Annotated in this window: 38 protein-coding genes and 1 pseudogene; 17 read left to right on the top strand and 22 right to left on the bottom strand. The window is 64.0% G+C overall.

What is annotated here, in order from left to right; translation table 11 throughout:
• Positions 1 to 205: 205 nt before the first annotated feature.
• The 4 genes from FS320_RS47825 to FS320_RS12920 all read right to left on the bottom strand — a co-directional run bounded on the left by FS320_RS47825 (position 206) and on the right by FS320_RS12920 (position 3,980).
• Complete coding sequence (locus FS320_RS47825; protein WP_152712117.1) at positions 206 to 643, bottom strand: GNAT family N-acetyltransferase; 438 nt, start codon at positions 641 to 643, stop codon at positions 206 to 208.
• Positions 640 to 1,464: an ABC transporter permease subunit gene (locus FS320_RS12930; protein WP_162002953.1), complete on the bottom strand. Its 825-nt coding sequence runs from the start codon at positions 1,462 to 1,464 to the stop codon at positions 640 to 642. Before FS320_RS12930 ends, FS320_RS47825 begins: the two co-directional genes overlap by 4 nt.
• A gap of 3 nt (positions 1,465 to 1,467) precedes the next feature.
• Positions 1,468 to 2,415, bottom strand: a complete 948-nt coding sequence (locus FS320_RS12925) for an ABC transporter permease (RefSeq protein WP_152712114.1) — start codon at positions 2,413 to 2,415, stop codon at positions 1,468 to 1,470.
• A gap of 65 nt (positions 2,416 to 2,480) precedes the next feature.
• Positions 2,481 to 3,980, bottom strand: a complete 1,500-nt coding sequence (locus FS320_RS12920) for an ABC transporter substrate-binding protein (RefSeq protein WP_152712113.1) — start codon at positions 3,978 to 3,980, stop codon at positions 2,481 to 2,483.
• Positions 3,981 to 4,121: 141 nt separating this feature from the next.
• Between FS320_RS12920 and FS320_RS12915 the strand changes: the two genes are divergently transcribed.
• The 5 genes from FS320_RS12915 to FS320_RS12895 all read left to right on the top strand — a co-directional run bounded on the left by FS320_RS12915 (position 4,122) and on the right by FS320_RS12895 (position 9,420).
• A complete protein-coding gene (locus tag FS320_RS12915) occupies positions 4,122 to 5,219 on the top strand; it encodes an anhydro-N-acetylmuramic acid kinase (RefSeq protein ID WP_152712111.1) in 1,098 nt (365 codons plus the stop codon).
• Between the two features lie 7 nt (positions 5,220 to 5,226).
• Positions 5,227 to 6,243 carry a serine hydrolase domain-containing protein gene (locus FS320_RS12910; protein WP_152712109.1) on the top strand — a complete coding sequence of 339 codons (1,017 nt, stop codon included), beginning with the start codon at positions 5,227 to 5,229 and terminating at the stop codon, positions 6,241 to 6,243.
• 112 nt (positions 6,244 to 6,355) lie between these two features.
• Positions 6,356 to 7,246, top strand: a complete 891-nt coding sequence (locus tag FS320_RS12905; RefSeq protein WP_152712107.1) for an N-acetylmuramic acid 6-phosphate etherase — start codon at positions 6,356 to 6,358, stop codon at positions 7,244 to 7,246.
• A gap of 76 nt (positions 7,247 to 7,322) precedes the next feature.
• Positions 7,323 to 8,231, top strand: a complete 909-nt coding sequence (locus FS320_RS12900; RefSeq protein ID WP_152712105.1) for an N-acetylglucosamine kinase — start codon at positions 7,323 to 7,325, stop codon at positions 8,229 to 8,231.
• 286 nt (positions 8,232 to 8,517) lie between these two features.
• A complete protein-coding gene (locus FS320_RS12895; protein ID WP_152712103.1) occupies positions 8,518 to 9,420 on the top strand; it encodes a sugar kinase in 903 nt (300 codons plus the stop codon).
• 66 nt (positions 9,421 to 9,486) lie between these two features.
• On the opposite strand, the pseudogene FS320_RS47820 reads toward FS320_RS12895, so the two are convergent.
• The 9 genes and pseudogenes from FS320_RS47820 to FS320_RS12850 all read right to left on the bottom strand — a co-directional run.
• Positions 9,487 to 9,756: pseudogene (locus FS320_RS47820) on the bottom strand (ABC transporter ATP-binding protein); the annotation flags it as partial.
• Between the two features lie 13 nt (positions 9,757 to 9,769).
• Positions 9,770 to 11,353: a peptide chain release factor 3 gene (locus tag FS320_RS12885; RefSeq protein ID WP_152712101.1), complete on the bottom strand. Its 1,584-nt coding sequence runs from the start codon at positions 11,351 to 11,353 to the stop codon at positions 9,770 to 9,772.
• 447 nt (positions 11,354 to 11,800) lie between these two features.
• Positions 11,801 to 12,916, bottom strand: coding sequence for a succinylglutamate desuccinylase/aspartoacylase family protein (locus FS320_RS12880; protein ID WP_152712099.1), 1,116 nt, complete (start codon positions 12,914 to 12,916; stop codon positions 11,801 to 11,803).
• A gap of 31 nt (positions 12,917 to 12,947) precedes the next feature.
• Entirely contained in the window at positions 12,948 to 13,889 is a 942-nt protein-coding gene (locus tag FS320_RS12875) for a glucokinase (RefSeq protein WP_420846730.1), read from the bottom strand.
• Between the two features lie 107 nt (positions 13,890 to 13,996).
• Positions 13,997 to 15,805 carry a glycoside hydrolase family 15 protein gene (locus FS320_RS12870; RefSeq protein WP_152712095.1) on the bottom strand — a complete coding sequence of 603 codons (1,809 nt, stop codon included), beginning with the start codon at positions 15,803 to 15,805 and terminating at the stop codon, positions 13,997 to 13,999.
• Position 15,806: 1 nt separating this feature from the next.
• Complete coding sequence (gene otsB / locus FS320_RS12865; RefSeq protein ID WP_152712094.1) at positions 15,807 to 16,559, bottom strand: trehalose-phosphatase; 753 nt, start codon at positions 16,557 to 16,559, stop codon at positions 15,807 to 15,809.
• 22 nt (positions 16,560 to 16,581) lie between these two features.
• Positions 16,582 to 18,783 (bottom strand): alpha,alpha-trehalose-phosphate synthase (UDP-forming), encoded by a 2,202-nt coding sequence (locus FS320_RS12860; RefSeq protein WP_244627115.1) that lies wholly within the window; start codon positions 18,781 to 18,783, stop codon positions 16,582 to 16,584.
• Positions 18,784 to 19,068: 285 nt separating this feature from the next.
• Entirely contained in the window at positions 19,069 to 20,394 is a 1,326-nt protein-coding gene (locus FS320_RS12855) for an HlyD family type I secretion periplasmic adaptor subunit (protein ID WP_152712090.1), read from the bottom strand.
• Entirely contained in the window at positions 20,395 to 22,170 is a 1,776-nt protein-coding gene (locus tag FS320_RS12850) for a type I secretion system permease/ATPase (RefSeq protein WP_152712088.1), read from the bottom strand.
• A 397-nt stretch (positions 22,171 to 22,567) separates the two neighbouring features.
• Here FS320_RS12850 and FS320_RS12845 point away from each other — a divergent pair, with 397 nt between their 5' ends.
• A complete protein-coding gene (locus FS320_RS12845) occupies positions 22,568 to 23,419 on the top strand; it encodes a hypothetical protein (RefSeq protein ID WP_152712086.1) in 852 nt (283 codons plus the stop codon).
• Between the two features lie 63 nt (positions 23,420 to 23,482).
• Here the strand turns inward: FS320_RS12845 and FS320_RS49745 are convergent, their stop codons facing one another.
• The 7 genes from FS320_RS49745 to FS320_RS12815 all read right to left on the bottom strand — a co-directional run bounded on the left by FS320_RS49745 (position 23,483) and on the right by FS320_RS12815 (position 29,131).
• Positions 23,483 to 23,614 carry a hypothetical protein gene (locus FS320_RS49745; RefSeq protein WP_274597168.1) on the bottom strand — a complete coding sequence of 44 codons (132 nt, stop codon included), beginning with the start codon at positions 23,612 to 23,614 and terminating at the stop codon, positions 23,483 to 23,485.
• The gene (gene cydB, locus FS320_RS12840) at positions 23,614 to 24,663 is read right to left on the bottom strand and encodes a cytochrome d ubiquinol oxidase subunit II (RefSeq protein ID WP_152712084.1); all 1,050 of its coding nucleotides are present in this window, start codon (positions 24,661 to 24,663) and stop codon (positions 23,614 to 23,616) included. Before cydB ends, FS320_RS49745 begins: the two co-directional genes overlap by 1 nt.
• A 14-nt stretch (positions 24,664 to 24,677) precedes the next feature.
• On the bottom strand, positions 24,678 to 26,114 hold the full coding sequence (locus tag FS320_RS12835; protein ID WP_152712082.1) for a cytochrome ubiquinol oxidase subunit I: 1,437 nt from the start codon (positions 26,112 to 26,114) through the stop codon (positions 24,678 to 24,680).
• A gap of 67 nt (positions 26,115 to 26,181) precedes the next feature.
• Positions 26,182 to 27,060, bottom strand: a complete 879-nt coding sequence (locus FS320_RS12830; RefSeq protein ID WP_152712080.1) for an MBL fold metallo-hydrolase — start codon at positions 27,058 to 27,060, stop codon at positions 26,182 to 26,184.
• 109 nt (positions 27,061 to 27,169) lie between these two features.
• Positions 27,170 to 27,517, bottom strand: coding sequence for a hypothetical protein (locus FS320_RS12825; RefSeq protein ID WP_152712078.1), 348 nt, complete (start codon positions 27,515 to 27,517; stop codon positions 27,170 to 27,172).
• Between the two features lie 99 nt (positions 27,518 to 27,616).
• Positions 27,617 to 28,786: a DNA topoisomerase IB gene (locus FS320_RS12820; protein ID WP_152712076.1), complete on the bottom strand. Its 1,170-nt coding sequence runs from the start codon at positions 28,784 to 28,786 to the stop codon at positions 27,617 to 27,619.
• 27 nt (positions 28,787 to 28,813) lie between these two features.
• Positions 28,814 to 29,131 carry a SemiSWEET family sugar transporter gene (locus FS320_RS12815; RefSeq protein ID WP_152712074.1) on the bottom strand — a complete coding sequence of 106 codons (318 nt, stop codon included), beginning with the start codon at positions 29,129 to 29,131 and terminating at the stop codon, positions 28,814 to 28,816.
• Between the two features lie 111 nt (positions 29,132 to 29,242).
• Between FS320_RS12815 and FS320_RS12810 the strand changes: the two genes are divergently transcribed.
• From FS320_RS12810 to FS320_RS45135, 7 genes are all read left to right on the top strand, one after another.
• A complete protein-coding gene (locus tag FS320_RS12810) occupies positions 29,243 to 30,394 on the top strand; it encodes a glycosyltransferase family 4 protein (RefSeq protein WP_244627114.1) in 1,152 nt (383 codons plus the stop codon).
• Positions 30,391 to 31,041: a class I SAM-dependent methyltransferase gene (locus FS320_RS12805; RefSeq protein ID WP_152712070.1), complete on the top strand. Its 651-nt coding sequence runs from the start codon at positions 30,391 to 30,393 to the stop codon at positions 31,039 to 31,041. The genes FS320_RS12810 and FS320_RS12805 overlap by 4 nt, the downstream gene beginning before the upstream one ends.
• Before the next feature lie 171 nt (positions 31,042 to 31,212).
• Positions 31,213 to 31,728 (top strand): Fur family transcriptional regulator, encoded by a 516-nt coding sequence (locus FS320_RS12800; RefSeq protein ID WP_162002952.1) that lies wholly within the window; start codon positions 31,213 to 31,215, stop codon positions 31,726 to 31,728.
• A gap of 95 nt (positions 31,729 to 31,823) precedes the next feature.
• Entirely contained in the window at positions 31,824 to 33,110 is a 1,287-nt protein-coding gene (ispG, locus tag FS320_RS12795) for a flavodoxin-dependent (E)-4-hydroxy-3-methylbut-2-enyl-diphosphate synthase (protein ID WP_152712066.1), read from the top strand.
• A gap of 184 nt (positions 33,111 to 33,294) precedes the next feature.
• Positions 33,295 to 35,241: a potassium transporter Kup gene (locus FS320_RS12790; RefSeq protein WP_152712064.1), complete on the top strand. Its 1,947-nt coding sequence runs from the start codon at positions 33,295 to 33,297 to the stop codon at positions 35,239 to 35,241.
• 43 nt (positions 35,242 to 35,284) lie between these two features.
• Entirely contained in the window at positions 35,285 to 35,656 is a 372-nt protein-coding gene (locus tag FS320_RS12785) for a GNAT family N-acetyltransferase (RefSeq protein WP_152712062.1), read from the top strand.
• Entirely contained in the window at positions 35,653 to 35,829 is a 177-nt protein-coding gene (locus tag FS320_RS45135; protein WP_153885300.1) for a GNAT family N-acetyltransferase, read from the top strand. The genes FS320_RS12785 and FS320_RS45135 overlap by 4 nt, the downstream gene beginning before the upstream one ends.
• A 49-nt stretch (positions 35,830 to 35,878) precedes the next feature.
• Here the strand turns inward: FS320_RS45135 and FS320_RS12780 are convergent, their stop codons facing one another.
• Positions 35,879 to 36,805, bottom strand: coding sequence for a polyprenyl synthetase family protein (locus FS320_RS12780; RefSeq protein ID WP_192926278.1), 927 nt, complete (start codon positions 36,803 to 36,805; stop codon positions 35,879 to 35,881).
• Between FS320_RS12780 and mtgA the strand changes: the two genes are divergently transcribed.
• The 3 genes from mtgA (at position 36,804) to FS320_RS12765 (ending at position 39,782) form a co-directional block, all read left to right on the top strand.
• Positions 36,804 to 37,595: a monofunctional biosynthetic peptidoglycan transglycosylase gene (gene mtgA / locus FS320_RS12775; RefSeq protein WP_420846729.1), complete on the top strand. Its 792-nt coding sequence runs from the start codon at positions 36,804 to 36,806 to the stop codon at positions 37,593 to 37,595. The genes FS320_RS12780 and mtgA overlap by 2 nt on opposite strands.
• Before the next feature lie 151 nt (positions 37,596 to 37,746).
• Positions 37,747 to 37,932 carry a 50S ribosomal protein L32 gene (rpmF, locus tag FS320_RS12770; RefSeq protein WP_152712060.1) on the top strand — a complete coding sequence of 62 codons (186 nt, stop codon included), beginning with the start codon at positions 37,747 to 37,749 and terminating at the stop codon, positions 37,930 to 37,932.
• Positions 37,933 to 38,144: 212 nt separating this feature from the next.
• Positions 38,145 to 39,782 carry an EAL domain-containing protein gene (locus FS320_RS12765; RefSeq protein WP_152712058.1) on the top strand — a complete coding sequence of 546 codons (1,638 nt, stop codon included), beginning with the start codon at positions 38,145 to 38,147 and terminating at the stop codon, positions 39,780 to 39,782.
• Positions 39,783 to 39,878: 96 nt separating this feature from the next.
• Here FS320_RS12765 and phaR read toward each other — a convergent pair whose 3' ends face one another.
• A complete protein-coding gene (gene phaR / locus FS320_RS12760; protein ID WP_152712056.1) occupies positions 39,879 to 40,454 on the bottom strand; it encodes a polyhydroxyalkanoate synthesis repressor PhaR in 576 nt (191 codons plus the stop codon).
• 235 nt (positions 40,455 to 40,689) lie between these two features.
• Here phaR and FS320_RS12755 point away from each other — a divergent pair.
• On the top strand, positions 40,690 to 41,472 hold a 783-nt coding region (locus FS320_RS12755), incomplete at its 3' end, for an acetyl-CoA C-acyltransferase (protein ID WP_152712054.1).

Genomic DNA, 41,472 nt, shown 5'->3' with positions numbered 1-41,472 from the left:
ACCTCCATGACCGCGCCGGAGCCGAACTCCTGCTGGAGGGTCTGCAGAATCTGTTTCCGGCCATTGAGTTGATGTGGGCCGACACGGCTTATCGTGGGCTGAAGGACTGGCTCCAGAAGGCCCTGAGAGCCTCCTTCGAGACGGCGCTACGCGCCTCCTCAGGATGAGGTGAGTGAATGTAACTGGCCTTCTTACCGACTGGCGATTAGCTCTTCTCATAAAGGACGAAGCTGCGGCTGCACCCGGCGAACTCGCGTTCGTATTCCCGTTCCACTCGCCAGCCATGACGCTCGTAGAAGCGTCGGGCGCCATGATTGTCGCGGAAGCATTCGAGACTCTTTGCCCCTAATGTTTCAGCCCGCTGCAGCAGAAGCGCGCCGCCCCCCTGGCCACCCGCATCAGGATCCATGAACAGCATGTCGATATGCCCATCGGTCATGAGCAGGAATCCGAGTGGCGTTTGGCCGGAAAGCGCCACCAGCATGCGCTCCCATGCGGCGGCGAACCGCTCTTCGAAATAACTGACACTCCGGCTTGCGAGCACATCCTCTTCTAGGATGTCCGCAAAGGCTGCCCGGTAGGATCTTTCGGCAATCGCGGCGAGAGCCTGAATATCCTCAATCTTGGCAGGCCGCACAATCACGGCTGTCCCCGCAGGCGCGGATCGAGCGTGTCGCGCAGGGCGTCGCCCAGGAGATTGAAGCCGAAGGACAGGAACAGGATGGCAAAGCCCGCGAAGATCGCGCTCCACGGCGAGAGCATGAGGAAGTTGCGGCCTTCCGACAGCATCAGGCCGAGCGACGGTGTCGGCGGCTGCGTGCCGAGACCGAGGAAGGACAATGAGGCCTCTACCAGGATGGCCGCGGAGAGCAGCAGGCTCGTCTGGACCAGGATGACGGAGGCGAGGTTCGGCAGGATGTGCAGGAAGATGATGCGGGCATCCGAAGCGCCGATGGCTTTCGCTCCCGCCACATACTCGCTCTCGCACAAGACGAGCGCCGGACCGCGCAGGAGGCGAGCGAAGATCGGCGTATAAACGACGGCGATGGCGGCGGCCGCGCTGTAGGTGTGCGGTCCCAGGACGGCGATGATGCCGATCGCGAGCAGCATCACCGGGAAGGCGAAGAGCACGTCCATGACGCGCATGATGATGCGGTCGAGCCAGCCGCGGTAATAGGCGGCGACAAGACCGAGCGCACCACCGGCGAGAAGCGCGACGCCGACGGCGAGCAGGCAGGCGATAAGAGAGGTGCGATAGCCGTAGAGGATGCGTGTCAGCACATCCCGACCCAATTGGTCGGTGCCGAACCAGTTCAGCTCGGACGGCGCGCGCAGGCGCCGCGCGACGCTCTGCGCCATGGGATCATAAGGCGCGAACAAGGGCGCCCCGATCGCGAGGATGAGCTGGACCGCCACCAGAATGACGGCGAAGGCGAGAAGCTTGTTCTTGGCCAGACGCGACACGGCTCAAGCCCTCACGCGGGGATCGACGATGATGTAGAGGAAGTCGACCAGGAAGTTCACGAAGACGAAGCCCGCCGTCACCACAAGGATGGTGGCTTGGATCAACGGATAGTTGCGCTCGGCGATAGCGCCGAGGATAAGCCGCCCGAGGCCCGGAATGGCAAAGACCTGCTCGACCGCGATGGCGCCGCCAAGCAGATACCCGGTCATGATGCCGACACTGGTGAGAAACGGAATCAACGCATTGCGCAGGGCATGCTTGTAGACGACGCGCCGCTCCGGCAGACCCTTGGCGCGGGCGGTGCGGACGTAATCCTGTCCCAGCGCGTCGAGCATGGCCGAGCGCACCAGACGCGAGAGATTGGCCAGAATCGGCAGCGCCAGGGCAAAGGCCGGCAGCAGCATGCGCTGGAGATTGCCGACGGGATCCTCCGAGAAGGGCACATAGCCGAGCGATGCGAAACCCGGCGCCCAATTGGAGAGGAGCAGGATCAGCACGATTCCGAGCCAGAAGGACGGGATCGTCAGACCCGCGATGGCGGTGACACGCATCGCCACGTCGGCTGCACCGCCACGCGTCTGCGCCATCAGGCAGCCGACAGGAACCGCGAGCACTGCGCCGATGACGAGCGACAATAGGGTGAGTTCCAGCGTCGGCCACAGATGGAGAAGAATTTCGGTCGAGACCGGCCGACCGGTCCAGAGGGAGGTGCCGAAATCGCCACGCAGGGCCGATCCGGCCCAGAGCAGATATTGCTCGACGATGGGACGATCGAGACCGACGCGGCGGTTGAGCTCCGCCATGCACTCGGGCGTGATCTCGGTATTCGCTCCCAGCATGATCGCCACCGCATCGCCGGGGATCATCCGGATCATCAGGAACACGATGATCGACACGCCGAAGAGGACGATGACGAGATCGATGAGGCGTGCGAGCAGAACGCGGTTCATACGGGCAGGCTCTTCCAATAAAGATCCCGGCGCCGCGAGGACAGCGCCGGGACCATGAGTGATGTTCAGTAGGACGCGTTGCGCAGGTTCAGGAGAGAACGGTTCGGCATCGTATCAAAGCCCTGCAGCTTGCCGTTCATGGCCGAGAACAGGGTTCCGTAGGTGAGATGCGCCGCCGGGCCCGAGCAGGCGAGCTTCTGCTGCACCTTGTCATAGGCCGTCTTGCGCGCAGCTTGGTCCTGCTGGGTACGGGCCTGGTCGAGCAGCCCGTCGATCTCCGCATCCGAATACTTGAACACGTTGGTCGAACCGCCCGTGCGGAAGGTGCGGTAGAAATAATCATCCGGATCGGGCTGTCCCGCATTGAGGGATGCAAACAGATCGAAGTTGCTGTTGCGCCAATCCTGGATGAACTGGCCCTGCTCCTGGTTGATCAATTCGACCTTGAAGCCCGCCTTGTTCAGCTGCTCCTGCACCACCTGGGCGATGTCCTTGATGTCCTGGCGCGGCAGGACCTTCATGGTGACGGCCACAGGCGTTGCCACGCCCGCTTCCTTTAGCAGCGCCTGCGCCTTGGCGGGGTCGGGCTTGTAGCAGGCGAACTGGTTCACATCGAGCGCCCAGGATTTCAGGGCAGGCGACAGCGGACCGCCGGGCACGCCGGCGCCGAAGAGAGCCGCGTCGACGATCTCTTGGCGGTTGACGGCATAGTTCACCGCCTCGCGCACCTTCGGATTGTCGAAGGGCGGCTTCGACACGTTCATGCCGATGAGCGTGTAGGCGAGATCCATGGTCTCGGAGAGCTTCACGTTCGGCTTGCCTTTGAGCTGCAGCGCCGTGGCCGCATCGATGTTGGGCAGAAGCGCATATTGGCCATTGCTCAGGCCGACCTGACGGGTGGCCGATTCCGGCACGATGTTGAACTTGAGACCTGCGAGCTTCGGCATGCCCTTATCCCAGTAGGTCTCGTTCTTGGTCAGGAGGATGAAGCCGTTCGGCTGCCATTCCTGGAACTTGAACGGGCCCGTGCCGACCGGTGCCTTCTGCAGGGCATTCTTGTTCGCTTCCATGGCGCTCGGCACGATAGCGATGGTGGCCAGCGAGCTCAGAAGGGCGGCGGACGGCTCCTTGAGCTTCAGCTCCATGGTTGTGCCGTCGACCGCGTTGGCGCTCTCGATGGCCGAGAGGCGACTTGCCAAGGGCGAAGCGATGTCCTTGCTCAGCACGCGTTTGATCGAGGACACCACATCCTCGGCCTCCATGGCGGAGCCGTCATGGAATTTCACGCCCGAACGCAGCTTGAAGGTGTAGGCCTTGCCGTCCGACGAGACGGTCCAGGATTCGGCGAGGCCGGGGACGATCTTCAGGTCCTTATCGATGGCGGTGAGACCCTCGTAGATGTTGCCGTTCACCACCATGAAGCTCGGAAAGGCGGTGATGAGGTGCGGATCGAGACCCGTCGGGCCGTTATCCACGCCGATCTCCAGAACCTGAGCCGAAGCGGAAGCCATCGCGGCTACCATGAAACCTGCACCGATTGCGCTGCGCAGTGCTGACCTGACCATGCGTCTTTTCTCCCTTGGAAGCCGCAGGGGATTTATAGGCCATCGCCGGAAACCTGTCATGGTCCAATATCATACCACTCTGGACCCCTTCACCGCCTGTGCTATGGTCGGCCGGTAAACGAGAGCATTCCGGAGCAGAAGATGTCGCAACGCCCCATTGTCAAAGCCGTCGGCGTGATCAGCGGCACGTCCATGGACGGCATCGACGTGTCCGTCGTGGAAACGGATGGCGATACCGTCGTGAGGCCGGGACCGGGGCGGACCTTCTCCTATCCAGAGACTTTAAGAAAAACCCTCCAGGCGCTGATCGCCGAACCGACGCGAGCGCAGAGTGAGCCGCTGGAGGATCTCGAGCAGGCGGTGACGGACGCGCATATCGACGCCATCCGGCGCTTCATGACGGAAGTCGGGATTCCGGCGAGTGACGTGAGCCTGATCGGCTTCCACGGCCAGACGGTCTATCACCGGCCGGAAGCTCGCTTCACGCGCCAGCTCGGCCTCGGCGAAAGGGTCGCGGCGGCGCTCGGCGTCGACACGGTCTATCGCTTCCGCCATGCGGATGTCGCCTCGGGCGGCGAAGGCGCGCCCTTCGTTCCGCTCTATCACCGCGCCCTGGCGAGCAAGCTCGCTCAGCCCGTCATGATCCTCAATCTCGGCGGCGTCGGAAACGTCACCTATATCGACGGCGATGTGGTGATCGCTTTCGACACGGGCCCTGCAAGCGCGCTGCTCGACGATTTCATTCTGCGCCGGCGCGGCCTGAGCTTCGACGAGAACGGACGGCTCGCCGCTTCCGGCAATGCGGACGCGAAGCTCGTCGCGGAGTTCATGAACAACCCGTTCTTCGACCGCCCTGCCCCGAAATCCCTGGACCGTCAGGACTTTCATGCCCGCGCCAAGGGTGTGGAAGCCCTGTCCGATGCGGACGGTGCCGCCACCTTGGCGGAGTTCACCATTCAATCCGTCATCGCCTCGCTGCGCCATGTTCCGCGCGCGCCGCAACGCTGGCTCGTCACGGGCGGCGGGCGGCGCAACGCGCATTTCATGACGCGCCTGCACGAGGAACTGGGCGTTGCCGTCGATCCGGTCGAAGCCGTGGGCTGGGACGGCGATTTCCTGGAAGCCCAGGCCTTCGGTTATCTCGCCGTGAGATCCACGCTCGGGTTGCCCTTAAGCCTACCCACCACGACGGGCGTGCCGCATCCCATGCCCGGCGGCGAACTGCACCGCGCCGCGTGAACCTGCCATGGCTCCGTCTGCTCTGATCGAACAGGCCTTCGCGCCTGCCGCCGCCTCCATTCGCGACGGCAACATTCCGGCCGCGGTGCTCGGCATCGTCACGGCCGATGGCGAGCGTGCCGTACGATGGGCGGGCCATGCGCAGATCGAGCCGGAGCGGGAAATTGTTTCCCGTGAAACATGGTTCGATCTCGCCTCTCTCACCAAAGTCATCTTCACGACGACGCGCATTCTGGACCTGGTCGAGGCAGGCCGGATTGCGCTCGACGATCCTCTGGTGAGGGTCATCCCGGATCTGCGCCAATACGACATGAACGCGGCCGAGCGGCGCCTTACGTTCCGTCAATGTCTGGCGCATCAGACGCATCTGCCGGGTGTCGAGCCGCTCTACACCTACGGCCAGGACCCGAACACGTTGCGCGCCTTCATCCTGCAGCGCGTCTGGCAGGCCGGTCCACCGGTCTATTCGGACATCAACTTCATGCTGCTCGGCATCGCCATCGAGCGCATCACGGGCCAAGCGCTGATCGATCAGCCGCTTCCCGAAAAATTTTCGTTCCGGCCCGATCCGAACCTTTGCGCCGCGACGGAGAAGGATACCTGGCGCGGGCGCGTGATCCGCGGCGAGGTGCATGACGAGAATGCCTATGCGCTCGGCGGCGCCTCGGGCCATGCGGGACTGTTCGGAACCATCGACGGCGTGCTCGATTTCGCTCACTCGCCTTTCGACGGCTCCGCCCTTTCGTCCGATTCCATCAAGGCCATCCGCACGCGTGAATCGGACAAGCGCACGGTCGGCTGGGAGGGCTTCTATCCCGGCTGGCACGGAGGCGATTCCTGCTCTCCCGATACCATCGGTCATACGGGCTTCACGGGCACCAGCTTATGGCTCGATTTCGAGCGTGGCCTCGCCTGGTCGCTGCTCACCAACCGCGTCCATCCGAGCCGGCACAAGGACAGCGGGATCCTGGCGCTTCGCCGTGCAACGGGCGAGCAGGTGATCGCGTTGTTCGATCGACGGTAGCGCCTTTAAGGATGCCAACAGAAAGTTGGCTGTTCCTCTCGCCTGACCTGCCTGCGGGCCATTGTTGCGGCACCCAACTGGTCCTATACTGGTCTGGAAGAAAGTTGGTATAATGGCGACAGAGCATTTCAGTACCCGCTACCAGGATCTCGACACCTGGCCGAGCCTTGATGTCCTCTCGGCCTTCCTTGAAGGTCAGCTCTCGGCGGTGGCGGCCGTCAGGCCATCCCTGCCGGCCATCGCGGCGGCGGCGGAAGAGGCGGTCAAGCGCCTGCGCCGCGGGGGACGGCTCGTCTATGCGGGCGCCGGCACGTCCGGCCGCATTGGCGTTCAGGACGGAACGGAACTGCCGCCGACCTTCAACTGGCCCGACGATCGGGTGGTCTATCTGATCGCCGGTGGCACGGGCGCCATCATGCAGGCGGTTGAAAACGCCGAGGATTCGGTCGAGGAAGGCATTGCCGGGATCCGTAGCAACGACATCGGGCCCGACGACGTGGTGATCGGCGTCGCGGCCAGCGGCCGCACGCCCTTCACCATCGCGGCCCTGAAGGAGGCGGCCTCCCGCGGGGCGCAGACCATCGGCATCTCCAACAATCCCGACACGCCCATTCTCGAAGCCTGCTCCCATCCGATACTCGCCGATACCGGCGAGGAGGTCATTGCCGGCTCGACACGCATGAAGGCGGGCACGGCGCAGAAGATCATCCTCAACCTGCTCTCGACCCTGATCATGGTGCGCCTCGACCGGGTCTATCGCGGCCTGATGGTCAACATGCGCGCGACGAATGCCAAGCTGCGCCGGCGCAGCGAGATCATGGTCTCGCAGATCACCGATTGCGACGATGCCACAGCCATCGAGGCGATGCGGCAATCGGACGGCGACCTGAAAATGGCCGTTCTCATCGCCCTGGGCGCCGGTCCGGCGGAAGCGCGTGGCGCGCTCGAGCGAAACGGCGGCAATCTGCGCAAAGCCCTGGCAGACTTCTCCAAGTCTCCCTAAACTTCTCGAAGTCTTCCTGACAAGGATGGCATAACGGGCCAGCCGGGTGACCGGCTGAAAGAAGAGGCAAGGGGTCATGGGGCTGGGGCTTGGCATCGACGCGGGCGGCACCGCCACGCGCTGGCGGCTGGCGAATACGAATGGCCAATGCATCGCCCAAGGCTCCGTCGCCCCCCTGACCGGCCATCTCTTCTCCGCCGCCGCCGAAGAGCGCGCCCGCCAGATCGTTCTCGACATGGCCCAGGTGGTGATGAAGACGGGTCGCCCCTTGGGCATCATCGCCGGCATCACCGGGCTGACCCGCGACACGCCGGCGGAAGCAACCATGCGCGCCCTGTTCGCGGAGACCTTCGAGCTCTCTCCCGACAAGGTCTTCGTCGCGGAAGACATGTGGATCGCCTACCTGGCCTATTTCGCTCTCGGCGAAGGCATCCTGGTCTATAGCGGCACCGGCTCCATCGGCTATTACCTGTCCGAGGCCAAGGAGGTCATCCGCGTCGGCGGGCGCGGCAACCTGATCGACGATGGCGGCTCCGGCTTCTGGATCGCCCGTGAGGCCCTCAAGGCTGTCCTGCGCGCCGAGGAGGAAGGCCCCGGCACGGGCTGGACAACGACCCTCGGCACATGCCTGGCCCAGGCGCTGGGCGGTACCGACTGGAATACCGTGCGCTCCTTCGTCTATGGAGGCGATCGCGGCAAGATCGGCTCGCTCGCCCGCGCCGTGGGCGAGGCAGCGCTCGCCAACGACAGAACCGCGCTTAAAATTCTAAAGGAAGCGGGTAAGGAGCTGGCCCGCCTCGCAAATGCCCTCATCAAGCGTCTTGGCCCCCGGCCTGTGGCCCTGGTGGGCGGATCAACGCGGCTTCATCCTGTCCTGTCCGAGGCCTTCAGGAAGGAACTGGTGACTCCCGTCGAGTTCATTGCGTCCGATCTGGACGCTGCGCTGACGGCGGCACGGCTGGCCGCGACGCTCAACAGGGCGTGACAAACTCTCAAGGGCCGACTTATTGCCCCTCGCTTTGTCCTTCCTGGAATGACGCCTGCCACGTCATGGCCGGGCCTGTCCCGACCATCCCGATTTGAACGGTGCAGCGCTTCTCGGATCGGGATCACCGGCACAAGGCTGGTGATGACGTGGAAGAGCGAGCTCCATCCCTTTACGATCCAGCCCCACGAGCCTGCCCTGCACTGCGCAACCCGGAAGAGCTTGCCTAAACGGCCCTGCTCGTCCAAGACTCCAGCGGCGAATCCATCCAAGACGAATTTGACCGATGCATGCTCTTTTCGTGGGCCAGACCTATATCGACGTGACCTTCCTGGCGGACGAGCTTCCGACCGGGGACGAGAAAACCGTGGCGCGGGATTATGCGATCTCGTTCGGCGGCAATGCGGTCACGGCCGCCTTCGCCTGCGCGAAGCTGGGGCTGCCACCCGATCTCCTGACCTCGGTCGCGGATGACTGGCTCGGCCGCATGTTCATCGACATGGCGGCGAAATACGGCATCTCGGTTCACCACCGGAAGGTCCACGAGTCATCCCTGTCCTTCATCATGCCGCGGGGCGGCAAGCGCGCCATCGTGCGCTGCCGCGATGACCATTACCTGCACCCGGTGCCGCCGCTGAACCTCCAGGGCTGCAAGGCCCTGCATCTCGACGGCCACCAGGCCGATGCGGCCATGCATTATGCCAAGATCTGCCGCGAATCCGGCATTCTCACCTCCCTCGACGGCGGCGGCCTGCGCTCCAACACCCATGAGCTTCTGGAATTCATCGACGTCGCCATCGTGGCCGAGCGTCTGTGCGAGCAGATGGACCTGACCCCGGCCGCGATGCTGGGCTATCTCAAGAGCCGCGGCTGCAAGATCGGCGGCGTGACCCTCGGCGAGCGCGGTCTCGTTTGGTACGACGAGACCGGCCAGGAAAGCGTGCTGCCGGCCCTCAACGTGCCCGGCGAGGCGGTGGTGGACACCAACGGTGCCGGCGACATCTTCCACGGCGCCTATGTCTATTCGGCCATGGCTCGTCCCAATTTGCCCTGGCGCGAACATTTCATCTTCGCCCGCGCCGCCTCGGCCCATGCCATCCAGCACCTCGGGAACGAAGCCAGCCTGCCGTCCGTCGAGGACATTGCCCAGGTGCAGGAGCGTTACGCCGAGCGCAAGCTGGCGGCCTGAGCCGAGGCCGGCAGCAAAGGGCCCGATCAGATCTGCGCATCTGCGAGATCCAGCCTGCTTGAGACCCCCGATGGCTTCCAGGAAGGTCTCATCGTGGCTGACGATCAGCAGGGCCCCGTCATAGGCCCTCAACCCAGCCTCGACCACTTCGATGGAATCGATGTCGAGATGGTTCGTCGGCTAGTCGAGGATCAGGAGACCGGGGGGCCTCGGCCCGCCCAGCACGCAGGCGAGCCCGGTCCGCAGCAATTGCCCGCCGCTCAAGGTCGAGACGATTTGCAGCGCCCCATCGGCCCGGAACATGAACCGGGCCAGCGTCGCCCGGCAGGCATTCTTTGGCTCCGATGCTCTAAGCCGCCTTCTTCTGATAATCCTTCACGTCCGAGAACTGGATCGCCTTGTAACGATCGACCTCGTACTGAAGATTGAACGTGTTCGGCGCCATGAACACGGGCGCATCGTCGAGATCCCGCGCCATGGACGACAGGTGGCTCTCGACGAACTTGTCGAGCTCCCTCGGATCGTCCGCCGTGATCCAGCGGCAGATGGAGAAGCGCGTCGGCTCGTAGTCGATCGGCAGGCCGTATTCGGCCCCCAGGCGTTCCTTGAGCACATCGAGCTGCAGCGCGCCGACCACGCCGACGATGGCGCCGGAGCCGTCCTGCGGCACGAAGAGCTGCACGACACCCTCTTCCGCCATCTGCTGCAGCGCCTCGCGCAGCTTCTTGGCCTTCATCGCGTCCTGCAGCTTGATGCGGCGCAGGATTTCCGGCGCGAAACTCGGCACGCCGCGGAAGATGATGTCCTCGCCTTCCGTGAGCGTATCGCCGATGCGCAGGGTGCCGTGGTTCGGGATGCCGACCACGTCGCCGGCCCAGGCCTCGTCCGCGATGGCGCGGTCCTGCGCGAAGAAGAATTGCGGCGAGTTCAGACTCATGGGCTTGCCCGTGCGCACGAGCTTCACCTTCATGCCGCGCTGGAGCTTGCCCGAACAGATCCGCATGAAGGCGATGCGGTCGCGGTGGTTCGGATCCATGTTGGCCTGGATCTTGAACACGAAGCCGGTCATGCGGCTCTCGCCCGCCTCGACAAGGCGCTTGTCGGCCTCCTGGCCGCGCGGCGGCGGCGCGTAGGAGGCGAGCGCGTCGATGAGATCGCGCACGCCGAAATTGCGCAAAGCGGAGCCGAAGAACACGGGCGTGAGGTGACCCTCGCGGAAAGCCTGAAGGTCGAAGGGCTTGCAGGCTTCCTGGGCAAGGGACACCTCTTCCTGCCAGGCATCGGCCTCTTCCGGCGGCAGCAGGCTCAGGAGCTTCGGATCGTCGGGGCCTGAGACCTGCGTCGGCTCCTCGTCCGTATCGATGCGCCGGACCATGTTGCGGCGAAGGTCGAAGGTGCCGGCAAAGCTCCTGCCCTGGCTGATCGGCCAAGTGACGGGAGACGTATCGAGAGCCAGCGTCTTCTCGATCTCGTCGAGCAGGTCGAAGGGATTGCGTGCCTCGCGGTCCATCTTGTTGATGAAGGTCACGATCGGGATGTCGCGCATCCGGCAGACCTCGAAGAGCTTGCGGGTGCGCGCCTCGATGCCCTTCGCGGCGTCGATCACCATGATGGCCGAATCGACGGCGGTCAGCGTCCGGTAGGTGTCCTCCGAGAAGTCCTCGTGGCCCGGCGTGTCGAGCAGGTTGAAGACGCAGCCGCCGTACTCGAAGGTCATGACCGAGGTCACGACCGAGATGCCGCGCTCCTTCTCGATGCCCATCCAGTCGGACCGGGTGGAGACGCGGTTCTTCTTGGCCTTCACCTCGCCGGCGAGCTGGATCGCGCCCCCGAAGAGCAGGAGCTTTTCGGTGAGCGTGGTCTTGCCCGCGTCCGGGTGGGAGATGATCGCAAAGGTTCGGCGGCGACCCACGGGGGCCGGAAGATCGGTCATGGCGGTTTAAAATTTCTCTGGGAACGAAGGTGGGGGACAGAACGCCGCAGCGCCCCGCCCTTCCGTTGGGCTCTTCTCAACCCATATGGGGGTTTCCCGTCAACAGCGAAAGGAGGTGATCCAGTGTCTCATTGTCATACCCTACGGTCCCCGGTTGCCGTGACCTGGATCTTGGCCTCTGCCGAGATCGGTGCGTAACGCACAAAATGGCCGGCTCTAACGGGCCGTGGAACCGACAATGGAAAGGCCGCCTCTCGGGGCGGCCTTTCTTTTTGCGCTCGGACCGCGGGCCTGCCAAAAAGTCCGGACAGTCATTCCTCCCTCACGTCATGGCCGGGCTTGTCCCGGCCATCCCGACTGGAAGTGCCCGCGCGTCATCGATCGGGATCACCGGCACAAGGCCGGTGATGACGAAAGAGGTGAGCATACGTCAGGCTCTGCCAGCTTCTACGCCCCGAGCAGCTTGCCCGTCCGCTTGGCGGTCGTGCCGGCGACCTTGGCGATCCGCATCCCCTGCGTGACGAAACGCACGGCGACCCGGGCGAACATCACGCCGTCGGAGGGAGCCTTGGCGAGAACCACGGCGCCAGTAAGCGGATCGATCACCTCGGCGATCACCTCGCCCTCCTTCACCTTTGCTCCCACGTCGGCTTTGAACACCAGGATGCCGTAGGCCGGAGCCTGGACCGGCTCGGAGGCGGCCAGGGGGGTCGCCCGGCAGAGAGGCTCGGGCACCTGGGGAGCCTCGCCGGCAATGGCACCGCGTAGGACCATGTAGTCGACCATGGCGGCAGCATCGGCCTTCCCCGTCTCATGATCCACATCCCGCTCGCCCCGGAACTCGAGCGTCGTCGAATGGCAGCCGAACGGGATCGGACGATCCGGGAACCGGTCGGCCAGCTCCGCCCAAGGACGGCTGCAGGCTTCGTCGAAAGGCTCGTCGCCCGATACATCGGCGATGAGATAGGCGTGAGAGCCGATGAGCGCCGAGAGCGGGGCGAATTCCTCGGCCGAACGGGTGTGGGTGTAGAGATGCACCACGGCCTCCGAGTCGCAGTGCATGTCCAGCACGACGTCGGCCTCCTGGGCCAGACCCAGCAGGGCCTTCTTCATGACCTCGGCCGCGTTCGACGGTTGCCAGGCTTCGAGCTCGGCCCGCAGGGCCTCGCGGATCAGACGGACATTCGCCTCACCGTCGTTCGCGAGCTCGCCTTCGATGCGCTCGGCGACCTTCGGCACGAGGTGGGGATAGCCGCGGTTGAAATTGACCCCGTCGGCTAGGTGGAAGCGGCCGATATGGTCTCCCATCACCCTTTGCGCGAGTCCGATGGGATTGGCGGAGGGCACGAGGATGATCTCGCCCTTGATGCGGCCCTCGGCCTCAAGCTTGGTCAGGCGCTCGCGCAGGTGATGCGCCGCGATCATGCCGGGGATCTCGTCGGCATGGAGCGAGGCCTGGATATAAATGCGCGGGCGCGCGCCTTCCGGACCGAAGCGCTGGACCGTCAGCGACAGGCTCGCTCCGGGGGCGAGGGGCGCAAGGGCGATATTGTCTGTTCTCATGTTCCGTCAATCAGGGTTTAGCCAGGACCCGTCAGGTAGCCTGCCACCCCTGAGATTGGAAGACGAAACGCTGCGGATTCGACACGATGGCGGCAAGTCCCTGCAGGGCCGGCTCCGGATTGACGATGGCGTAAACCGGCACCTTCCTCGCCCAGGCGTCATGCGGCGCCTTGTGGTCGAACGCCCCCCGGAAATCGCCGGCCTGCAGGATGTCGATCATGCGGGGCGCAATGCCGCCGGCGATGAAGACGCCGCCAGAGGCCTCGAAGGTCAGAGCCAGGTCGCCGGCGAAGCGCCCGAGGAAGCGCGCGAAGAGGGAAAGCGCATCCGCCGCCATCGCATCGCCCTCGCGGGCCGCCGCCAGAACGTCGTTGGGCATCGTGTAGGGACAGTCGACGCAGCGATGGGCGGCCAGCGCCTTGGCGATGCGGAATAGGCCGGGACCGGACAGCACCACTTCTCCCGAAACCCGACCGCCGACCCGCTCCAGGTGCGGCCAGATCGCGGTTTCCTCGTCGGTCGTGGGGCCGAACTCCATGTGGCCGGCCTCCGTCGCCAGGATAGCGAAGCGGTCCTCCACGGGCATCAGCGCTCCCGCGCCGAGCCCGGTGCCGGGGCCCAGCACCACGCGCGGGCCGGGCCTGGGCGGCGGGAAGGCTCCGATGGGGGCGAGGTCGCCCTGCACCGCGTCGAGCACATCCACCGAGGCGGCCACGGGCGTGTAGTCGTTGACGAGGGTAACGCGCTCAAGATCCAGCGCCTTGCCGATGGCTTCGGCATCGATCACCCAGTGGGCGTTGGTGAGGCGGATTGCGGGCGCGTCTACCCGCGTTGCTACCGCCACGATAGCGGAACGAGGTGCAGGTCCCTCATAGGCCTCGAGCGCGATCCTGATTGCTCCGACCGGATCGGGCGTCTGCGCCGTCAGGGTCCGCGGCAGCAGCTGAACGGGCGCTCCGGGCGCGGGCAACACGGCGAAGCGGGCGTTGGTCCCGCCGATATCCCCGAGCAGAACAGGAAATGCGAACATCGAAACCTAGCGTCCTTTCCGCCTCGCGCTTCAAGCCAATGACCAAATGATCAGACCGCCTCTTCCCAGCTCCGGCTCAGGCGTACCGCAGAGTTGATGAGACCGACCATGGAATAGGTCTGGGGGAAGTTGCCCCACAGCTCCCCGGTCGTGTAGTCCGCATCCTCGGAGAAAAGCCCGAAGGAATTGCGCAAACTCAGAATGTGCTCGAACAGTTCCTTCGCCTCGTCCTTGCGCCCGATGACGTTCAAGGCATCCACGTACCAGAAGCCGCAGATCATGAAAGCCGTATGCATGAGGCCGAAATCGTCCTCCACATCATAACGCAGCAGAAGGTCGCCGCGCCGTAGCTTCGCGCCCACGGCTTCCACGGTCGCGATGAAGCGCGGGTCGTCCGGCTTCACGAAATCGAGCTCGGCCAGCAGCAGGAGCGTCGCGTCGAGATCCGCGCCGTCGAAGGAGGACGCGAAGGTGCCTGTCTCCGGATTGTAGGCGCGCTCGTTGATGACCCTGTGCATGTGGTCGGCATTCTCGCGCCAGAACGCGGCCCGGTCTTCACGTCCCATGGCTTCGGCGATCTTGACGAGCCGGTCGCAGGCCGCCCAGCACATCACGCTCGGAAAGGTATGAACGGCCGCCTTGGTGCGCAGCTCCCAGGGACCGGCATCGGGCTGATCGAAGACCTCGATGGCCCTGTGCCCCAGCTTTTCCAGATGGGAGAACAAGGCCCTGTTGCCGGTGCGGATCAGGCGCTTGTCCAGGAAGGCGTGCACGGAGGCCAGGACGACGCTGCCATAGGCATCGTTCTGGATCTGCGTATAGGCCGCGTTGCCGACACGCACGGGGCCCATGCCGCGATAGCCGGCGAGCGCCGTCGCCTCCCGCTCCTCCAGATCGGGCGAGCGCGTGATGCTGAAGAGCGGCGGCATGTCCTTCTGATCGGGAATGGCCTCCATATCGTCGACGATGTTGGTGATGTAGGTGAGGTATTCCTCCATCGTCTTGGTGGTGCCGAGCCGATTGAGGGCCTGGATGACGAAATAGGCGTCACGTAGCCAGCAGTAGCGGTAATCCCAGTTGCGCTTCGTGTGCGGCGCTTCCGGCACCGAGGTGGTGAGCGCCGCCACGATAGCGCCCGTTTCCTCGTAGTTGCACAGCTTGAGTGTGATGGCGGCGCGGATCACCGCCTCCTGCCAATCGAAGGGAATGGAGAGTGACCGCACCCAGTCGCGCCAGAAATCGACCGTGCTATCGAGAAAGGCCCGGGCCGTGGAATCGGTCTCTGACCGAAGCGGCTCGTCCTCGCCGAAGAAGAACGACAGGGGCCGGTCCACCACGAAGGGCCGCTCGTCCTGCACGTAGGACACGGAAGCGTCGGTGGTGAGCCTCAGTGAATAGGCCGGGCCGACGAAGCGCAGGTGATTGCTGCCGCGGGTCAGGTTCGGCGGGCAGCCGCCCCAATCGTAATGGGGCCGCAGCCTCACGCGGATGCGCGGACGGCCCTTCACCGGATACACCCGGCGGATCAGCATCGGCGGGCGGAAGGTGCGGTCGTAATGCTTGAAGCGCGGCGCAAAATCGGTAGTTTCGAGAATGTTGCCGAAGGAATCCGTCATCCGCGAGACGAGAACCGCCGTGTTCTCGAGATAGGTCTGCTCGCAGCTGACCATGCCGACCATGTCGATGGCGAAGATGCCCTTCTGCTCCGCATCGGTCTGGCCCTCGGGGCTGTCGAGCAGAGCGGAAAAGACCGGATCGCCGTCGAAGCGAGGGAAGCAACTCCAGACGAGCTGCGCGCGGCGATCCACCAGGGCCGAGATCGTGCAATTGCCGATAACGGCAAGATCTAGCGAACTCATATCAGCAATCATCCCCTTTAAAAGGCAGAGTTCCTTCGAAAGCCCACGTGGACAGGCAATGTCGCAAATCCGCAGGCGTTCCAAGGCGAATCTTGGCAATGGTGTCTCCCGCACCGATACGCACCGACAGACCGCCATGTGCATTCACGGTCCTGAAGCCGTTCTCGTCGGTCAGGTCGTCGCCGACGAAGATCGGCCGCCGTCCCTTATAAGGAGATTCGTGGAGAAATCTCTCGATCACTTTGCCCTTCCCCGCCGCCGAGGGAAGGATTTCTGCCACAGCTTTTCCGTGTTGAACACGGTAATCCGGGCCCAGCGCTTCGACGGCAGCCTGAGCGGTCGCGAGAGCGAAATCCTTCTCATGGGGGGCGAGGCGCCAGTGAATGGCAACCGAGCAGCCCTTGTCCTCGATCAGGATGCCTTCCTTGGCGGCAACGATCCGGCTCAGCCGGTCGACCATCTCGCGCAGGGCCGGGTGCTCGTCGGGATCGCACATCGAGAGCCGCCCGGCAATGCGATGCTCGAGCCCATGCAGTCCCGCCATATCGAACACATGGGGCACGAGGCGTCCGTCGAGGAAGTCGACGGGACGGCCGCTGATGATCGCGAGCGCACCGCCGAGCCGCCTCTGCAGCGTTGTGAGGACATCGGGCAAGGCCGCGTCCACGGCAACCGCATCGGGGCGCTCGACGATATCGACGAGGGTTCCGTCGAAATCGAGAAAGAGAGCATAATCCTCGTTCACGTCAGGCATCGGACCTTGTCCTGCAGGAGCTTCACGCATTGGCCGGTGCAAGCCTCCGGCCCCTGGCGATCAATCGTCTGATCCTCTGCTGCTTGCGCAGGCGGGAGGCGGCCAGCAGCATCTGGCCCGCCCAGCGATAGACGTTGCGCTCCTTGACCTGATCGCGCATCAGCCGCATCCGCTCGCGTTGCTCGTTCTGCGGCATGGTCAGCGCGCGGTTGATGGCCTCGCCCATGGCATGGGCATTGTAGGGATTGACGATCAGCGCCTCGGACAACTCACGGGACGCGCCCGCGAAAGCCGAGAGAATGAGCACGCCCTGCTCGTCGTCCCGTGCTGCCACGAATTCCTTGGCGACGAGATTCATGCCGTCGTGCAGGCTCGACACGATGCAGAGATCCGCGGCACGGAAGAGCTCGAAAACTTCATCGGGCTCGTGATGACGGATGAGGAGCCTGATGGGCTCGTAGCCGTCACCACCATATTTTTCGTTGATGTCGCGCGCCAGAGCCTCGGCCTCCTCCTGAAGGAGGCGGTAATTGGCGAGCTTGCTGCGCGTTGGGGCAGCCACCTGAACGAAGGTGAAGTTCCCTCTCCATTCAGGATGCTCGCCGATCAGCGCGTCGATGGCCTGCATCCGGTCAAGAATGCCCTTCGTGTAATCGAAACGCTCGATGCCGACGCCGATGCGCATGTCCGGCGACAGCCCGAGACGCTCGCGCACGATCCTGCGGCACTCCTCCACGGGCCTCTGGCCTTCCATGGCGGTGGGCGGCCATTCGATGGAGATCGGATAAGGACGGATCAGGGTCTCCTCGCCGCCGAAGAACACCGAATCCTTCTCCCGGTCGATGCGGCTTTCCACGTAGGAATCGACCGAGTCCAGGAAATTGTTGCAGTGCGCCTGAGTGTGGAAGCCGAGGATGGAGGAGCCCAGCAGCCCGTCGATGATCTCTTCCCGCCAGGGGCAGATCCCGAAGGTCTCGGCATTCGGCCACGGGATATGCCAAAAGGTGACGATAGTCGCCCGGGGGAGCCGGTCGCGGATCATGCGCGGCAGGAGCGCGAAATGGTAATCCTGCACGAGGATGATCGGGTCCTCGCGCTTGGCCTCGGCCACGATCGCGTCGGCGAACTTCTCGTTGACGGACCGGTAGAACTGCCAATCCGTCTCCCGGAAGATCGGCCGCACGAAGGCGATATGGCACAGGGGCCAGAGGCCCTCGTTGGCGGCACCGTAATAATATCCATCCTGCTCCTCTTCCGAGAGCCAGACGCGGCGCAGGGTGTAGGAGGGGTGATTCGGAGGCACGGGCACGCGGTCATTGGCGTCGACCGTGTCTCGGTCCGCCGTGCCGCTGCCATGGGCGACCCAGGTGCCGCCGCAGGCGCGCACCACGGGCTCGAGGGCCGAAACGAGGCCGCTTGCCGGAATCTGCAGGGAAATCTCGCCACCGTTGGTGCGGTTATGAATGTAGGGCTCGCGGTTCGAGACCACGATGACCTCCGAGCCCGACAGCTCATTGGACAATGCGGCCCTCAGGGTCTCCGGGCTCCAATCCGTATGCGCCGCATCGATGGTCCGGCGCGAGGCTTCGAGTTCCTGGAGGACATCGCGGATTTCCTGACCCAACGGGATGATGTTCTCCTCCACCGGCGGATTGGCATTGCCGGTGCGGGCGCTCTCGAGAGCCTGCCGGATGGATGAGAGCCACCGGCGCATGATGATGGCCGCGATCATGGCCGCGAGGGCCGCAGCCCCGAAGGCAACACCTGCCAAGGCGAGGAAGAGATAGTTCCTCGCCTCCCCGCCGCGCTGGTCGGCATAGCTCAGGTCGTGCAGGACCACGAGATGTCCCGGCCGACCTCCTGCATTCAAGGGGAAGGAGCTGACCAGGACATTGTGATCCTGGTTCCTGACGACCGAAAAGCTTTCCGAATCGGACCGGGATGCCTCGGCGCAGGAAAAGGACGGCGGCATGTTGCTGGTGGGGAAGCGGAGTTCCTGCCCGTCGCAATAGCCGATGGCGAGCACGCGCTCGTCCGAGGCGATGCGCTCGAACAGGATCCCGGCCTGCTGAGCGTCGTTGCGGGCCAGGAGGCCACTGACCTGGTCCCGGACGGAGTTGAACACGAGACGCGATCGCAGCTCGACATCACGGCGCGTCCATTGCTCCACGAAGGATGTAGCAAAGGGCAGCACGGCCAGGATGACGATGGCCGCCACGAGCATTGCGATACCGCCAAAGCGGACGATGATCCTCAAAACGCTAAGTTCCTCAAGAAAACCGACACTTTCATCACGGCAGGCGAGCTGACCTTGCGGAGCGGCTCCAGACTTTGCCTTCGATGGAGGGCTGCGGGAGAACGCAGCCTTCGCCCTGTTTATGGGCTTGCGTGCGGAACTTTCCAGGCTTCACCGGCTCCTCAGCGAGGCTCACGGGAGGATTCAAACGAAAACTGCGGCCGGTGCAGTCAGCATCGGCCGCGGTTTCCTGAACAATCGCCAGAGGAAAGCTTAGTGCTCGCGGAACGCGCGGGCGATCTGCTCCTGCATCGGCTTGAAGAAATATTCGAACGGGGTGCGCTGGTTCACCTCGACGAACACCTCGGCCTGCATGCCTGCGATCAGGTGCAGGTTTTCCAGCTTTTTGATCTCGTCCTGCGGCAGCTCGATCCGGATTGTGTAGAAGGTCGCGCCGGTCTGCTGATCCCGCGACACGTCCGCCGAGATCCGGCTCACGGAGCCGTGCAGATCCGGGATCATGCGCGCATTGGAGGCATGGACCTTCACGGTTGCCTTCTGACCGAACTTCACCTGATCGATCTCATTGGGCAGAACCTTGGCCTCGAGCTCGAGCTTGTCGTTCACCGGAACGATGTTCATCACCGGCTCGGCCGGGGAGATTACGCCGCCGATCGTGTGAACGTTCAGCTGGTGGACATAGCCGTCGCTGGGAGCACGGATGTCGATGCGCTTCAGCTGATCGTCGGCCGCCACGCGCCGCTCGGTGTATTCCGCGATCTTGCCCTGGATCTCGCGCAGCTCCTGCATCGCCTCGGCGCGCATCTGCTCGTCGATCTGGATGATCTGGAACTGGGTCTCGGCAATGCGGCTCTCGGCCTGGGCGACGGCTGCGATGAGCTGACCGCGCTGCCCCTCGATGCTCGCAGCGTCGCGCTCGAGCGCGTTCAACCGCGTGATCGGAACCAGGTTCCGATCATAGAGGTCGCGGACGCCCTTCAGCTCCGCCACGATCAGCTCGGCCTCGCGGGCCTTGGCCTGCTGCTGAGCCCTCAACCCCACGATTTCATCCTGGGACTGGGCGATGCGCTTCCGGAGCTGGTCCTTCTGCGCGTCGCGGGAGGCGCGGCGCGCCGTGAACAACGTGCGTTCCGAGGACATGATCTTCGTCACAGCCGGCTCGTTGAGTCGGCCGGCGAATTCCTCAGGAGTCTTGACCTCGGACGCGCCGTCGCGCTCCGCCTCCAGGCGAGCCTGGCGGCCGACATACTCGTCGAGCTGCTTGGAGACGACCTGCATGTTGGCGCGGGTCACTGTCTCGTCCAGGCGGACCAGGAGATCGCCCTGCGAAACGCGATCGCCTTCCTTTACCTTCAGCTCGCCGACGATGCCGCCGGTCGAGTGCTGGATCTTCTTGACGCTGGTATCGACCACAAACTGACCGCCGGCGACGACGGCGCCGGACAGAGTCGACGTGGCCGCCCAGAGACCGATCGTCCCGCCGAAGAGGGCGATCATGGCCACGCCGCCGATGGTCGACTGGCGCAGGATCCGCTGGTGGACGGAGGGTTTGCTTTGGGGAGCTTGAATGACCAACATTTAACCAACCTCTCGCAGGTTCGCAGCCTGAGCTGCCGGAGCCTGCTGCGGCCGCACCGGTACAGGTGCCGGCGTCGCATTGCGTTTCATGACGGACTGCAGAACCTCGTCGCGCGGTCCCACGGCCTTGATCCGGCCCTCTTCCATGATGGCGACGTGATCGACTTGACCGAGAGCGGCCGGACGGTGCGTGATGACGACGACGACGCCGCCGCGCTTGCGCACCGCCAGGATGGCTTCGTTCAGGGCCTCGTCGCCGGCGCCGTCGAGGCTGGCATTCGGCTCGTCGAGAACGACCAGGAATGGGTTGCCGTAGAGAGCGCGGGCAAGAGCCACGCGCTGGCGCTGACCGCCCGACAGGGAGGCACCACCTTCGCCGATCCGGGTATCGTAGCCGTCGGGCAGGTTGAGGACGAGCTCATGCGCGCCCGCCGTCTGCGCTGCGGCGATCACGTCCTCCGGCTTGGCGTTAGGCTGGAAGCGGGAGATGTTCTCGGCAATGGTGCCTTCAAACAGCTCCACATCCTGTGGCAGGTAGCCGACGTGGCGGCCGAGCGAATCCGGCTCCCACTGGTCGAGGGCCGCGCCATCGAGGCGGATTTCGCCGCGCAGGGTCGGCCACACGCCGACGAGGGCGCGGGCAAGAGTCGACTTGCCTGAGGCGCTGGGGCCGATGAGGCCGAGGCCCTGGCCAGCCTGAAGCTGGAGCGAAGCAGCCTGGACGATCGGCAGCGAGGCGCCGGGAGCACCGACATAGACCTCTTCCACCGACAGGGCGGCCTTCGGCGCGGGCAGCGGCATGCGCTGGCCCTGAGCCGGCACGAGGTTCATGATGTGCTGGAGGCGGCGATAAGCCTGACGGGAGGCCGTGAAGCCCTTCCAGTGGGCGACCGCGATTTCGATCGGAGCGAGCGCACGGGACATCAGGATCGAGCCGGCGATCATCAGGCCGCCCGACATCTGCCCCTGGATCACGTAATAGGCGCCGAGGCCCAGGATCGCCGACTGGAGCACCATGCGGAAGACCTTGGCGAAGGCGCTGATGCCGGCCGAGGACTCGCTGGCGACCAAACCGTCATTGACGTGACGGACATGCACCTCGTCATAGCGCTTGGCCAGGAAGCCCAGCATGCCGTTCGCGCGGATGGTCTCCGCATTGCGGCGGCTGGTCTCGGCCATGGCATGACGCTCGGCGCCACTCTTGGTCACCTCGTAGGAGGGAGCCTTGCTCTTGGCGTCCGTATAGAGGGTCAGGATAATGATCACCACGCCGCCGACCACCGACATCACGCCGATGCCGGGATGGATCAGGAAGCAGCCGATGAGGAAGATCGGCATGAACGGCATGTCGAACAGAGCCGTGGGGCCCAGGCTCGAAAGAAAGCCGCGGATCGTATCGAGATCGCGGATCGGCTGCATGCTCTCCGCCTGCTTGGCGCCCTTGAGCGGCATCGTGGCCACCAGATCGAAGACCCGGTGCGAGAGCAACTCGTCGAAGCGGGCGCCGATGCGCGCCAACATCCGGCCGCGCAGCATGTCGAGACCGCCGGAGAGCGCAAACGCCGCAAGGGTAATCAGGGAGAGACCAATCAAGGTCGGGATGCTCCGGCTCGACAGCACGCGGTCATAGACCTGGAGCATGTAGATGGAGCCCGTGAGAGCCAGAAGGTTGACCACCGCAGAGAATACGGCAACCCCGGTAAAAGAGGGAAGGCAGGACTTCAGAGCGTCTTGGACCTCTGTGCTTTCTTCCCGATTTCTCGATGCCTGCTTCATATCTTCTTTCCATAGGCCGACCAGTCACCCGGCGCCGTCGTGGTGTAGAGCCATTGTGCAAGGATATAATCTACCACAATGTTTTCTATCTGGCGATGGCTGCGATGTCGGGGTCGTGGCCCCACAAGAGTATCTCGTTATAGTTAGGCCTGGAAGGCCGTGTTGCTCAGCACTCTTATGGGTATTGAGATGCCCCTAAGGTGGTCGCTTTCCGTTACGCCACCTTTTGAAACCCTATTATGTGTAACTATGTCAATAAAAAGTTCTGAATGTCCGTGCGCAATGTTACATCTCCTCTATCTGGAGAGGACATGCAATGTAATCACTTAACTCTGAAGATAATGCTTTGGTAAACTTTCAGGGTTAATGGTCTCTGACCTGAAAATGAGGTCGGAATATGGACATCAACATAGGTTCTCCGGATCGCACCGAAGCCGCGAAGCAGGATGGCGCATCGTCCAAAACCGCCGTCCGGATCGACCCTACGGCCAGCGCAGCGCTGGAGGAGGCGATCAAGACCGCGAAGCTTGGCCTGAAGCCGGCGCCCTTCCCTGAAGTATCAACGGATGAGCGCATTGCAACCGGTAGCCGGGCCTTTCCCGGCAAGTTCCTGAGCCAGGCCGCCATGGCCCTGCTCTTCGTGGGAGCCGGCTGGTCCGCTTCCTACATCGGGACACTGGCCAACAAGGATGCCATCCATCGTCTGGAGGCCGAGACGGCCCGCAGCCGGGAGATCCTCGCGCGGCTGAGCACCGACCTCGATGCCCTCCGAGAAACCGTGGTGGCGTTCAAGGACGTCGAGCACACCGCGTCCACCTCTTCGGTCTCCGAACGGGCGAAGCTGACAGAGAAGCTGGAACGCCTCACCATCAGCCTGCAGGAACCGGGCAAGAAGTTCTCCGCTCTCGAGGGCCGGCTCGACCGGATGGAGAGTCAGATCCTGACCACTCTGGCGGGGCTGAGCACGAAGCCTGCGATCCCTCCCGTTCCTGCAGCACCTCCGGCTGCCGAGGCTGCGAAGCGCGAGGAGACCTCCGTTCCCACGCCGGTGAAAAGCGAACCTGTCGACGGATGGGTGCTGCGCGAAGTCTATAACGGTGCGGCTCTCGTCGAGAACCGCAACCGCCGCCTCTACGAGGTCATGCCCGGCGGCATTCTTCCCGGGGTCGGCCGCATCGAAGGCATCGAGCGCCGCGGCGCCCGCTGGGTCGTGGTGACCGACAAGGGTTTTATTGGCACGTACCGCTAGAGCATCGGACGGAGAACCGGATCCACTTTTCGCTGACGCGGGCCTTCGGGTCCGCACGATGCGCTAGTGAGGGATGATTCCTCTCAGGCCATAGACGAGCCCCGCGAAGACCGCGAGGCTCGCGATATACAGGAACACGAACCAGAGCAGGCGTTTCGAGCGTCGTTCCGGCGGACGATGTGTTTCAGCTTGCATCAGTGATATCCGTAGCCGCCGCCCGAGATCTCGTCAGCCACCTTGCCGCGGAAGACGTAATAGGAATAGGCCGTGTAGGCGAAGGTGATCGGCAGCACGATCGCGAAGCCCACCAGCGCGAAGAGCTGGGAATTGACGGTATTCGCCGTATCCCAGATCGTGAGGTTGGGAGGTACAATGTATGGAAAGAGGCTGATGCCCAGGCCGAGATAGCCGAGCAGGAACAGGGCAATTGCCAGGAAAAACGGTCGGTAATGCCGCCCCTCCTCCAGGTCGCGGAAGAGCCTGTAGGCCACATAGGCCGTCACCAGAGGGATCGGCGCGAGAAACGCGATGTTGGGCCAGGAGAACCAGCGCGTTTCGATCTGCCTCTCCAAGAACGGCACCCACACCGACACGATGGCCATGGCGACGATGGTAGCGAGGAGAAAACGCACTGCCATGCGGCGCGCCCAGATCTCCAGTTCGCCCGTGGTCTTCATCACGCACCAGGTCGCGCCGAGCAGCCCGTAGCCGAAGATCAGACTGATGCCGGTGAGCACGCTGAACGGGGTCAAGAAATCGAAGGTGCCGCCGGTGAACTGGCGACCATCGGTGGCGAAGCCCTGCACGAAGGTGCCGAGCACCATGCCCTGGAAGAAGGTCGCCACCAGCGAACCGAAGAAGAAGGCGTTGTCCCACAAGAATTTCGAACGATCCGCCTTGAAGCGGAACTCGAAAGCGACGCCGCGGAAGATGAGCGCGACGAGCATGAGGATGATCGGCAGGTACAAGGCCGGCATGAGCACCGCATAGGCGATGTGAAAGACGGCGAAGAGGCCGCCGCCGCCGAGGATGAGCCAGGTCTCGTTGCCGTCCCAGATCGGCGCGACCGAAAACATCATCCGGTCGCGCCAGTTGTCGCTGCCGGCCGCCTTGAAGAGGATGCCGACGCCGAGATCGAAGCCATCGGCGATCACGTACATGGCAACCGCCACGGCGATCAGCCCGGCCCAGATCACCGGAAGCCAGAAGGCCAGTCCCTCATATTCCATTCCGAAGCCGAACATGATCTTCTAGCCTCCTATCGCGCTGGTAGCGCCCTGTGACCGGGCCTGCCCTCAATCGCCTCGTCCGGCACGGAGAACGGACGCTTCGGCTTCTTGCCGAGATCGTCTCCGCGAATGTCCTCGACCGGATCGGGCCCGCGCCGCAGGAGCTTGGCGAGATAATAGGAGCCGAAGCCGAACACGAAGGCATAGACAACGATGAAGATCAGGAGCGATGCGGTCACCGCTCCGGCCGCAATGGGAGACACGGCATCGGCCGTGCGCAGATGGCCATAGACCACGTAGGGCTGGCGGCCGATCTCGGCGGTGAACCAGCCGAAGAGAACGGCGCCGAAGCCCGACGGCGTCATGATCATGGCGGCCGTCAGGAACAGCCTGTTGGTGAAGAGCGTCCCCTTCCAGCGCAGATAAAGGCTCCACAGCCCGATGCCGAGCATCGCGAAGCCGATTCCGACCATGATGCGGAAGGAGAAGAAGACCGGCCAGACCGGCGGGCGCTCGTCCGGCGGGACCTCCTTCAGGCCGGGCACGACGCCGTCGAAAGCGTGCGTGAGAACCCAGCTGCCGATCTTCGGAATGGCGATCTCGTAATGGTTCGTCTCCGCCACTTCGTCGGGAAGGGCGAAGAGGCGAAGCGGCATGTTCGCCATCCGATCCCAGTTGCCCTCGATGGCGGCGAGCTTGGTCGGCTGGTATTTGAGCACGCCGAGGCCGTGAAGATCGCCGATGACGATCTGGACCGGCACGAAGATGGTGGCGAACCACAAAGCCATGGACATGGAGCGCCGCGAGCCCGCGAGCTTCGCCGCCGGCGCATCGTGCGGATGCCGAAGCAGCATCCAGGCGGACATGCCGGCTACCGCGAATGCCGTCGTCAGATAGCAGCCCATCACCATATGCGCATAGCGCAGCGGGAAGGACGGATTGAAGACGACCTTGAACCAATCGACCGGCACCGCCTTGCCGTTCTCGATGGCGAAGCCGTCCGGCGTCTGCATCCAGGAATTGGCGGAGAGAATCCAGAAAGCGGAAATCAGCGTGCCCAAGGCCACCATGCAGGTGGCGAAGAAATGCAGGCGGTCACCGACCTTTTCCCAGCCGAAGAGCATGATGCCGAGGAAGGCCGCCTCGAGGAAGAAGGCCGTGATGACCTCGTAGGCGATGACGGGGCCGAGCACGTTGCCGGTGAACTCGGAGTAGCGTGACCAGTTCGTTCCGAACTGGTAGCTCATGACGATACCGGAAACGACCCCCAGACCGAAGGAGACCGCGAATACCTTCACCCAGAAGCGGAAGAGGTTGCGGTAGAGCGGGTTGCCCGTGCGGAGCCAGTTGAACTCCAGGGCCGCGAGCCAGCTGGCAAGACCGATGGTGAAAGCCGGAAAGATGATGTGGAAGGCGATCGTGAACGCAAACTGGATGCGCGAGAGCATCAGGGCATCGAATTCCATTTCCGCTTCCCCTCATCAACCTAGCTGCTTTTAGGGCGTCGGCAGGCAGGGACCAGAGGTCAGTGGCTCAATGAACCCGCAGATTTGGACTATATTCCCCAGAAACCGGCCGCCATCCCGTGCTGAGGCGCTGCAGGGCTTCGAGCTCGATCGGGTCATGACTGCAGAAGATCTTGACGTTGCTGCGACCATCGTTGGCCAGAATTCGCAGCCGCTCCTGGTTGTGGAGGCGCAGCGGCCGGTCCTCCTCCATCATGCGCTGATAGGCGAGTAGCCCCGGCGTGCAGGACGAATCTTCGTCCATCTCATACCGATAGAAATAGGCATCGCCTGCGTTGAGCAGCCATCCGTCCGGCGTATCAATGGCAATGCCGGCATGTCCCATGGTATGGCCGGGCAGCGGGATCATCAGGATCTCAGGCGGCAATCCATCGAGATCGCGCACCGCGCCGAAGCCGAACCAGCGCTCCCCGGTAGGGTCGTAGAAACGCCAGTCCCGCACCTCGTCCCATTGCTTAGGGCTGTAGCGGCGGCAATGGATGAAGCCGTGTCTCACCTCGGCCTCCTCGAGCTCCGCACGCAGGACATGAACGGACGCGTCCGGAAAGTCCTCGAGGCCGCCGGCATGGTCGAAATCGAGATGGGTCAGCACGATGTGGCGCACGTCGCGGGGCGAGAAGCCGAGGCTCTTCACCTGTTCCAGCGCCGTATAGCGATGCTCGAGCTGGATCCGGTTCGTATGGATAAAGAGCGGGCTGATCCGCCCGTAGGGATCCTCCACATCCCTGGAGCCGAAGCCCGTATCGACGAGAACAAGGCCGCTGCTGTCCGTCTCGACAAGCAGGCAGTGGCAGATCAATTGCCCCGTTAGGCCACGGCTGACACCATCCCAAAGCTTTCCCCCGACAGGACACATGCAGCCGCAATTGAGATGATGAATGCGCATGGAGGAGCCTCGCTGAAATGAAGGTGGCGAAGCCCTAACGGGCAAGACAGGAAAATGTTCGAACGGCTGACAGGACGTCTCGATCCCTGGCAGAAAGTATATTTTCCCGTCACTTGCGGCAGGAGAAGGGAGGGAAAGTACTCGCCGTTCCGGCATTCATGGCGGCGACCACCATCATGTTGGCGAGGTCGAGCTCCTCCGCGGAGCGGGGGCAGACATCCCCCCTCGTCGTGCAGTCCGAGGCCAGGAAAGCCTCGTGACGCTCGATGAACTCCTGACTCAGACCCTTCGTGCCCCGATGTGCAAGGGCGTCCGACCACGCTTTCTTATAGCGAGCGCACTTCACCTCGGGCCAGCTTCGAGGTTGAGAATCTTGCGCATTGACGGGCGCAGTGCCGCTGGCCGCGGTGAAAGCCAGCAGGGCCGCAAAGGCAGCTAATGTCGGCGGACGTCTCATCGCATCCTCGGCTCGTTCAGCGCGGGTGCGATGGACCATGGGAGAGGCCTAAGGTCAAGCCGTCGGACTGCTCGAATCCCGCCTGCCGCCCATCGGGATTCAAGCCCGCATCTCGGGCTGGGCCTTGCCCTCCTTCTTGCCCGACGATGCACGACGCTGCTTTGCGGGCTTCTTCTCCGCCGGCTTCTCGACTTCTCTGGAGAGGCGCTGCTCCAACAATGCCAGAACGGCTGCCTCTTCGGGCTTGAGACTGGAGAGATCCTCGCGCAACTCCGTCTCGATCTCTTCCTTGATGTCCAGAAGCAGGCCTCCGTCGAGATAGGAGGCGAACACTTCAGGATGAACGTAGCATTTGCGGCAGATGGTCGGCGTGTTGCCGAGCCGCGCTGAGACCTTCTCGATGGCGGCCCGAATGTTCTTCTTGGCCTTGGCATCGCTGTCGAACTCCTCGAACTCGGCAAGCGCGAGTGCCGCCAGCACCGTGCCGGCCCAGGTCCGAAAATCCTTCGCCGTGATCTCGCTTCCCGTGATCTCCTTCAGGTAGGCATTCACATCGGCCGAGGTGATCGATTGCTGCTCGCCGTTCTCGTCGAGATATTGGAACAGATCCTGCCCCGGCAGGTCCTGGCAGGCCTTCACGATCTTGGCGACGCGCCGATCCTTGACCTGCAGGCGCCAGGTCTTGCCGCTCTTGCCCTTGAACTGGAAGCGCAACGCGCTGCCTTCCACCTTCACATGCGGATCGCGCAGGGTGGTGAGGCCATAGCTCTTGTTCTGCCTGACATAATCGGAATTGCCGACGCGGATGAGCGTGTTTTCGAGGAGATGCACCACCGTCGCCAGCACCTTTTCGCGCGGCAGCCCGCGAAGACTCATGTGCTCGTCGATGGTCTTGCGGATCGCCGGCAGGCCCTTGGCGAATTCGAGCATGTGCTCGTATTTCGTGCTCTCTCGGACCTCGCGGAAGCCCGGATGGTAGCGATACTGCTTGCGGCCCTTGGCGTCGCGGCCCGTCGCCTGAATGTGGCCGTTGGCCCTGGCGCAGATCCACACATCCGTATAGGCGGGCGGGATCGCGAGGGACCTGATGCGCTCGAGGGTCGCCTTGTCCTCGACCTTCTTGCCGTCCGGCTTGGTATAGGTGAAGCCCGTGCCGGATTTCCCGCGTCGGATGCCTGGCTCCTCGTCGGAGACATAGAGCAGCCCCGCTGTCTCGGCGGCGTCGCGAGGGTCGACGACATTCTCTGTGGTGGCGTTCGATTCCGGCATGGGAAGCCTTGGTTGAAGAGCAAGACGTCAACCGGGCCGCGCCAGTCCGGGTTCCCTGTGCGACCTCGCTCCGTGTGATTTGCGCCGGTCGTTCCGGAGCTTGAAGACCAGAATGGTGGCGCTCAGGATCAGGCTCAGGACGTTGAAGATCATCATGGGCCAACTGCCGATCAGGAACCCATAGGCCGACCACAGGACGAAGGCCGTGACCGTGACCATGTACATGTGCTTCGAGATGGCTCTCGTGTCCCGCTCCCGCCAAGCCTTGACCACCTGGGGAACGAAGCTCGAGGTCGAGAGGATGCCCGCAATCGTCGCCAGGAAGGTCGGCAGCCAATCCGGCATGTCTGTTGTCTCCCATGTTTCAAGATGACGGCAACGGGCCCTGATCGAGGGAGTTCCCTTTTGCCCTCCGTGGAGGGTAGAAGGGCGCAACCGTTTCAACCGGATCATCCCTTGTCTTCCTTGTCTCTGCCTGACGTCCAAGGCCGCAAACTCGTTTTCGTCATCACCGAAGACTGGTTCTTCGCCTCCCATTTCCTGCCCATGGCCAGGGCCGCGCGCGAGCTCGGGCTTCAAGTCACGGTCGTGACCCGGGTGCGCTCGCACCGGGATGTGATCGAGGCCACGGGCGCCAAAGTGATCCCGCTCGAAGCCGAGCGGCGCAGCCTGAACCCCATGGCGGCGGGCTATGCCGCCGGGCAGCTAGCTGCGATCCTGAAGGCCGAGAAGGCCGATCTCGTCCATTGCATCGCCCTCAAGGGCATCCTGGTCGGGGGCTTCGCGGCCGCCATGGCGGGCGTCGGACGCCGTGTCTATGCGCTGACCGGTTCAGGCTTCCTGGGGGCCCGTACGGACATGATTGCGCGCCTCTCGCAGCGCGCCGTGCGCCTGCTCGTACGCGGCCCGGAGACCGGCCGGACCCGCTACCTGTTCGAGAACACGGACGATCCCAAGCTCCTCGGCCTCGATCCCGCGAGCGACCGTGTCACCATTCTCGGTGGAGCCGGTGTCGATCCGGATCTTCTCAAACCCGCTCCCCTGCCCGACCAGCCACCGCTTAGGGTCGCGGTGGTGGCACGCATGCTCTGGTCCAAGGGCATCGACGTGGCGGTGGAGGCGGTCCGCGCCGCAAGAGCCCAAAGTGCCGACATCGAGCTGTCCCTCTACGGCGCCCCCGATCCCTCGAACCCGAAGGCAATTCCGGAAGAGACCCTGAAAACCTGGAGCGCCGAGCCGGGGATCTCCTGGTATGGGGCGACACGGGACGTCGCCGCCGTCTGGCGCGAGCATCATGTCGCCTGCCTGCCCTCGCGCGGTGGCGAGGGTCTGCCGCGAACGCTTCTAGAAGCCGCCGCCTGCGGCCGCGCCATCGTCACTACGGACGTCCCCGGCTGCCGCACTTTGGTGCGGGAGGGCATCGAGGGGCGTCTCGTTCCTGCCAACGATGCGGCGAGCCTGGCCGAGGTGCTCGTGGCCTTGTCCCGCCGGCCGGAGGAAGTGGCCCGCATGGGCGAGGCTGCCCGCGCCCGCGTTCTTGCCGGATTTACGGAACGGCATGTGATCGAAAGCGTCAAACAGCTTTACCGCTCCATCCTGGCCTCATGATTCCCGATCCCGTCGCCTTCATCCAATCCGAGACCAGGCTTCGTCCCGTGCCCCATACGCCCGAGATCTCCCTGCACGTGGCCGACGAAGCGACGGAACTCTGGCAGAAGACCGAAGAGGAACTGGGCGAGATTGGTCTGCCGCCTCCCTTCTGGGCCTTTGCCTGGGCGGGCGGGCAGGCGTTGGCCCGCTACATCCTCGATCGACCGGAAACCGTGCGCGGGCGGCGCGTGCTGGATTTCGCCTCGGGCTCCGGCCTCGTCGCCATTGCGGCCATGAAGGCAGGCGCCGCCGAGGTGACCGCCAGCGACATCGATTCGTTCGCCATCGCGGCCATGAGCCTCAATGCCAAGGCCAATGGCGTTTCGATCAATCCGCTCCAGGCCGACATCGTCGGGCAGGATCAGGGCTGGGATACGGTACTGGCGGGCGATATCTGCTACGAGCGCGATCTTGCCGACCGGGTCGTCGAGTGGTTGTTGGGCCTGAGCCAGAGAGGCGCCACGGTCCTGATCGGCGATCCGGGCCGCAGCTATCTTCCCAAGGATCGGCTGGAGAACCTTGCCGCCTACGAAGTGCCGGTAACCCGGACGCTCGAGGATGCGGACATCAAGAAATCCAGTGTCTGGCGCTTCAGGCGACCTTGAACGCTTCTCCTCTGCAAATCTGCAGCAATTTTACGCAGACCTTTGCAAATTTCCCTCTTCAATTATGTAGCGTTATAACATACATATATGAGGTGGATTCGCGCTGCACTCGCCGGGCGCGAGGACGATGGGGGCGTAACAGCGTCAGCAGCCGAAACAAGGAGTGATCCGATGGCTCATACACCATCTCTTCAGCACAGCTTGACCCATGAGGGTGCCCCGATCCGCTCTCCCAGAGCCTCTGAAAAGACGGAACGGGCCATTGTCCAGTCGGAGGCCCTCTGCCTGGCCAAGGGGGTGCGGCTGACCCCCATCCGCCGCCGTGTGCTCGAAGTGCTCCATGCCTCCGACAAGCCGCTCGGTGCCTACGATCTGGTGGACCTGCTCGGCTCACAGGGACGGCGCATGGCACCCATCACCGTCTATCGCGCCCTGGACTTCCTCATCGAGCACGGTCTGGTGCATCGGCTTGCGAGCCGGAATGCCTATATCGCCAGTTCCAGCACCTCCCATGATCGCAGGACTACGGCCTATCTGATCTGCGAAGGATGCGGAGATGTGAATGAGATCACGTCACCGCTTGTGGCCGATACCGTGCTCAAGGTCCTGCAGGAGCAGGGTTACCAGCCTCGCACGAAGATTCTGGAGATCACGGGACACTGCGCCGGTTGCCAGGACGTTCACTGAGGCTGACCCCGGTTCCATTAAGCCGCGCTTGACGAAGAAGGCTTTTGGCATCAGCTAAACGACGGCAGCCCGGAGCTGCCGCCGTGGATTGCAGCATGTCCTTCACCTCGCCTTCTGAGACCGCTCCCGCCCCTGAGAGCCTCGCCGGCCCCGCTCAGCGCCACCGCACGGTGGTCGTGCGCGTCGGGTCCGTCATGGTCGGCGGCGGCGCGCCGATCGTGGTCCAGTCGATGACCAACACCGATACGGCCGATGTGGACGCGACCGTGGCCCAGGTCGCCGCGCTTGCCCGGGCGGGCTCGGAGATCGTGCGCATCACCGTCGACCGCGACGAGGCCGCCGCCGCTGTGCCCAAGATCCGCGAGAGGCTCGACCGGCTTGGCGTGACCGTGCCGCTCGTCGGCGACTTCCACTATATCGGCCATCAGCTTCTCGCCGATCACCCGGCCTGCGCCGAGGCGCTGGCCAAGTACCGCATCAATCCCGGCAATGTGGGCTTCAAGGAAAAGAAGGACCGGCAGTTCGGGGCCATCGTTGAGCAGGCGATTCGGCACGGCAAGGCCGTGCGCATCGGCGCCAACTGGGGTTCTCTCGACCAGGAGCTGCTGACGCACCTGATGAACGAGAACGCGACCTCCGCGAATCCCCGCGACATGCGCTGGGTGACCCGCGAGGCCATGATCCAGTCGGCCCTGTTGTCCGCCGCCCGCGCGGAGGAGATCGGTCTGGGCCGCGACCGGATCATCCTCTCGGCGAAGGTTTCGGCCGTGCAGGACCTGATCGCCGTCTACCAGGATCTCGCCCGCCGGTCCGACTATGCCATCCATCTCGGCCTCACCGAGGCCGGCATGGGCACGAAGGGCATCGTGGCCTCCTCCGCCGCCATGGGTATCCTGCTCCAGCAGGGGATCGGCGACACGATCCGCTATTCCCTGACCCCTGAGCCCGGCGGTGACCGGACCCTGGAGGTCAAGACCGCCCAGGAACTGCTCCAGACCATGGGCTTTCGCACCTTCGTGCCTCTCGTCGCCGCCTGCCCCGGCTGCGGGCGGACCACATCCTCCGTGTTCCAGGAGTTGGCGCGGGACATCCAGAATTGGATCTCCACCTCCATGCCCGAGTGGCGCCGGACCTATCCGGGCGTCGAGAATCTGAACGTGGCCGTGATGGGCTGCATCGTGAACGGGCCCGGCGAGTCGAAGCATGCGAATATCGGCATCTCGCTGCCCGGAACGGGCGAGCAGCCGGCGGCTCCGGTGTTCATCGATGGCCGCAAGGCCATGACTTTGCGCGGCCCGACGCTTGCCCAGGACTTCCAGAAGATCGTCCTCGACTACATCGAGAAGAATTACGGCCAGCTCGGGCGCGATGCTGCCGAATGAGGCAGCAAGCGTGGCCATGGAACCTCCCGCGAAATTCCGTTTTAAGCTAAGGCGCGATGTGCTAGAGAGCCGCCGCGCCGGCATTGACGGCTGCTGCGCTCTTTGGAGAAGGGGCCGCCCTTCGTCGTTTGCAGAGTGATTCAACAAAAGCCGTCCGCGGGCACGTCCGCAAAGAAAAGCACACATGGCAGAACAGCACGCCGTTGCCTCGGGACATGCAGATTCCGCAGCCCCTGAGGCCACCTTACCGGACAGCCATTTCAAGGCGAGCTTCTGGACCCTGACCCTTGGCGCCATCGGCGTCGTCTACGGCGATATCGGCACCAGCCCGCTTTACGCCATGCGGGAGACCGTGATGGCCGCGACCGGCGGTCACCATGGTACTCCCGTCCCCCTGACCCGAGAACTGGTGATCAGCATCCTGTCGCTCCTGCTGTGGGCGCTGATCCTCACGGTGTCCGTCAAATACGTGTTCCTGCTGCTGCGGGCCGACAACAAGGGAGAAGGCGGCTCGCTGACCCTGGTGGCCTTGGCGCAACGTGCGCTTGGGCGGCGAAGCCTCCCGGTGCTCATGATGGGCATGGCGGGAGCGGCCCTCTTCTATGGCGATGCCGCCATCACGCCGGCCATCTCGGTGCTCTCGGCCCTGGAAGGCCTGAAGCTCGTCGCGCCCTCCTTCGAGAGCTATGTCCTTCCCGGCGCGCTGGCGATCCTGATCGCCCTTTTCGCCGTACAGAGCCGCGGCACAGGCAAGGTCGCAGCCTTCTTCGGCCCGCTCACACTCCTGTGGTTCATCACCATGGCAGGCCTCGGCCTCCTCCATATCGCCGACGATTGGGAGGTTCTGCTCGCGTTCAACCCCTATTATGGCGTGTCCTTCCTGGTCACCCATCCGGGAACGGCCTTTGCGATCCTCGGCAGCGTCTGCCTTGCCGTGACGGGCGCCGAGGCCCTCTATGCCGACCTCGGCCATTTCGGCCGCAACCCGATCCGCGTGGCCTGGGGCACGGTGGTGTTTCCGGCGCTTGCCCTGAACTATCTCGGCCAGGGCGCCCTTGTTCTGTCCAACCCCGAGTCCATCACCAACCCCTTCTTCCTGCTGGCCCCGCCCTGGCTGCTTCTCCCCCTGGTGATCCTCGCCACCCTGGCGACCATCGTGGCAAGCCAGGCCGTGATCACCGGCGCCTATTCCCTGACCCGGCAGGCGGTGCAGCTCGGCATCCTGCCGCGCCTCGAAGTGCGATTCACCTCGGAGACGCACCAGGGACAGATCTACCTGCCGCGCGTGAACTGGCTGCTGCTGGCCGCCGTGGTCAGCCTGGTGCTGCTCTTCGGCTCCTCCAGCAGCCTGGCCAGCGCCTATGGCATCGCGGTGTTCGGCACCATGGTCGTCACGACCCTGCTCGCCTGCCTGGTCATGAGCCGGAGCTGGGGCTGGGGGCCGCTGAAGACCGGGCTCATCATGATTCCGCTGCTGCTGATCGACCTCACCTTCCTGTCCTCGAATCTGGTGAAGCTTCTCGACGGCGGCTATGTCCCGCTGGTCATCGCCGGCGTCTTCTTCGTGCTCATGTGGACCTGGGTGAAGGGAACCAGGATCCTGTTCGAGAAGACCCGCAAGATCGACGTGCCTTTCCTCGAATTGGTCCAGATGCTGGAGAAGAGCCCCCCGCACCGGGTGAAGGGCACCGCCGTCTTCCTGACGAGCGATCCGGACACGGCGCCGGCGGCTCTCCTGCACAACCTCAAGCACAACAAGGTGCTGCACGAGAAGAACGTGATCCTCACCGTCAACAGCGAGGACGTTCCCCGTGTGGAGGACGAGGACCGTGTCGCCATCGAGCATGTGGGCGATTCGTTCTGGCGCATCCGCCTGAGCTACGGCTACATGGAGACGCCCAACATCCCACGCGGCCTCGCGATCCTGCGCAAGCAGGGCTTCAAGTTCGACATCATGGCGACATCGTTCTTCCTGTCGCGCCGCTCGATCCGTCCCGCCAGCCAGTCGGGCATGCCGCTCTGGCAGGACAAGCTGTTCATCGGCTTGGCGAAATCCGCGAGCGACGCCACGGACTTCTTCCAGATCCCGACCGGGCGCGTGGTGGAAGTCGGCACCCAGGTGACCGTGTAAGCCTGTTGCTCTTGGCCTGACTCAATGTCAGTTTTGGCGATCCATGACTGATATCACCCTCATCCGCCCCAGCCTGGACTGGCTTCCTTTTTACGCCCGCGCCCTCGAACAGGGCTGGTCGCCCAACACGGACCAGGATGTCAGCCGCGAGCAGCTTCTGCAGTTCCGGCGCGACCCTAAGCGCTTTCTCCACGACCTCTACAACAGCCCCATGGTCCGGCTGCCGGACGGGCGTGAGGTGGCGCGTCTGCCAGCGCACGATTTCTGGATCAGCGACGGCGAGTTCTGCGGTCGCATCGGCTTTCGCTTTCAGAGGGGAACGGAAGATATGCCGACCGCCATCTACGGGCATATCGGCTACACCATCGTGCCCTGGAAGCAGAGACGGGGCTACGCCACCCAAGCGCTCGCATGATCCTGCCGGTCTGCCGGTCGGAAGGTTTCTCGCGAGTGCTGATCACTTGCGACGACGACAACGAGGCCTCGCGAAAGGTGATCCTCGCCAACGGCGGCAAGCCTGCAGGCTCGCTTCCGCACAACCGCCGCCCCGGTCACGTCAAGCTGACGTTCTGGGTACCGACGGCTTGACACGGAAGCACACGGGTGCGGTGGCGCCGATGGCACTGACGCGCCGGATCTAAACCTGCCGCTCCACGACGAAGCGGACCGCCTCGCGCAGGATCTGCGCCTCCGGCCCGAAGCCATCGAGAGCGCTTTCCGCCCTCGCCACGAGTTGCCGGCACTCGTGGCGGGCGCCGTCCATCCCGAGCAGGTCGACAAGGGTCGCTTTGCCCTTCTCCTGATCCTTGCCCGTGCGCTTGCCGAGCGCTTCCGGGGAAGCTTCCCGGTCGAGGATGTCGTCCGCAACCTGGAAGGCTGCGCCGAGCGCGCGTCCGTATTCGACCAGCGTCCGGCGCGCTGCTGCATCGGCCTGCCCCAAAAGTGCCCCTGCCTCGACCGAGAAGGTGAGGATCGCGCCGGTCTTCATCATCTGGAGCAGGCGGACGTCGGCTTCACCCATGTTCACGGCCCCGTAACGCCCCTCCGCTGTCAGGTCGAGCAGCTGCCCCCCGACCATGCCGCCAAGGCCCGAGGCGCGGGCGAGGCCGAGCACGAGATCGGACCGGATGGCAGGATCGGCCGCAGTCGCCGGATCGGCGAGAACCTCGAAGGCGAGCGTCTGGAGCGCGTCTCCCACGAGAATGGCCGTGGCCTCGTCATAGGCCTTGTGCACGGTGGGACGCCCCCGGCGCAGATCGTCGTCGTCCATCGACGGCAGATCGTCATGCGCCAGGGAATAGCAATGCAGGAGCTCGACGGCGCAGCCTGCCCGCAGGGGCCCCTGCCCTTCCACTCCGAAGAGGCGGGCTGCCTCGATGGCCAGGAACGGACGCAGGCGCTTGCCACCTCCCAGGACTGCATGACGCATAGCGGCCATGAGGCGGGGCGGCCGGGCAATCTCGCCCGGAGCGGCTTTGTCTGATAGCAAGGCTTCGAGACTTGCTTCGACAACCCTCGCGGCGTCAGAGAGCCGCGTTGTGAAAGTACTGGTGGATGGCGCCATGACGAGCCTGAATTCGGATGGAGCCGCCGCTCCGTCCGAGGGAAATGCTGATGAGCGATTGGGGCCAAAATGGATGCTGCGGTCGGGACGGCCGCGGGAGCCGATGACGGCCGCCCGCTTTTTCCGCCGCCTCATTCAGATCGGCCTTGGTCTCGTTCTCTTATGGGTCGGTGCGGTCTTTTGGCTAGGCCTTTTGTACTGGGCCGTGCCGCCGGTCTCCACCCTGATGCTCGGCCGCTGGCTCACCCTGCAGCCCGTGGAGCGGGATTTCGTCAGGCTCGACGAGATTTCTCCCAACCTGCCGCTCGCCGTCATGACCGCCGAGGACAGCCGCTTCTGCGAGCACAACGGCGTCGACTGGGATGCCCTCTGGGATGTGGTCGAGGCCGCCGATGAGGACGGCCCGTCCCGGGGAGCCTCGACCATCCCCATGCAGGCGGCGAAAAACCTCTTCCTGTGGCCAAGCCGCTCCTATGTCCGCAAGGGCCTCGAGATCCCGGTCGCGCTCTATCTCGACCTGATCTGGTCGAAGCGCCAGATGATGGAGGTCTATCTCAACGTCGCCGAATGGGGCGACGGCGTCTTCGGGGCCGAGGCGGCGGCCCGGAAGTATTTCCGCAAGTCGGCCAAGAATTTGACCCGTCAGGAGGCAGCCCTTCTGGCGCGGGCCCTGCCCAACCCCCTGGTCCGCAATCCGGCTCGCCCGCGGCCCGGCCACCGGGCCTTGGCGGGACAGCTGCAGGTGCGTATGGAGAGAGCTGCCCCTTTCAGTGATTGCCTGAAGTCTTGAGAGCCTCCCTGCGGCAATGAAAACCCTAGGATTACGTCAAAGGGCTAGATATTTGCCCAAAGACCTTGTATGAGGCGCAACCTCATCAAGTTTGAGATGTGAGCGTTCCCCGGTTGAGCGGGCGCTCCGCTATTTTAACCGGAGACGAGATATGGCCGTTCCAAAAAGAAAAACGTCGCCTTCGCGGCGCGGAATGCGTCGCTCCGCCGATGCCTTGAAGGCCCCGACCTACATCGAGGACAAGGATTCCGGCGAGCTGCGCCGTCCTCACCACGTTGACCTGAAGACCGGCATGTACCGTGGCCGTCAGGTTCTGAAGGTGAAGACCGACGCGTAATCCTACGCGGCATGCGACGATCCGAACCGGCGCCTCGAGCGCCGGTTTTTTTATGCCCATAATCCCCAAGCGCTCTGATTTTCCATCGCATTTTACCCTTCATTAAGCCTGAAGGCCGATCCTGCATCCCTTGGTTTTCAGGGATTTCGGTCAGGCTTGCGAAGAAATGCCTTCAGCCGTCCCCGATCCGTGCGTATTCGAGGGTGAGTGTGATGGCGACGAAGCGGCAGGGCCGGACGGGACTATTCAAGGGCGTATCCCGGTCGCCGCGCCAACGCCAAGCCTCCCCGACCTCTCGCTCCCTCGCCATAGGCGTCATCTATGCCTGGGACATGGTATCCGACACCCTGTCCTGGGGTCCCGGCGCCGCCGAGGCGCTCGGCCTGCCGTCGAGAGACCTGCCGAAGACCGGCCAAGCCTTCTCGCACCTTGTCGAGCCCGGCTGCGGTCTGTCGCGTCAGGATGCCATCGGTACAGCCGAGGGTTCAGGTCGTGCTTACGAGACCCGGTATGCCCTGCGGTTCGAACCGGACCGGGTGGTGATGGTCGAGGATGCGGGCCGTTGGCAGCCGGATGTTGAGGGACGTCCGGCCTTTGCGCGCGGTCAGCTGCGTCTCGACGCGGTTTCGGGCGCAAGGGATCTGCTGCCTGCGGTGCTGAAACAGCGCTCGGAGCTACTGTGCAGTATCCAGAACGGCATCAATGAGGCTCTGAGGATATCCCAGACCTGCACGCTGATCGTCGGCGCACTCGACGATGACGAGGCCGGCACCATGGCGGAGATCGCCCGCAAGCTGCGCCCGATGATGCGCCGCCACGATCTCTTCACCGTTCTCGGCCCTCACCGCTTCGCCCTGAACCTGACCTGCTGCCCGGCCGCGGATGCTCCGAGCGCCACGAAGCGTCTCATCGGGCTCATGAAGGATCACCCAGCCGCAGCCTCTCTTCATCTGGGAGCGGCCTGCGCGCCGGATCACACCTTCAAGGCCACCAAGTTGTTGCGCTTCGCCGAGCAGGCTTTGGCCTCAGGACTGGAGCGTGGGGAAGCCAGCAAGCTTTACGATGCGCGCCCGAAAGCTCCGTCGCCGGCTGCCGAGCAGGCGCCGTTCGATTGGATCGCCGCCCTCAACAGCCGCAGCCTGATCCTCGCCTGCCAGCCGATGGTGGAGGCTCACAGCCGAGCCCCGGCCCTGATGCAGGCCCGTGCCTCCCTCTCGAGCCCCGAAGGCGGCCCGATCCCGCTCGGCCCGGTGCCGCGGCTGAAGGAGGCGAACCTCGCCCTTCTCGTCGACGGTCGCATGCTGGAACTGGCGGCCGATCACCTGAAAGATCATCCCGGCGCGCGCCTGGCGCTGCCGGTCTCAGCCAAAACCCTGCAGGATCCCGAATGGCTGCCCATGCTGGCGGCGCATCTCGGTGCCCGCCCCGGCATCGAGTCGCGGCTCGTCATCGAGGTTCCCGAGGCTGCCCTGGCCGAGTGCCGGAAAATCCTGGGCCGTCTCCATGCCATGAAGGCCCTGGGCATCGGGCTCGCGCTCACCGGCTTCGGAGCAGGTTATGTTTCGCCGGGCCAGTTGCGGATGCTGCCCGTCGATCTTCTCAAGATCGACGGCGTCTTCATCCAGCCCCTCAAGCGTTCGACCGACGATCGCCTCACTGTCAGAACCCTGGTCGACAGGGCCCAGCACCTCGGCATCGCCACAGCGGCGGAATGGGTGGACGACGAGGTCACAGCCCGTCTGCTGGCGGGCTGGGGCGTGGATTATCTCCAGGGCGCATTGTTCGGCGAGCCTGAGGCGGTGCTGCAGTCTTCGACCCTGCATCAAATGCTGAAGGAGGCGCGCGGCTAGAGCATCGGACCCAAAAGTGGAAGGCACTTTTGGGATCCACCCAATGCTCACCTTTCAACTGGCGCATCGTGCTCCTCGCAGAGCTACCTCGCAGAGCTACTTGCTCGCGAGCTTGTCGAGCTTGGCCTGCATGTCGGCCATCTGCTGCTTCAGACTGTCGAGGTCGTTCGTTTCCTCACCCTTCACAGCCGGCTTCGTCTCAGGCGCGCCCGGGGCCGATTGTGGGAAGGGCGAGAACATGCGCATGGCCTCCGTGAAGAAGCCCATATTCTTGCGCACCTGCTCCTCCATGGCCTGGAAGGCTCCCGGACCGAAGGCCTGCGCCATCTGGTCCCGGAGCTTCTGCTGCTCCTGGGACAGATTGTTCATGGAGAATTCGAGATAGCTCGGCACCACGGCCTGCATGCTGTCGCCGTAGAAGCGGATCAGCTGGCGGAGCACGGTGACGGGAAGGAGGTTCGGCCCCTCCTTGTTTTCCTGCTCGAAGATGATCTGAGCCAGGACCGAGCGGGTGATCTCCTCGCCCGACTTCGCGTCATAGACCACGAAATCCTCACCCTTGCGCACCATGCCGGCCAGATCTTCCAGCGTCACGTAGGTGGAAGTGCCCGTATGGTAGAGGCGGCGGTTGGCATATTTCTTGATGACCGTCGGTTTCTTGTCCGTCGCCATTTTGCCCGATACGCTCCCGGGAAATCCACCATGCCCGGCATCCTTCATCCCGATCCGTCGGGATGCCAGTCCTCAATGATTATAAGTCTTATGCCGAACGATCAAAGCGCCAAAAGTCTAAGGCGTCTCGGGGCAGAGTTGCGCGATCCGATCCTTGACATCCCAGCCTCTGGGGATTTGATCGGGTCAGCCCTACATTCATTCCAGCATCAAATCATCAGCACAGGAGAGAGGCATGGCTCGAGACAGCATCGTCATCGTCGGCGCGGCACGGACCGCCGTCGGCTCGTTCAACGGAGCCTTCGCCAACACCCCGGCCCATGAGCTGGGCGCCATCGCCATCAAGGCGGCTCTCGAGCGCGCCAAGGTCGACGGCTCGGAAGTGGACGAGGTGATCCTCGGTCAGATCCTTACCGCGGCCCAGGGACAGAACCCGGCCCGTCAGGCGGCCATGGCCGCGGGCGTACCGCAGGAAAAGACCGCCTGGGGCCTCAACCAGCTCTGCGGCTCGGGCCTGCGCACGGTGGCCATCGGCATGCAGCAGATCGCCAACGGCGATGCCAGCATCATCGTGGCGGGCGGCCAGGAATCCATGTCGCTCGCCCCGCACGCGGCGCATATGCGCTCCGGCACCAAGATGGGCGACTTCAAGCTCATGGACACCATGCTGAAGGACGGCCTGATGGACGCCTTCAACGGCTACCACATGGGCAACACCGCCGAGAACGTGGCCCAGCGCTGGCAGCTCACCCGCGAGGAGCAGGACCAGTTCGCGACCGCCTCCCAGAACAAGGCCGAGGCGGCGCAGAAGGAAGGCCGCTTCAAGGACGAGATCGCGCCTGTGACGATCGCATCCCGCAAGGGCGACATCGTGGTGGACCAGGATGAGTACATCCGCGCCGGCACCACCATCGAGTCTCTCGCCAAGCTGCGCCCTGCCTTCTCGAAGGAAGGCACGGTCACCGCCGGCAATGCCTCGGGCATCAATGACGGCGCGGCCGCCATCGTGCTGATGACG

Origin of the sequence: Microvirga tunisiensis, from assembly GCF_009296175.1 — a bacterium.
In the GTDB taxonomy this organism is placed as follows: Bacteria; Pseudomonadota; Alphaproteobacteria; order Rhizobiales; family Beijerinckiaceae; genus Microvirga; species Microvirga tunisiensis.
This window is presented reverse-complemented; position numbering and strand designations above follow the sequence as displayed.

Excerpts from the sequence above, each read along its gene's own strand:
- cydB (WP_152712084.1), bottom strand. The coding sequence starts at position 24,663 with ATGTTCGGCTTCGGAATGGAATATGAGGGACTGGCCTTCTGGCTTCCG.
- FS320_RS12830 (WP_152712080.1), bottom strand. The coding sequence starts at position 27,060 with ATGCGCATTCATCATCTCAATTGCGGCTGCATGTGTCCTGTCGGGGGA.
- FS320_RS12800 (WP_162002952.1), top strand. The coding sequence starts at position 31,213 with ATGGCTCATACACCATCTCTTCAGCACAGCTTGACCCATGAGGGTGCC.
- FS320_RS12895 (WP_152712103.1), top strand. The coding sequence starts at position 8,518 with ATGCATGCTCTTTTCGTGGGCCAGACCTATATCGACGTGACCTTCCTG.
- rpmF (WP_152712060.1), top strand. The coding sequence starts at position 37,747 with ATGGCCGTTCCAAAAAGAAAAACGTCGCCTTCGCGGCGCGGAATGCGT.
- ispG (WP_152712066.1), top strand. The coding sequence starts at position 31,824 with ATGTCCTTCACCTCGCCTTCTGAGACCGCTCCCGCCCCTGAGAGCCTC.
- FS320_RS12790 (WP_152712064.1), top strand. The coding sequence starts at position 33,295 with ATGGCAGAACAGCACGCCGTTGCCTCGGGACATGCAGATTCCGCAGCC.
- FS320_RS12925 (WP_152712114.1), bottom strand. The coding sequence starts at position 2,415 with ATGAACCGCGTTCTGCTCGCACGCCTCATCGATCTCGTCATCGTCCTC.
- mtgA (WP_420846729.1), top strand. The coding sequence starts at position 36,804 with ATGACGAGCCTGAATTCGGATGGAGCCGCCGCTCCGTCCGAGGGAAAT.
- FS320_RS12845 (WP_152712086.1), top strand. The coding sequence starts at position 22,568 with ATGGACATCAACATAGGTTCTCCGGATCGCACCGAAGCCGCGAAGCAG.
- FS320_RS12835 (WP_152712082.1), bottom strand. The coding sequence starts at position 26,114 with ATGGAATTCGATGCCCTGATGCTCTCGCGCATCCAGTTTGCGTTCACG.
- FS320_RS12900 (WP_152712105.1), top strand. The coding sequence starts at position 7,323 with ATGGGGCTGGGGCTTGGCATCGACGCGGGCGGCACCGCCACGCGCTGG.
- FS320_RS12870 (WP_152712095.1), bottom strand. The coding sequence starts at position 15,805 with ATGAGTTCGCTAGATCTTGCCGTTATCGGCAATTGCACGATCTCGGCC.
- FS320_RS12915 (WP_152712111.1), top strand. The coding sequence starts at position 4,122 with ATGTCGCAACGCCCCATTGTCAAAGCCGTCGGCGTGATCAGCGGCACG.
- FS320_RS12765 (WP_152712058.1), top strand. The coding sequence starts at position 38,145 with ATGGCGACGAAGCGGCAGGGCCGGACGGGACTATTCAAGGGCGTATCC.
- FS320_RS12815 (WP_152712074.1), bottom strand. The coding sequence starts at position 29,131 with ATGCCGGATTGGCTGCCGACCTTCCTGGCGACGATTGCGGGCATCCTC.
- FS320_RS12880 (WP_152712099.1), bottom strand. The coding sequence starts at position 12,916 with ATGAGAACAGACAATATCGCCCTTGCGCCCCTCGCCCCCGGAGCGAGC.
- FS320_RS12820 (WP_152712076.1), bottom strand. The coding sequence starts at position 28,786 with ATGCCGGAATCGAACGCCACCACAGAGAATGTCGTCGACCCTCGCGAC.
- FS320_RS12785 (WP_152712062.1), top strand. The coding sequence starts at position 35,285 with ATGACTGATATCACCCTCATCCGCCCCAGCCTGGACTGGCTTCCTTTT.
- FS320_RS12805 (WP_152712070.1), top strand. The coding sequence starts at position 30,391 with ATGATTCCCGATCCCGTCGCCTTCATCCAATCCGAGACCAGGCTTCGT.
- FS320_RS12850 (WP_152712088.1), bottom strand. The coding sequence starts at position 22,170 with ATGAAGCAGGCATCGAGAAATCGGGAAGAAAGCACAGAGGTCCAAGAC.
- FS320_RS49745 (WP_274597168.1), bottom strand. The coding sequence starts at position 23,614 with ATGCAAGCTGAAACACATCGTCCGCCGGAACGACGCTCGAAACGCCTG.
- FS320_RS12825 (WP_152712078.1), bottom strand. The coding sequence starts at position 27,517 with ATGAGACGTCCGCCGACATTAGCTGCCTTTGCGGCCCTGCTGGCTTTC.
- FS320_RS12905 (WP_152712107.1), top strand. The coding sequence starts at position 6,356 with ATGGCGACAGAGCATTTCAGTACCCGCTACCAGGATCTCGACACCTGG.
- FS320_RS12885 (WP_152712101.1), bottom strand. The coding sequence starts at position 11,353 with ATGACCGATCTTCCGGCCCCCGTGGGTCGCCGCCGAACCTTTGCGATC.
- FS320_RS45135 (WP_153885300.1), top strand. The coding sequence starts at position 35,653 with ATGATCCTGCCGGTCTGCCGGTCGGAAGGTTTCTCGCGAGTGCTGATC.
- otsB (WP_152712094.1), bottom strand. The coding sequence starts at position 16,559 with ATGCCTGACGTGAACGAGGATTATGCTCTCTTTCTCGATTTCGACGGA.
- FS320_RS12860 (WP_244627115.1), bottom strand. The coding sequence starts at position 18,783 with ATGCTCGTGGCGGCCATCGTCATCCTGGCCGTGCTGCCCTTTGCTACA.
- FS320_RS12920 (WP_152712113.1), bottom strand. The coding sequence starts at position 3,980 with ATGGTCAGGTCAGCACTGCGCAGCGCAATCGGTGCAGGTTTCATGGTA.
- FS320_RS12910 (WP_152712109.1), top strand. The coding sequence starts at position 5,227 with ATGGCTCCGTCTGCTCTGATCGAACAGGCCTTCGCGCCTGCCGCCGCC.
- FS320_RS12780 (WP_192926278.1), bottom strand. The coding sequence starts at position 36,805 with ATGGCGCCATCCACCAGTACTTTCACAACGCGGCTCTCTGACGCCGCG.
- phaR (WP_152712056.1), bottom strand. The coding sequence starts at position 40,454 with ATGGCGACGGACAAGAAACCGACGGTCATCAAGAAATATGCCAACCGC.
- FS320_RS12855 (WP_152712090.1), bottom strand. The coding sequence starts at position 20,394 with ATGTTGGTCATTCAAGCTCCCCAAAGCAAACCCTCCGTCCACCAGCGG.